This is a genomic window from Actinomycetota bacterium, assembly GCA_040757835.1.
Classification (GTDB): Bacteria; Actinomycetota; Geothermincolia; order Geothermincolales; family RBG-13-55-18; genus SURF-21.
This window is the reverse complement of sequence record JBFLWJ010000019.1, coordinates 1-57,671: the sequence shown is the minus strand read 5'-3', so window position 1 is coordinate 57,671 and position 57,671 is coordinate 1. Positions and strand designations below refer to the sequence as shown.

The following is a 57,671-nucleotide window of genomic DNA, read 5'->3' as shown; positions in this document are numbered from 1 at the left end:
ATGGACGGGGGAACGGTGCACCGCGTGAGCGGCGCTCACGGGGAGCAGCAGGCGGTGCTGGTGGCTTCCCGGGGCTGGGGTGGCATGCCGGAGATAGTAGAGCACCTCTTCGAGAACGACCTGATCAAGCTGCTGCAGGCCATGCGGCGCTCGCAGGAAGGGGAGTTCAGCCTCGACGCCGGGCGCATCGCCGAGTATTTTCCCGGGGTGAAGCCGTTCTTCCACGCCAACCAGGTCAAGTCCTTTCTCCTCACCCCAATCTTCCAGGACGAAAGACTGGTGGGCCTGCTTGCGCTCTTCGGCAAGGCGTACACGGCGATGGAGACCAGGGACATGGACCTGCTGGTGCAGCTCTCCTACCGCCTGGGCGTGCTCTTCTCCGGAGAGCAGACGGAGCAGGGGATGCGCGGGGCGGGGGCGGGATGGGACTTTCCCGCCCTGGTGGACGACATGGCGCATATCTCCGACGGAGCGCTCGGCATGGAGGACTTCCTCTCCACGGCGCTGCGCACCCTCGCGGTGGAGGTGGGGGCGACCATGGCATTCGCCTACGCCGGATACGACCTGGCCACCGACAGGAGCTTCCAATGGTACGCGGACTCCATCTACGGCGGTGAGAGCGTGTTCAGGAGCACGCCGGGCCTCGAGCGTATGGCCCGCAACCTGGAGCGTATGGCCGTGGTCAAGCCCAACACCCCGGCCATGCGGGAACTGCCCGCGGCCGAGCAGGCCGCCGCCCAGGACCTGGTGCTCCTGCTCATCCCAGCCCGGGAAAGGGGGATGTCCCTCCTTACCGGTTTCTACCTGCCCGTGGAGAGGAAGCTGACCAAGGCAGAGATAGACTCCCTGCAGCCGGTAACGTCCATATTGCTCAGCCTGGCGAGGGGTTTGAGGGAGAGGTCGCAGGCGGAAGGCTACCGCCGTTCTCTGGAAATCCTTACCGAGATCGAGGGAGACCTGACGGCATGCGACGACCCGGCGCGCGCCCTGCGCATCCTGGCGCGGGGAGGCAGGGACCTGCTGGACTGCGACCGCGCGGCCATCGTCGTTGTGGACGAGAGGGCGGGAAGCTTCGAGGGCGCGGTAGAGACCGCCGAGGGGTCCGAGGCGTGTGGGCTCAACTTGCTCACGAGCGGGGAGATAGCAGCGGTCCTGGAGAAAGGACACGCGCTCTACAGCTCCAACGCCGGGGATACGGGCGAGGCGCGGGAAGGCGCGGAGAGGCCCCGCAAGTCCTTTATCGCCGTTCCCCTCACCGGGAGGAAGGGATGGTTTGGGGCGCTTACCTTCGAGAAGATGGGAAGTGATGACCAGTTCGGCGAGTTTCACCGCCGCCTCTCCCACTTCCTAGCCGGACAGGCGGTCTCCGTGCTCGAGTCCTACAAGGAAGGTAGCCGGCTGGAGAGCGTTGCGGACGAGAACCGGATCCTGCTGCGTATATCCCGCCGCCTGGCCTCCGCACTGACCCTGGATGAGATGAGCGGGGGACTCTACCGCGAACTGGACGGCACCATCGGGGCCGACCTGCTGCTCGTCTCCATTTTCGGCAAGTCCGGGATCAGGAGACTGGCGTGGCTGAAGGGGGAGAGGGACGAGGCCGGCGCTTACGACGAACTTCTCGAGGCTCAGGGCCCGCTGATGGTGGCGCTCTCCCACGCGGGCAAGCTGGTCCGCAACAACCTAAACACCTTCCTGCGCGGTCCCGGTGAGGACGAGCTGGCGCTCAAGGGCATCCGATCCTACATGGCGGTGGCGCTGCAGGGAGAGGAGATGAAGGGCGTACTGCTGGTGGGAAATTCCCGCGGCGGCGCTTTCAGCGAGCGCGAGGTCAACCTCATCGAGAGGACGGCCGGGCTCGTCAACTCGTCCATCGCGGCCCCTCTGCGCCACGATGCCCTGCAGGGGCGCGTCCGCCTCCTGGAAGAGATGTGTCGGGCCGAGGAGGAGAAGGTCCAGAGCAAGACCGACCTCATCAACATGGCCTCGCACGAGATCCGGCACCCCCTCACCCTGATCATGGGCTTCTCGGAGGTGCTCAGGGATTATGGCGACACCCTAGATGCCTCCGAGAGCCGCGACGTCGTGGAGAAGCTGAGCAAGGCGGCGGACAGGCTGCGCCGCAGCGTGGTGAACATGATGGAGGTGTCGCGGCTGGAGTCCGGCAAGCTAGCCCTGGAGACGGAGGAGATCGACCTCGACGACCTCCTCGGCGGACTGGTGGAGGAACTCAAGGCGAGGTCGGTGGACCATACCTTCGCCATGGAGATAGAGGAAGGTGCGGAGACGGTCATCGCCGACCGCGACAAGCTGGAGATCATCCTCTTCAACCTCATGGACAACGCGGCGAAGTACTCCCCGCCCGGGGGCAGGATCGAGATCTTCGCCAGGCGCATCAGCCGGGAGGTGCTGCTCGGGGTGAGGGATTACGGACAGGGGATAAGCGAGGAGAACATCAACTTCATCTTCCAGCCCTTCCGCCAGGGAGAGGGCAAGGAGTTCAGCTCCATCAAGGGCATGGGCCTGGGCCTCTACATCGTCAACCGCCTGGTGGAGGCCCATGGAGGCCGCATCGAGGTGCGCAGCGAGCACGGCCGGGGATCGACCTTCATCGCGCATATTCCACAGCCCGGGGAGGGAGACGAAAGGATCTACTTTCCCATAGACGCCATGCAGGCTTGAGTCGGTTTGCATTAGAATATACCTATTGGCCGTCCGAGCCTGGGGGGCACGGATTTGAGAATCGCCTACACCAGCGATCTGCATGTAGACATATCGCAGCGTAACTGGGAACTGGTCCCTTATCTCGGCGAGGTCCTCAAGATAATCGATCCCGACGTATTCGTCATAGCTGGGGACGTGAGCCCGGAACTGGGGGACCTGGAATACACGCTGGAGTGCTTCTCGGGGCTGAAGTGCCCCAAGCTGTTCGTCCCGGGAAACCAGGACATCTGGGTGCTCTCCGAGGAGATGCAGGAACTGGGCCACGACTCCTACGAGAAGTACTACTTCTACCTGCCCGACGCATGCCGGCGCAACCAGTTCATCCCCCTGTGGATGGAACCCGTTGCCTTCGCTGGAGTGGGGTTTGTGGGCAGCATCGGATGGTACGATCACGCCGGCCCCAGCGAGGATCCATCCACCACCTCGAGCACGTACCACTACCTGCTGGACAGTGTCTGGAACGATATGCGCTGGGCCTGCTGGAGCGACATATCCATGATGATGGAGGGCTCTCTCTGGCCAGCCCGGAGGCCGGACGCGGAAGTGGCACGCGAGTTCAACCTCCGCCTCGACCAGGACATCGAGGGTTTCGAGCGCGATTCCCTGGTGAGCGAGATCGTCGTGGTCACCCATTACCCCCCTTTCAGCGAGCTGTCCGTGGAGGGGGTTCCCTTCCCGGGTTCGCGGGACACGGGGGGGATACTGTCATCACACGGCAAGGTGACCATCTCCATCTCCGGCCATATCCACAACAAGCGGGACCTCCTGGTAAAGGACATCAGGGCAGTGCGAAGCCCCGTGGGGTACCTGGGCGGAGACCAGCGTAAATACCAGGACATGGTAAAGGACTGCCTGGAGGTGATCCACCTCATCGACCATGAGGACTTCCTGCCCGAGCAGGCCTAGGCCTTATGGCGGCGCAGTTTGCGCGCCCCCGTCTTAACCGCTCTCCTGGCGGCATGGTCCCGCACGGGATGGGAACTGATGTCGAAGACGATGGAGAGTATGCGCACCGCGAAGCCCACCCCGATGGATATGAGCGCCGCCAGCTGGGCGTTGATCTTGAAGCCCACCCCCAAGGCCAGGAACGTGCCTACGCTCACCAGGGCCGCCATGGCGTAGAGCTGCCCGGGCTGGAAGATGATCGGCTCGGACCTCGAGAGCACGTCGCGCAACAGCCCGCCCCCCACCGCGTTGATGAGGCCGATGAGACCCGCCGCCAGCACGCTCAGGCCTATATTGATGCTCTTCTGGGCTCCGACGACGGCGTAGAGGCCCAGCCCGAGGCCGTCGGCCAGCAGTATCACCAGGTTGATGCGCTTGATGCGTTCGCCGGCGAGGATGACCAGGAACCCCGCCGCGAGGACCACCGCCAGGTATCTCCAGTCGCTGACGAAGGCGGGGGGGCCTTGTTGCAGGAAGATGCCGTCGCGGATGAGGCCGCCGCCCGCGCCGGCGGCCAGGGCAAGGGCGAAGAGGCCGAGGTAATCGTATCCCTTACGGTAGGCCACCAGGGCGCCGGTGACGGCGAAGAGAAAGGTGGCGAGGAGGTCATAAGTGATGGGTAGATAGAACTGTCCCTCGAGCAATATCCCTGCCTCCTGACTGGCGGCCGCGGCATGGCGCCACGGGAGCCGAACGCCGCCTAACGTGAACCGTCCCGTTCTCTCGAAGCTACGTGTCCATGAACGACCTACCTATACTATTCAGGTGTCCGCGAAGTTATTCCTTCTCGCAAGGTCGGAGAGCGGTCGTGGCGGCCAGTGCGGGAGGTTTAATACGGCAGAGGTAGAAGAATGAGAGTAAGTGATAGCGCTAGGGATGCACGAGGAAGAAAAAGGAGGGCTGGTTCGGTGCATCCATGTTTGTCGGAGGTGGTAAGCTAGACTCTGGATGGAATCGTGGGACTCAGGTGTTGAACGTATAACAACGAAAGGAGATATTATGGAGATCGACGTCATTGTCAGGAGCTGGTGGTCGTACGTGTTGAGAGGGGTCCTGGCGCTCATTTTCGGTATCCTCTTCATCGCCTATCCGGGATCTACCCTCAAGACCTTCGTGATCCTCGTGGGTATATTCCTCATCATCGACGGGGTCGTAAACCTCATACGCTCGCTGGTCTTCATCTTCCGCAAGGAGCCTTGGGGGTGGACGCTCTCCTGGGGCATCGTCGGCCTGCTGCTCGGTCTGATCCTCGTTAACCATACCGAGTTCACCCTGGGCTTCGTGGCCATCCTCATCGGTATCTGGGTGGTCATCATGGGCGTGGCGGAGCTGGCCATGGCATTTGATATGCCCGCGGAGTCCGGGAGGGGCTTCATCGCCGTCATGGGCGTGATCTCGCTCGGTTTCGGTATCGCTATCCTCGCCTGGACGGCCGAAACCGTGTACGCCCTCATGGTCCTCTTCGGTATCTACCTGCTGGTAGTGGCGTTGCTGGACGTCGTCATCGGAATCTATGTCGGGCGCATGCAGCACAAAGAGAAGAAGGAGATGAAAGAGGCGGCATAGGCGGGAGAAGGGCCCGGAGGGGCGGCCGCCGGGAAGAAAGCAAACCGGGCAGGGTAGGGCGCGTTCCGCGCAGGTATTTCCTGTCCGGTTCGCATTGCCGGGGAAGCCCGCCCCGGTGCGAGCCGTGGGCTGATGATAACGCCCATGTTCCGGGTCATAGCTTAGGAGAGGACGAGCGGGTAAAAATGGGAATACTTAAGAGCAGGCCTGGAAGGAGCCTTCTCCGGGGATGGCGAGTAGATGGAATGAAAGGAGAGAGCAATGAGCGGAGAGAAAAATTTCAGCCGGGAAGAGGCCGCGAAGATACTCGACGACCTGGGGCTGGCAGATAAGTACGACGCCAACGAGTTCTACATGGGCATAAACGTCGAGCTGGAGCACGGCACCGTGGACCCCGCTACCAACGTCAGCGACGACGACCCGGTGATGACCGCGAAGATCGCCTTGGCCCACCTTAACGAGCTGCCCAACTACTATACTCTCCTCGAGGAGATGGAGGAAAAGGGCGAGGCGATGTTGAAGTAGCCCGGTACTCACAGCGTTCGGGCAAATCCCATTGGTTCTCTATCGGGCCCGGCGACAAGGCTGGTCGTCGTCGCAAGACTCCTCCGAGCACCTTGCTCGCCGGGCCAGGGGCAGCACAGATGAGGATTCGTCCGAACACCGAGTCGTCCCGGGCAGTGGGTTTGTATAGGCTACACGCGGACATGATCTTCCCTTTAACCACTGCTATGCCCGGTCGCATTTGATGCGACCGAAATTATGGTTCTCGGGCAAGTGGTAGAGCAGACGAGGGTGCGAGACCGGCCCAGGCGAGCCCGGGCAGTGGGTTTGTATAGGCTACACGCGGACATGATCTTGCCCTTAACCACTTCTATGCCCGGTCGCATTGATGCGCCCGACCTGGTAGTTCTCGGGCAAGTGGTAGAGCAGACCAGGGTGCGAGACCGACCCAGGCGAGCCCGGGCAGGCCCTCAGGCGGAAAGGCATAAGCCCGGACTTCGGGCTAGGTGCCGGAGGAGGGAATGGTGCAGATAAAACGGAGCAGCTGCCCGCCGGGGTTCCTGATCTGATGCAGTTCCTCGCCTGGGATGAAGATGGCGGTTCCCGGCCCCACGGCGGTGGCACCTTCCTCGGCCACCATCTCGCCCTCCCCCGAGAGTATGTATATCTCGTGCTCCCAAGGGTGGCGGTGCAGCGGGGAGTGGCCGCCGGGGGCGATCTCGAAGACGCGCATGTAGTAGTTGGGGGCCCCGTCCTCTTCGGATATGACCCAGCGGATGGTCACGCCCCGGGTGTCACCGCCCGGGTCCTTTGCGGCCACGTCTTCATAATGGACTATCTTCATGGCATCATTATACATGAACGCGCCCGCAGCCGGCCCTCATACCCCCATCGGAATACCGAGTAGGTACCAGATGACGAAGAAGACGATCCACACTACCGTGGTGATGAGGAAATACGGCAACATGAGGGCGACCACGGTACCGATTCCCGAGTCCTTGTCGTATCGCCTGGCGAACACCACGATGAGCGGAAAGTACGCCATGATGGGCGTCACGATGTTAATTGGCGAGTCGGCGACCCGGTATGCGGCCAGCACGTACTGCGGTTCGATGCCCAGGGTGAAGAAGATCGGGATGAAGATGGGGGCTAGGAGCGCCCACTTGGCGATTGCTTGCGGCATGATGATGCCCACCACCAGGGTTATCAGCATGGCCAGGACGAGCAGCCATATGTCGGCGATATTCAGCCCCTGCAGCGTGTCTCCCAGTTTGACGGCTGCCACCTGGGGGATGTTGGAATAGTTGAAATAGGCGATGAACTGGGCGATGAGCAGGAACAGGAAGAGCAACCCGGCCATTCCAGCCCAGCCCTTGGTGATCATGTTGATGCCCTCGGTGGCGTTCTTGATGGTCCCCGTGGCCTTCCCGTAGACGGCGCCGGCGACCAGGAACACTATGGCGATGATTACGATCAGGCTGTCCATGAAGGGAGATGTGCCGATGATGCTGCCCGTCTCCGGATCGCGCAGCGGCGCCCCCGGGATGAAGGTGAGCAGCGCGATCACCACGATCACGCCCAGGATACCCAGGGCCGACCAGCGCAGGCCCTTCGCCTCGACGGCCGGGGAGAGCGTCTCGGCGGCGTCGGCGGCGGCCTCGGCCGTACCGTTGGCGGGAGCCAGAGAGCGGTTGTAACCGCCCAGGCGGGGTTCGATGATGCGCGTGCAGATCAGCCCCATGACGATGGTGAGCATGATCGTCGAACCGATCCCGAACCACAGGTTGGCCGTGATGCCGATGGAACTGCCCGGGTTGACGAGGGCGATGGACTCGTTGGTGATCTCGGTGAGGACGGCGTCCGTCGGTGTGATGAGGAGGTTCACGCCGAAACCCGCGGCCACGCCGGCGAAGGCCGCCGCCATGCCGGCCAGCGGGTGGCGCCCTACGCTCATGAACGCCGCCGCCCCCAGCGGGATGAGTACCAGGTAGCCCGCGTCGGAGGCGATGCTGCTGATGATGCCCAAGAACACGATGATGTAGGTGAGCCAGAAGGGCGACGATATGTCCACCAGTTTGCGGATGAGCGCGCCGATGAGTCCCGAGGACTCCGCCAGCCCCACTCCGATCATCACGATTAGGATGATGCCCATGGCCGTGAAGCTCATGAAGTTGCTGACGAACGAGGTGAACAGGAAGCGGATGCCGTCGCCGTTCAGGAGACTCTTTATCTCCGCCGTCCTCGTCTCCACCTCGTAATCCTCGGCGTCCACGTGTCCGGGCGGCAGCAGATCGTACACCCCGGTCGACCCGCCCAGGTCGGACTCCTCGACCTCGATCGGGGGAGGAGCCACCACTTCGTAGGTGGCGCTGACACCGATCCAGGCGAGGATCTGGGAGAGGACGATCAAGCCGAAGATGAGGGCGAGGAACAGGATGGCCGGATGGGGCACCTTGTTGCCCGCCCGCTCGATGAAGTCCAGGATGCGCTGCACCGGGCCCGGGCTTTTGGCCTTTTTCCTGGAACGGCCGGGCTTCCCTGGCGCCTTGCTTTCGCCGGGGCCTATTTCGTCAAGCGAAGACCCGGCTGCCTCCGTCTCGGCCGCATCGGTTACGGCTTCCCTGTGCTCGTCGCTCACGGCTCTACCCCCGATCCGGAGAGGGAGGCCAAACGCCCGAGCAGGTCGGCCTCGGCCAGTACGGTCTTCTCGAACTCGTCCAGCAGCACTCTCTCGTTGGGCCCATGGATGTTGGCATAGCCGTCCGTGGTGCCCACCAGCAGCACGTCCGCTCGGGGCGCGGCGTGGCTGAGCGCGTTCACCAGGGGGATAGATCCCCCACTGCCCGCTTGCACCGTCTCCGTACCCCATGCCGCCGACCACGCCTCCATGGCGGCCTGATAGGCCGGACTGTCCGTGCGGGCGGCAAAGCCGTTGCCGGTCGCACCGGCGTGCACCCGCAGGCTTATGCCGAACGGCATGGCCTCCTCCAGATGGCGGACAAGGGCCGCCTGGGCTTCCGCGGCGTCCTGCTGGGGGTGAACGCGCAGGTTCAGCGATGCCCGCGCGTATGGCGAGACGGCGTTGACCGCCTCGTCCACCGAGGGGACGTCGATGCCGGTGACGGTGATGGCCGGTCCTGACCAGATCCGGGATCCCAACGTCCCGGTGCCGATGAGGGGCAGGCCGTCCAGGACCTCGGCCAGGGCCCGGAACTCCTCTTCGGTGTTGCCGCCGCCCTTCCACTCCTCGCGCCGCAGGCCCCCTACAGCGACATCACCGTGGTCGTCGTGCATGGAGGCCAGCGCACGGAGCAGCGCCAGCAGCGCGTCAGGCGCGGCCCCGCCGTATTGCCCGCTGTGCTTGGCGGATGCAAGGGTCCGTGCTTCGACCGTGACCATGGCCATACCGCGCAGGGCTACGGTGAGGGTGGGGACGCCCGGCCGCACGCTTCCCATGTCGCCGATGAGCATGACATCGCAGGCGAAGAGATCGGGGTGTTCGGCCACGAAGGGAATGAGAGACCCGCCTCCGACCTCCTCCATACCCTCGATCACGGCCCTGATGCCCACGGGAGGCTGCCCGTCCCAGGCCCGCAAGGCCCCGGCGAGGGCGACGATGTTCGATTTGGTATCGGCCGCTCCCCGACCATAGATGGCCCCGTCGCGCTCGCTCGCCTCGAAAGGGGGAGAGTGCCATTCCGACTCGTCGCCGGCGGGGACCACGTCGTAGTGGCTGTAGAGGAGCACGGTAGGAGCTCCTGGTGGCGCGGGGACTTCCGCTATGATGAGGGGCGCGGTGTCGGTCAGGTCGACGGAACGCGCCTGCTCGCAGCCGGCCTCCCGAAACAGTCTCACGACGAAGTCGCGGGCCTGGAGGAGCGCCGGCCTTGTCTTCTCCGGGTAGCCAGCCTCGGAGACGGAGGGTATGGCGATCAGCTCCGCAAGCTCTCTCTTGAGATAAGGCATCAGATCGCCGACGCGTGCCTCGAGGCGCGGGAACGCACCCGGGGGCGGCGGTTCTTGTACGTCACCCATTCTTCCTCCTTCATCACCAGAAGACATCCCCGAAAAGCCGCGGACGTTATCCGCAGAAGTATTTTACCCATGCGATAGCTACACAAACAACACTGTTCATGATGGCGCCACGACCCTGGCCTGGCGAACACGGGAATAGGCCGGCCGCGGTGAAACCCGCTCCGTTACTGGGTCATGCCCCGGGCAGGGGCGCGCGCGCGTCGCTTGATGAGGATGCCCCCGGTCAGGATGAGCAGGGTGGCCGCGATGAAGGCGTAGACCCCGGCGTGGGGAACGGCCGAGATGAAAAGCCTCTCGCGGATGACGGACTCGACAAGGGGACCGATCATGGGAAGGCTCCGGACCAGCTCCAGCAGTTGCTTATAGATGCCTAACCAGTCGAAAGCGTCCTCGATGAGGCTTATGATGTAGACCACTGAGCCCCCGAGGAGCAGCAGGGAAGCAGCGATGGCGATGTTCCCCGCCTGCCGCCTCCACAGCATCCCCAAGAGGCAGAGGGCCGCGAGACCGATGAGCACTCCGGCCAGCCAGGGGTTGTCGGTAAGCCTGAAGGTGAATACCCCAAGGTCGATGTCGTTGCCCAAGAAGACGCTCTTCCAGGTGACCGAGGCCCGGGCCCACGGCAGGGCGGCAGCGGCGACCATGCACATCACGCACCCGGCGATAGCCAGCGCCTCCCCCCACCCCCATGATGAAGGGGGCGGGGCCGCGGTTACGGTCCCACCGCCTTCCGGATCAGTGATGACGTCCATGGCCCTCCAGTCTCGCGTCAAAATAGTGCTTGAGCTAATTATATCCGCGGACGAATAGGATAGTGAAAGGCAGTGTAAGCAGAACGCAGCTTTGACGTTACTGGAAGAGTAAGGCCGAAGCGGCCGGGGGTAACGGTATGAAGCAAGGATTCGAGGGTTATCTCTTCGCCGAGGGAGGCATCCACTGCCCCCTCTGTGGCGGCCGTATGGCAAGGGGCGCCATCCTGTGCGGGCATTGCGGCCGCGGCGGCCGTTTCCACATCGACGCCGACAAGGTCAAGATGGTCAGCAAGGGCGTACATCTGCCGCGCGCCATTGCCCGCCACCACCTCCGTCACAGCGCCTGAGGCACCCTGCCTCCCTTCGGGAGAATAACTTGCCGCCTTTCCCGCCATATCGGGTCGTTGTTGGCCTGTCCTGCTCAATGATCTATCCTTATTGGTGTCCGTGTCCGTGTCCGTGTCTGCGGACCGGCAAGCCCCCGGGGACGGGGAGTGGCGCGACGAGGAGAGGATTAGGGGCGGGATCATGAACTTGCTCGACCGAGTGATGAGCAGCAGCAGCCGCATAGTGGCTCCACTTGCGGGTTACCCCGGGATCAAGCTCATCGGACGCTCCGTGCGGGAGGCCCTGCACGATGCGAAGATACAGCTGGAAGCCCTGCGGGCACTGGAGGAGAGGTTGTGGCCCGACATAGTCTTCACCCTCCTCGACCTTACGGTCGAGGCCGAGTCCATGGGACTCAGCGTGGACTTCTACGAGAGGATGCCGCCCAGCCTGGCCCAGCAGAGATTGCCCAAGCTGGAGAGGTTCTACGAGCTCGGACTGCCCGACCCCGAGAGGGCCACGCGCATGCCCGTCTTCCTGGAGGTGGCGGAAGGCCTGGCCGCCGGCGGTGACCGCATGAGCGCCGCCTATGCCACCGGGCCCTTCACGCTACTGGCGCAGCTCCTGGGGATGGAGGAACTGCTCGGCCGCGTAAGGCAGGGAGAGAGCCTTACCGAGCCCCTCGCGTTCGCCACCTCCGTGGTGGGGGAATACGCCGCCGCCCTGGCCGCGCGCGTGGACCTCATCGCGCTGGTGGATCCCGCGGCGGAAGCCCTCAGGGCAGAGGAGTATGGCTCGCTCTGCCGGCCCTATGTAAGCGGTCTGGCCGGGATCATCAGGTCGTCCGGGGCCCTGTGCCTGCTGCACGTGTGCGGCGACGTGACCCACTTGCTGGAGGAGCTGGCCCTGACCGGCGCCGAGGGTATCTGCCTGGACTCCGGGGTGAACCTGCAGCGGGAGATCGTGAGGATACCCGCGAACATAGTGGTCCTGGGCAATATCGATCCCAGGCGGGTGATGCAGCGCGGCACGGCCGAGGACGTGCGCTGGGAGGTACGCCGTCTGCTGCGCAACATGAAAAACGTGCGCAATTTCGCCCTCTCCACCGGATGCGACGTTCCCGTCGATACCCCTATGCGCAACCTGGAGGCGATGATGGAGGAGGCGCGGGCCTGGAAGCCCCATGGCAGCCTGTCATAGGGGAGATCCGCCCTGCGTAGGAGGATACATCGTTGGACCGCATACGCCATATGCCACCGGTACCGCGATGGCGCCGGACTCCCGCCCTTATGACCGTCACGCTGCTGGCCATGGCGGTGCTGGCGGCGCCGCCGGCGCTGGGCCAGCCTGAAGCCCCCGCTCCCCAGCTGCCGGTGTTGCTGCTCAACGGCGCCATCTATACCCAGGAATACGATGCGGGCGGACTCCCGCCCGCGTTTACCGTTGACGCATACCCGGCTCAGATGGCCGCCCTGCACATGGTGCAGTGCGAGGGGCCAGTCAAGGAGGTATGGGTGGAAGACCTGCGCAGCATCGGGGGAGAACCCCGGGGCTACCTGCCCTACAACACGTTGCTGGTGGTCATGGACGGCGATGCGCGTTCCCGCCTCAGCGAGCTGGAGTTCGTGACCTGGGACGGGATTTATCAGCCCTACTTCAAGATATCCCCGGCGTTGCAGCTCCGCCTTGCCCAGGGGGGCGATGTGATGGTGCTGGCCGAGCTCTTCTCGCCACGCCTGCTCGCGGCGACCGTGGAGGCCCTGCAGGGCCTTGATGTCGAGGTCATCGCGGCGCAGGGCGACGCCTGGGGCGCGGTGGCCGCTCTGCGTATGCCGGTGGATAAGGTAAGCGGGGTGGCCGCCTTGCCGGCGGTGGAGTGGATGGAGTTGTGCACGGTGGGGGAACTCCCCGCCGCGCGCACCGGCGCCCTGGATACGGGCCTTTCCGGCGCCGCTCTCTTCCAGACGGCGGGAAGCGGTGGCGAGACGGTCGCGGTCATGGATACCGGCATCGGCAGCGGTGGTCTGCAGGGTCTGCCGGAGCCCCTGGCGGGGAAGGTGACGGCCCTGGAGTCCCTGCGGGGGGACGACGGCGGAGATGTCAACGGCCACGGCACGGCGGTGGCGGGACGCCTGCTCGGGTTTCCTTCGGCACAGGCAGCGGCCGCGGCGCCGCCGGGTTTCACCGTCCTGGCTTACGCCACGGCATACGGCCTCGACTGCCCGCCGCAGCCGCTCTCGCTCTACTCCCTCCTGGACGACGCCTACGGGCGGGGCGCGCGGGTCTTTCTCAGCGGCAGCGTCCCCGAAGGCAAGGAATCACTGGGCGCCTACGGCATCTTCACCATGCAGCGGGACGCCTTTATCTGGGAAAATCCGTCCATGCTGGTGGTGGAGGCGGCGGGCAATGAGGGCACGGACGCCGACGGCAATGGCAGCGTCGACCAGGGCAGCCTGCTCGGGGGGGCGGCCGCGAAGAACGCGTTGAGCGTGGGGGGCTGCGAGAGCGCCACCGCCGCCATGGAGGGTGAGCCCGCCCTGCGCAATTACGAGCTGGAGCCGTTTTTTCAGGGCAAGTTCCCCGCCGCCCCGCTGCGGGACGACGAGAGCGTGGGTGCGCCCACCGGCATCGCCGCCTTCAGTTCCCGGGGGCCCACCCGTGACGGCAGGATCAAGCCGGACCTTGTCGCGGCGTGCACCGATGTCGCGGCCCTCTCACCGGGAACGGCGGTGGCGGTGCCGGGCATCCTGCCCTCGAGCACGCCGGGCGGCGTGCGCGCGTACGGCACCAGCATGGCCGCCGCCCTGGCGACCGCCGCCGCGGCTTCCATGCGGGCCCCCCTGGCCGGCGTGCAGGAGGCCGAGCCCTCGGCCGCCCTGCTCAAGGCCTTCCTGGTGAACGGGGCTGAGGAGCTGTCCCCGGGGCAGTACGGCAAGGAGGCGGAGGAGATACCCCAGGCACCCAATGTGGTCGAGGGATGGGGGAGGCTCGACCGGGAGGGCTTCAACCGGACGAGTTCGTGGGCGAAGGTCCTGGACGACAAGGAGGGCATGCGGCTGGGGGAATCGCGGGTCTTCCGCCTCGAGGTGGCGTCGGGCACCCAGCTGCGGGTGACCCTGGCCTGGTCGGACTACCCGTCCATGCCCCAGGCACGCCTCCACCTGGTCAACGACCTCGACCTGCGGGTGCTGGATCCGGACGGCAACACCTATTATCCCAACGCCAGAAATTCGCGCGACCCCCTGAACAACGCCGAGAGGGTGAGCATAGAGGTAGCGGGAAAACCGGGCACCTATACCATAGAGCTCAACGCCTGGAACGTTCCCTTTTCGCCCCAGCCCTTCGCCCTGGTCGCCCAGGTCATGTGAGGCGCACCCCTGCGTCCTCGGGGCGCGGCGCGCTTGGCGGGCGCGCGGTCGGTACCGGTGCTCGAGATGGAGAGGGGAGGAGCATGGCCGGAGAAGACGGACGCGATAGCGCCCCCGATGCCGCCTATCACCTGCTGCGGGGATTTCTCGACCGTTACCCGCTGGGATTCCCGGCCACCGCTACGGGCGTGGAGATCGCCATTCTGAAGAAGCTCTTCACGCCCGAGGAGGCGGAGATAGCGGTGCTGCTCTCGCCAATGCCGGAGGAAGTGGAGCGCATCGCCGAGCGCTCGGAGCGCAAGATCGAAAGCCTGGCAGAGAAGCTGGACGCCATGTCCCACAAGGGGCTGGTCTTTCGCAGCCGCAGGGAGGGCAAGGTGCTCTACAACACCGCCCCCTTCATGATCGGTCTCTACGAGTACTCCGTGGGCGCCATGGACGAGGAGCTGGCCACCCTCTACCGCGAGTATTACGAGACCGCCTATATGGAGGAGATGGCCGCGAGCGGCGTCCCCGGCTTCAGGGTCTTCCCCATCGGCGAGAGCGTGGAAGCCGACCTGGTGCTCTATCCCTTCCTCGACCTCGTAGAGGAGGTCAAGGCGGCGCGCAGGATCTCCGTGGCCGAGTGCATCTGCCGCAAAGAGGCGCGCCTCACCGGCGGGGGGTGCGATCATCCCATGGAGACCTGCCTCAGCTTCGGTGTCGCCGCGGAGTACTACATCGAGAACGGTATCGGCCGCGAGATCTCGGCGGAGGAGGCCATCGCCATCCTGGAGGAGGCGGACAGGTCGGGGCTGGTCCATGCCGGGGTGAACACCAGGCACCTCTCCAACATCTGTAACTGCTGCCCTTGCTGCTGCGCCTCCATGAAGGGGATGGTGCAGCGGGGGATGGAAAGGCGCTGTTTCATGAACGCCCTCTTCGAGGCGGTTGTGGACTGGGATTCCTGCACGGGCTGCGGGGACTGCACGGAGCGCTGCCCCGTCGGCGCCGTCGTGGTGGAGGAGAGGGCCTCGGTCGACCGGGACAGATGCCTGGGATGCGGACTGTGTGCGGGAAGCTGTCCCACCATGGCCATAAGCATGTCGCTGCGCGAGGACCGCGAGGAACCTTACGGCCGCGTGCTCGACATGGGGATAGCCATCATTGAGGGCAAGAGCCGGCGCAAGAAACCATGACCGCCATGAGGTAGAGGGATCAAGCCTTGCCCGTGCGCTGCTTGAGCCTCTCGAGGGCGCGGTATGCTTCCTGCCTGACGTCGGCATCCCCCTTGTCTATCAAGGCCTGCAGTACCTCGGCTGCCCCGGAGTCGCCCACCTTCCCCAGGGCTTCCACGGCATTGATGCGCACCGAGCTGCTCCCGTCTCTCACCAGCTCGATGAGGTGGATGGAAGCGCGCGGCTCTCCGATCTTGCCCAGTGCTCTGGCAGCGGCCGCCCGTATCTCGGCCGAGGGGTCCTGGAGGGCGGAGATGAGGGGTGAGCACGCCACCGGATCGGCTATCTCGCCCAGCGCGACAACCGCTCCCAGGCGCACATCCACGCTCTCGTCCCTGAGGGCTTTGAGGAGGGGGCCGGTGTTGTCTCCCCGCTTCAAGGCGCTTGCCGCTTCCCTGCGCACCAGTTCCTCCTCGTCACGCAGGGCCCGCAGCAACGGTTCCACGACCTCAGGGCCGCCGATCTTTCCCAGCGCCTTCACGGCTGAAGACCTCACGGCCATCCAGCCGTCCCCCAGGAGTCCCACCAGCGGAGCTATAGCCGCCGGGTCACCGAGCTCGCCCAGGGCCTGGGCTACGTCCCGGCGAACGTATTCATCGCTGTCCGCGAGGGCGCCGATAAGGGGCTGGACGGCGCGCACATCTCCAAGTTTGCCCAGGGCTTCCGCTGATGCGGCCCTGACCACCAGCCATTCGTCCGAGAGCGCCACCAGGAGGGGTTCCACCGCCTTGGCGTCGCCTATCTCGCCCAGGGCTTCCGCCGCCGATACGCGCCGCTCCGCATCGGTATCGCCGAGGGACTTGATGTAATGGTCGACGGCACCCTTCTTCTTCGATTTCCTGGGGTTCAACTTGAAAAGCGCCATGCTCACCGACCGCCTTTCTGGACGTGCATACCCCATACGTGTGGTTCTAACAAGAATATACCACTTTGCCGCGGGGTCGGTCCCGGGCCGTCCCGGGAAGGTAGCCGGGGAAGCATTTTTGGAAGACAATCGTTGGTAGCAAGAAGCGGGCAGCCGCGCAGGTTAAAGGAAAGGGTTAAACGTATGATTGCCGGTGGGGATGAGCGGGCATTGAGGTTGAGGCCGCACCATATCTTCTGCAGCGGGTTCCTGCCCCTGGCCCTGCTTGACCGCGGCGAGGAGTTCTCCCGTGCCATGCACGCCATCGTGGAGCTCGTGCGAAGGGAGAGCGGGACCGTCGTTATCGTTACGGAAGGACCGGACCAGCTGTGCGAGTACTGCCCCGACTTGAAGAACGGCCGCTGCGAGAACCCCAACGGCGACGAGGAGAAAGTCAGGAGATGGGACGCGAGGATACGGGAAGGGCTCGGCCTCTCCTACGGAGAGGGGGTGCCAGTAAAGGTATTACGGGCGCTCATCGAGGACAGGTCGCCGCTGGACTTCTGCCTGTCCCGCTGCCCCTGGAGGGATTTCTGCGGAGTGCGCGGTCCCATGCGGTCAATTCAAGCATGAGCTTCTCTTCCTGCCTGCTGCCACTCCCCGAGATCCAGGCGGTTCCCTCAATATTCTATCATTTCTGAAAAAGCGGCCTCTTACCCCGTCATAATAGCACGGGGGGCTGCTTTTTCATGAAGTCATCAAGCACTCTGTTCCATGAGAAACGAAGGGCCCGGGGTTGATGGGTATTAGTATAGAGTAAGGATGAACCCGCGAAGGCGTTGTTGTAGCGCTATTGTGCGATTCTTCCACGTAACCTGCCGGTGTCATCTTGGAGGATACGATTGTCCGACCGCGCAGATAGTGGTGCGCCCGGAAGGACTCGAACCTTCAACCTTGGGATTAAGAGTCCCCTGCTCTGCCAAATTGAGCTACGGGCGCACGCGAATATATATTATGTTATCAGGGGTGTAAAAAGGCAAGGGCACAGGTATAAGCCGCTCCCGTGGGGGAGCGGCTTACGGTAATAACGAATAAGCTATGTCTCAAAGAGCGAGCGGTGCATCACTTCTTGCCGGCCACGGCCTGCTTTAGCGCCGCCCCGGCCTTGAAGGACACGACCTTGGTCGCCTTGATCGTGATGGCCTTCCCGGTCTGGGGGTTCACGCCCTTGCGGGCCGCCCTCTTCCTGACCTCCCAGGTGCCGAAGCCGACCAGCGTGACCTTGTCACCCTTCTTCAGCGCAGCGGTAACGGTGTTGACCATGGCATCAACGGCTGCGGCGGCATCCTTCTTGCTAATCTTGCCGTCCTTGGCGACGGCGTCGATCAGTTCCGCCTTGTTCATGTGTCACCTCCTTCGCATGATCCGATTTCCTCTGGGATAATTCGCTGTGATAGAGATTTTCCCTTTATGTAAGGAAAGTAAACGGGATTTCCTCAAAACAGCCGCCATTTCCGGTTGCGTGGTCTTGATAGGGGGGAACGAGACGCCTCATGCGCCTTCGCCCGGGTCCTCTATGGCCCGCAGCGCCGCCGCGATGGCCTCGAGGACCTTGTCGCGCCCCTCGCGCTCGCGCGCGGCGAGCAGCGGCTCGACGGCCCGGTCGCTGCCGAGCCTTCCCAGCGCCCTGGCGGCCTCGAGGATATCGCTCTCGATGTCGCTCTCCAGGAGCGGCAGCAGGCAGTCGATGGCGTGCAGGTTGTGCATCTCCCCCAGGGCACGGGCGGCCACCGCCCTCACGCCAGCGGAGGACTCGGTGAGCATCTCGGAGATGGGGGCCCACAGGCTGGGTTCGTCCATGTGCGAGAGCGATTCCACCGCCCGCAGGCGCACGATGCTGGCCGCATCGCTCAGGGCTTCCACCAGGAAGGGGATGGCCCTACGGTCGCTCATCTTTCCCAGTGCCCTGACCGCGCTGTAACGCAGGGAGAGGCTGTGGCTGCGCGTCGCCTTGCACAGTGCGTCCACGGCCTGCACGTCGCCGATGTCCGCCAGTGCGTCGATTACGAACTGGCTCACCCCGGGCTCGTCCTTTTCCAGGACGCCGAGGAGAGGCCGCACCGCCCTTCTGTCCCCGATGATACCCAACGCCCTTGCCGCCCCTTTCCTTACGTCCGGGTTTTTATGGGAGAGCGCCTCGATGAGGTAAGGGAAGGCCGGCTTGCCCTGGGCGGCCAGGAGGTCGGAAGCGGCGAAGCGCATGAAAGGCTGGTTATGTCCCATGGCCTCCACGAGCCCGTGGTAGTCGCCATCGTTTGCCATATTCTGTAAATCATCGCGGTCTTTCATGACAAGATTATAATCCATCCACGCCCTACTGTCCCATGCTCAGCCTCTGGGCCAGGGGGGCGGGGAGACCGGCGGCGAGTATCTTGGACTGGGTTGCGGCGACGTCGTAGCGCAGGAAGCGGAACTCCGCCTTCATAGCCTCGCTGTCCAGCAGGATCAGGGTGGCGATGGGCAGGCCACCGCGGTACTGCCCGCAGCTGCCGGCGTTGAACATGTAGTGGGCACCGGGCTTGATCAGAAAGCGGTCTCCGTTGCCGGTGGCCCTTTCCCCCACGCGGTGGTTATCGGCGTCGAAGATGTAGGCGGCGCAGATGTGGGTATGGCCGATGAAACACATGAGATTGGCCGGGGGAGGATACTCTAAGGCCAGGGACTTGAAGGCATAGGCCGCCTCGAAGGCGTCGAAGATATAGTCGTCGGGGTCCGCGGGAGAGCCATGAAAGAGATAGAAAGAATCCTCCACGGCCATTTCCTCGGGAAGGGAGAGGAGCCAGTCGCGGTTCTCCCGGCTCAGGGCCTCGCTGGTGTAGAGGAGGGCCTCCATGGCGATGGGGTTCATGTTGGGCTCGAGGCCCTCGTCGAGTTCCCGCAGACCGCGCTCGTGGTTGCCCTGGATGCATCGTACCCCCTTCCCGCGCACCAGCTCCACGCAGGCGTTGGGGTCGGCGTTATATCCGATGATGTCTCCGCAGCAGAGAAGGGAGTCCGCTCCCAGGCGCTCCGCCTCCTCCAGCACCACCTGCAGCCCCTCGAGGTTTGAGTGAATGTCCGAGAATATGGCGAACCTCAACATGCCCCCCTTCGTCTTACTAGATTATATACGACGGTGACCGGGGACATGGCCAGGGGGCCAGCAGGCGGCCGCGAAACGGCACGATAATGGTGGTAGGGACAGGGTCTATGTCATATGATAGTGGCAGCGAAAGGAGGAGACAGATGAAGCAAATCGCTGCGATGTTGGCGGGGGTCCTGCTGCTGTTCGCCGTCGTGGGGTGCGGGGGGGGAGAAGCGGGCGATGCCACGGCCAATCTCTCCATCATCATGGATTCGACAAAGGCCATGACCGAGGTCAGCGGTTATCGCATGAACGGCACCATCACCATGGACTCCGGGAGCGGCCAGCCGGGCTCGCAGGCATTGAGCATGGACCTCAGGGCCGAGGTGCAGAACACAGAGGGCGGGATGCGCCAGCGCATGTTCGTGACCATCGGCGGTTACGAGGTCGAGGCCTATATCGTCGATGGCGTCTACTATCAGAACCAGCCGGGCCAGGGGTGGGTCAAGATGAGCTCCGCCGCCTACATGAGCCAGAACATGAGCCTGGGGCTGGTTGACGCGGCGCAGATGGAGATGATGGCGCAGATGGCCAGGGAAGCCCAGGTAGTGGAGGAGGACGACGAGGCCCTGACCATCGTCTTCCAGCTGGACAGGGAGTATATGCAGGCCTCCCTGGACCTGTACCGCAAGTACATCGAGGAGGAAGAGCAGCAGGTCTCCGAGGACTGGATGGAGATGGTGGATTCCATCTCGGATTTCTCGGCCACTATCCGCATCAGCATCAACAAGGCGGACAACCTCATCAAGCGCATGGAGATGACCTATACCATGGCGGGGCTTGCCGGGATCGGGGACGTGAGCAGCTCCATGGTGACGGACTTCTACGACTACGGTGCGGATATCCAGATTGAACTGCCGCCGGAAGCGGCGCAAGCGACGGAGGTCAGCCTCGGACAGTAGGGCGCGCCGACCGGGCGAGTATGGCCCGTGATGCGGGAGGTCGAGGAGATGTCCGATTACGTCGAGGGCAAGAGCCGCTGGTGGGGATGGGGTGACCTGGACCAGGGGTTCGACGTCGAGAACCGCGCCAACATCGTCCCCTTCTTGCGGGAGAACCTGGGGATGGAACTGGACCGGGACCGTTTCACCGACCCCAGCCTTGACGAGATCGACCTGCCGGCACCCCGCACGGGAGAGGTCGTCCTGGAGGAGTTGCGCCGCCTGTGCGGACCGGAGAACGTCTCCACCGACAAGTTCCAGCGTGTGAGCCACTGCATGGGCAAGAGCTATCGCGATACCGTGCGCCTGCGCCTGCGGCGCGTGGACAGGCCTGTCGATGCCGTGGTGTGGCCGCGTGAGGAGAAAGAGATCGTCGCCATCCTCCGTATGGCCGAGGAGAGGGGACTGGAGGTAATCCCCTTCGGAGGGGGCTCCAGCGTCACTGGCGGAGTGGAGCCCATGGCGGCGGGCACGAGTGGCGCCATCAGCCTGGACCTGGCGCGTCTAGACCGTGTGCTGCGCGTGGACGCCACCTCCCAGACCGCGGTGATCCAAGCCGGGGCCCTGGGCCCGGAGATAGAGGAGCAGCTGAACGAGCAGGGCTTCACCATGGGGCACTTTCCGGAGAGCTTTGACCATTCCACCCTGGGAGGATGGCTCGCCACCCGCGCTTCTGGCCGTCAGTCCACGGGTTATGGCGACATCGAGGACATGGTTCTGGCGCTGCGTATGGTGACGCCACGGGGGATCGTGGATACCCGCAAAGCCCCCTCCACCGCGACCGGCCCCTCCATACTGCAGCTCTGCGTGGGTTCCGAGGGGGTCCTGGGCATCATCACCGAGGCCACCATGAGGATCCGCCCCTACCCCGATGTCTTCGACTACCGCGGTCTCATCTTCCGCAACTTCGCGGCCGGCGCCTCCGCCATCCGCGAGATGATGCAGCAGGGCATGGTGCCCACCTGCGTGCGCCTCTCCGACCGCACCGAGACCGCCCTGGCCCGGGACTTCCGCATCACCACCGGCAACAAGTGGATGCGCAAAGGGGAGGACGCGGCCTTAAAGCTCCTGGCCCGCAGGGGGTACTCCTTCGATGACGGGGCCTTCATGGTCCTGGGGCTGGAGGGGGAGAGGGAGGAGACGGAGTACATGCGGGCCGGTATCCTGCGGCTCTGCCGCAAGCTGGGGGGGTTTCACCTGGGCACGGGACCTGGCCGGCAGTGGTACAACAGCCGTCACGACACCGCGTACTTCCGCGAGCAGCTGATCAACTGGGGCGTCCTGGTGGACACCCTGGAGACCGCCACCACTTGGGACAACCTCCTCCACCTCTATGGCGAGGTGCGCAGTGCCTTGCGCGCCGCCCTGGAGGAGGACGGCGGCAAGAGCCTGGTTGCCTGCCACGTCTCCCACTGCTACCGCGAGGGCGCATCGCTCTACTACACCTTCTTCGCCCCCATGGCCGCGGAGGGCGGGGAGGAGGAGCAGTGGGAACGTGTCAAACGCGCAGCCTCCGAGGCTATCATGGAGCATGGGGGGACCATCAGCCACCACCACGGCGTGGGTTATGAGCACGCCCCCTGGATGCGCCGGGAGGTCGGAGATATCAGCCTGGAGGCGCTGAGGGCCGTGAAAGAGGTCATGGACCCCGCGGATATCCTGAACCCGGGCAAGCTTATACCTCCGCGCTGACGCCTGGGGGCGGGCGGGGACGTATGCGGGAGCCATCCCGGACTCCGCGTGATCAGGCCATGAACGAACGGGGCTTATGACGTGAGGGGATCCAGGAGCAGCGTGATGGAGGGGGCGGCGGCACGCATCGGGGTGGGCCTGATCGCGCTCGGCGCCCCGGCTGCGGCGCTCGTGGACTCGTGCCGCGACCGGCTCGAGACCTACTTTTCCTCCACCTTCGCCGCCTTTGAGTGGAGGGTGGACAGGGAGGACTGGGACCTGCAGTGGGCAGACCCGGTGTGGCTTCTGGACCGGGCACAGGCGCGCATGGAGGAGGCCGGCTGGCAGTTCTCTTTCCTCGTCGCCGACCCGGGAGTCCACGGCGCGAAGATGGAACCGGCCACCCTTTCCTTCAGCCATTCGGCGGCGATCGTCTATCCCGCCGGGGGCGTGGAGGAGGCGAATGCGACCACCGGCGTCGAGACGGTTGAACGGTGCTGCCGGGTGATCATCACCAGTTTCGCGCGCTTAAACGGTCTCCCGCACCTGGAGGAGAGGTCGCCGAAGGGGCGTGGTCCCGAGGGAGGAGACCCCCTCAGCCCGAAGGAGACGGAGGAGCTGGAGAGTGCGCTGCGTAGCCTGACCGACGGCATCCTGAAACGCGGCGTCAAGGAGATAAAAGGGCTGGCCCTCTACGCCAGGATCATCTTCTCCCACCCCATGCGCGTGCTGCGCACGGTGTTGAGCCACCGCCCGTTGCGCATGGTGTTCAGCCTCGGGAAGCTGGTCTTCGCTTCCATGGCGGCCCTGGTGCTGGCGTTGCTCTCCACGGAACTGTGGTACCTGGGGGTCGGCATAAACATCTGGAGGCTGGTGCTCATCGCCATCGCAGTACTGCTGGCTTCGACGCTGTACGTGGTGTTCCGCCAGCAGCTCTACGTGCGCCGGGTATCGCGTTCCCTGTCCGAGCAGGCGGCTTTCTTCAACCTCACCAGTTTCCTCACCATCTTCGGTGTTCTGCTGGCCCTCTTCATTATCATCTTCGTTATAACTATACTGGTCACAGTCGGTGCCTATCCGCGCTACATAATCGAGGACTGGGTGATGCGGAGCGAGGTGGACTTCTTCGACTACATGAGGGTGTCCCTGCTCATCAGCTCCATGGCCATGGTGGTGGGGGCCCTCGGAGCGGGGCTTGAGGAGAACCAGTATTTCCGGCAGGTCATGTATGCCGAGAGGAACCGTTGAGGTGCCCGGGATGGAGCCAGTACCTGTATTCGTATACGGGACCTTGAAGCCGGGCGAGAAGATGTTCCGGCACATCAGCCACACCGTGCGCGATGCCGTGCCCGCCACCATCAGCGGATCCCTCTACGACACCCCCTTCGGGTACCCGTTGCTGGTGGGGCCCGGCCCCGAAGATGCCTCCGCGATAAACGGCGTGGTGCTCATCCCCCTGGAGGAACAGTACGAGGAGATGATCCGCATCATCGATGTCATCGAGGGCGAGGCCGGTTTCGAGAAGGGCGAGATGGAGGTGACCCTGGAGAGCGGGAGCAAGCTCACCGCCATCGTCTATTTCTACCGCGAGGCGCCCCCCTACGCCCGCCCCTTCTACGGCAACGATTGGCCCTGATCTAAGGCTCTTACGGTGAAGACGATGCTCGAGGGATCGGGTGAGTGCCACTCCACCTCCGCCTCCTTGCCCTCGGCTACCTCGAAGAGGGCCGCCATCTGACCGGCAAGGAGGTGTTCGTTGTAGGGGTTCTCGACGGTGACGCTGAGGCCGTCGTAGCCGTAGTTGTAATCCACGGGGTTGCCCTGTCCGTGCGGCGGCAGGGTCGCCAGGGCGTTCTCGTAGATGCTCTCACGCTCGCGGCGGGGGAGTACCACGCTGCCACTGCCGGCGATGCCCAGTTCGAACATGCGCCGCCGGGTGTAGTCCTTCTCGGCCTGGATGATGAGGGGATATATCTCATCGCCCAGCTCTCTTGCGAGTTCGCGGAAGACAATGGTGGGGACGTAGCCGTCGAGGAAGACGAGGCGCGCGTTACGGCGGTTGTCCACGATGGTGCCTTGCCCCTCGTTCCAGCGCAGGTAGGCCAGTTCGCGCGGGGTCCCGCAGGAACGGCAGCGGGGCATATGGAAGTGGCCGGGTCTGAGGTCCGGATACGCCAGCTCGAGGCGTTCCGATATCTCAGGTCTCGCCTCCATTGCCCGTACCGAGATCACGTCCTCTCCGTCCTCCCTCCTCCAGGAATGCTCGAACGGCCGCCGCTCCAGGGCCTCGAAGGCCCCCAGGATAATAGCGGCCATGAGCTCGCGGTCATAGGGGTTGCGCACTACGGCATCCCTGTCCTTACCGGGCCTGTACCTGATCGTCCTCACGTATGCCTGTCCCAGCCAGCCCGAGAGGCTGCAGAAGAGCTTGACCACCACGCGACGGTTAGGGCCCCAGCGGCCCGCCTTATAAGGGAAACGGTCCAGTTGCGAGGTGATGGTATGTACGGATGCGTTGCGCTGGGCCTCGAAGACGAGATGGGCGATGGACAGCCCCAGGCCTTCCTCGATACGGGTGAAGAGGTTGGAGAGGAAATCCGATTCGATGATCACGACGCGGTAGTCCGGGTTTACCGCCATGGTGATGGTCCCGTTCTCGTTCCAGTGGATGAGCTTGCTCAGCCAGTATGGGAACCCGCATTCCCGGCAGCGCTTCATGGTCATGGCCTGTCCTCTCCCCGCTGTTCTTGCCTGCCTCGTATTTTCATATATTAGACGATTTCGGGCGGTTCAGGGCACACTCAGCTCTGGCGGGCTGACCTTGGTGTCCACCCCGATGAGCTTGCCGTCGCGGTAAAGGAGGATCGCCCGGTCGTAGACGATGATGGTGTTCTCCGGCATCAGGCTGTCCTCGATCTCCTGGATGTACAGGGGTTCACCCAGCATGCGGGAGGCCTCTTCCGGTGTGAGCAGGGCATCGAAGTCCTGGGGGCGCAGCTGTGTCGGCGGGTATTCCTCCGATTCGTCCTCGCACTCCTCCTCACCGAAGAAGCGCCCGTTGTCGAAGTCCACGACCTTGCCCCGTGAGAAATAGGTCCACCTCTCAACTCGGTCGGTGCCGTCCGGGTCAATGGATATGAAGAAGTGATCGGGATAACCCAGGTCGCCCACCATGCGGCTCTGGTCGGCGGAGAGCCCCTCGATCAGCTCGACCGCCTCTTCCCCCTCCAAGCCGGAGGAGGGTGGCAGGTCCTGCTCGCCACAGCCCGCGAAAGCCGTCCCCGTGAGGACGGCCGCGATGAGCGCTGCTCTCAGGGCGATCCCGGACACCGGCCCCTTGCCGTACCGCATCGGCTGCACCCCTTCCCGCCGCCGTGCCTGCTATCCTAATAGTGCTGCCGTTATGATAACCGAGTAAAGGGGTTTATGCGCAGGAAGGGAACCGCGGCCATGCGGCGTAAATCATAATAACCGGCCGGGGGGTCAGGCCCGGCTTTAGGCCCGAGAAAGCGATGAAGTAAGACGGACAGGGGAATACGATGATCGTCACGAAGCCGGTGCGTAGTTGCGGACCATTCGGCTCGGGCCGAAAGCCGGGCCTGACCCCCCGGCCTGTCGCTGCCACCGTATGCGCGGTCTTGGTTTCACTGCTGGTCCTGGCGACGGGATGCGGAGGCGGAGGGGAGAAGATCACGGAGATAGAGCTGCGCGGCATGGCCATGCAGGACTCCTTCGCCCTCTATTTTCCGGCGGCATCGTCAACCACTCCGCGCGTACCCGCCTATACCGTCAGCCTGACCCTCTCGGGCGTGGGCGGGGCGAGCGCGGCCGCGCTGCCCCCCGGGGCGGTGCGCGCGCTGGGGACACAGGGGTTCGTCGCCATCGCCGGCGGTGGCGGCAACATCTACGACATCTACGAAAGCGCGCAGTGGCCGAAGTTCGTAACCATCGACGCGGTGATGAGCGCCTTCGACGGGCTGTGCACGAACGCTCTCGCCACCATCGAGAACGCATACCTGGCCGGGGACCTGGAGGAGCTTGTCCTCGCGCTCTATGCCACCGTGCATGGAATGTACGAGGGGAGCGAGGGTACGGTCAGGCAGGCCTCCCTCGCCGACCTCGCCTACCTTGGCGTGGCGGCGAGGCTCATGGGGCTGGAGGTCGACGTGCCGCCGGAGGCCGAGGGTATGGTCGGTGAGGAGCTCGCCCTCATCGCGGGCCGGGCCGGGCCGTCCCCATCCCCCATATTCGGGTACGCGCATGACTATAGCCGCCACACCCCGCGGGGACACTACCGGACGGACAGTGGCCTGGAGGAATATTACCAGGCCATGACCTGGCTGAGCGGCATGGGTTTCTATCCCAGCCCGAGCTCGTCCCCCGGGGGCATCACGGCCGGGCGCGACATGACCCGCCAGGCCCTGCTGCTGGTGGGAGCCCTCCACATGGCCGAGGCAGGCGGGGAAACAGCGCTCACGGCATGGGACCGCATCTTCCAGTCCACCTCTTTCCTGGATGCCCGCGCCGCGGAGCTGGACGCCTACACCTATTCCTCCCTGGCGCGCGAGCTTTATGGGGAGAGCTTCCCCCTCAGCCGCCTCGCGGACGACGCCCTCATCGACGCGTTCATAGCGCGTGCCCTGGAGGAGCGGTCCCCACGCATATCGTCGCTTTCCGGTGACGAGGTGGAGGTGGCGGCGTCACAGGCCGCCTTCCGCCTCTTCGGCCTGCCGCATTATCCCGAGGACGTCATCTTCGAGCGGACGCTGGCGCCCGAGGTGGAGGACAGGTACATGCCGCGGGGGCTCGACGTGCCCACGGCCATGGGCTCGTACCGCGGGCTCGAGATCCTGGACCAGTTCTACGGGGAGAAAAGCTTCGAGGGGTACGCGGAGAGCATGGACGGGCTGCGCAAGCTGTTCAAGAGCGTGGACCCCACCCAGAAACACTCCGACCTCTACTGGATCCGCCTGGACGTCCTCGGCCGGCAGCTGGTGTCCTACGGCGAAGGATACCCGACCTTCATGCGCATGCCCGCCTGGCAGGACCGCGGGCTCTACTCGTTCCTCGGCGCGTGGACCGATGCGCGCCACGAGGCGCCTGCCGTTCCCGCGCCGGTGGATACGGGCCAGCCGCAGCCTCAGGCCACGGAGGAAGCCGGCTACGTAGAGCCATGCCCGGAGGCCTTCGCGAGCCTTGCCGCCGGGGTGGACATGCTCCGTCGAGGGCTGCAGGAGCGCGGGCTCTCTACGGCGCCGCTGCGGGAGCGCCTGGACGCCATGTACGGGCTGGCTACGGGCCTCAAGACCATGGCCGAAAAGGAGCTGCGCGCCGAGGCCCTCAGCGCCGGGGAGAACGCGGTCATCGCGGGCATCGGCGCTACCCTGCGCTACCTGGCCACGATGCCGGGTGGCGGGGAAGGGGAGGCTGCTTCCGGGACGGCCGCCTCGCTGCCGCAGGTGGAGACGGTGCACGTGGACGCGAACTACGGCGAGGCGCTTCAGGTGGCGGTGGCGGGGCCGGTGGCCTATTACGTCGTGGCTCCCGTGGGGGGCGTCCCGACCCTTACCGTGGGCGCCGGGTACTCCTACTACGAATTCGTGAAACCGGCGGACGGCACCCTCTCGGACGAGGCCTGGCGGGCCGCGGTGGAGGCGGGACAGCTGCCGGAGAGGCCGGCGTGGTCGGCCTCGTTCCTGCAGTAGAGGATATTTTCGCAAAGGAAAGGGCCCCGGTTGTCCGGGGCCCTTTCACTCACCCCCGAGTACGCTGCGTGTTTGTTCCTACTTGAATTGATACTGCAGCAGCCCTATATACCAGAGAGCGTAGTAGAGCGGTGCCCAAACGGAATCCCTCATATCGAGCATGCCGAAGTTGTTCAGACGGTAGCGGTTTGCACCAACCACGTTGATGGTGTAGTGGCCCTTGTTGTAGCCCCACGGGGGCCAGGTGCAGAATTTGTAGTACGGCGCCGTCTGGTTGAAATAGCGCTTGTCCAGCACCCAGACCTTGTAGGTGCCCGGTTTGAGCCCACGGAAGTAGTAGTAGCCGTTGACGTCCGTCGTGGTGGTGGCGATCTTGGAGCCGTACTTGTTGGTGAGCATGACCGTCCACCCCTGCTGCGGGAAGTACGAGAACTCGGACCACTCTATGATCTGGTTGGCGTTGGCGTCGGCCCATACGTAACCGGAGATGGTCGCGGTGGTCTCGTTGATCTGGGGGGAGTCCCAAGGGTCGAAATGCCATGCCAGAGGCAGGAAATACTGCATGTAGTTGCTCCAGGGGGTAAGGGTAGCGATCCTCGTTCCCCCGTTCAGAGCCACGAAGGTGCCGTTGATGACCAGGTCCAGCTTGTAGTTCGTCAGCGACCCTAACATGCCGGGCGGGTTGAGGGGAAGGTCCTCCCAGACCACGCAGCCATGCTTGTAATCGACGGCGGGGTTGTTGAGGAGACTGCCAGGGCCCGTCTTCTTCTTGTCCACGAATTCATACTTATAGACGCCGGCCTCGGCATCCCACACCTCTCTCGAAAGCACTACCTCGATGCCATCGATCCCCTCGTCTTCCTCCTCGCCGAACATGTCCTGCGGGATGTCGAACTCGCTGTTGCCGTTGAGATCGCTCCAGACCACCATCTCGATACGGCCGGTGGTGGCGGGTGCCGCCGTTGTGTCCCCGCTGGTCTCCTGCGCCAGGGCGCCTGCCGGCAAGGCTAGCAGGGCCGCGGCCAACATGGCCATGATCACCGTGAAAGCCAGCCATTTTGTAGCCCTCTTCATCACATCTACCTCCTCATCTCCTTGTCCTTCGGTCCGCGGAAGCGCCTTATGGTCCGCTTCCCCTGGTCCCCTTACGGGTGACCGCACTTGTCGCCGGGTACAACGGTTGAGGGTGGCGTCGTGAGAATATCTAGATAAAAGGAGGCTGAAATATCTACGCCGCTTGAGTCCCAGCCTTAGATGCCCACTTCGTTCGGGACCCCTTGCTCCCCTCGCAGCCCTGTCCCTCTCGCGCCCGGTTTGGTCTCCCTTCTTTGCCTGTTGTCTGCCCTATATGAAAACCCGGCCACCCTGGGCGACCGGGTCCGTCCCCGCTTTTTTCTCTCCACTGTGGACCGTCATCTTCGCCGTCATCTTTATGTCCCCTTGCCGGTCCCCGCATCCGTTCCTTCGTACGTCCCTTGCTCGGCTCGAGCTATCCTTAAGTAAACTCAATGCTACCATTTAGTAACCACTTAGTCAAACATATTCCGGTGGCTTTGTTCGTGTTCATGCGGCTATCAAAATTGGTCATAAACAAAGGTTGCAGAAAGAAACTAATATCCCTGGACGAGCCGGCGCCCAGTGGTTTCTTCCGTACCGCCCGAGGGGGACGATACGGTTTCCGAATCGCGTTCCGCTTACCGTTTTCTCCAGGCCATCGCGGATGAGAACGCATATATCATCGGGTTATGCATATAGTCGCGGTGGAAAACGGTCAGGCGCAAGACGTTTGCTTGCCGTTCCTCGGGAAGGTGTTACGGTTCCTCCTGACAGGGGCCGGAGATATTTGTTATCATCAAGTGCCGGTTCATTCTCTCATCGTTCGCACCCGCCAGCTTCCACTGGCCGGCGGCGCTGGGGGCGATCCTGTGCGGCCGGCGCGGATAGGGGGGAGGCTGTCAGAGAGCAAGGAGGTGCGAGGTGCTTGTCTTCGAGTATCTGGAGAAATGGGCGAGGGAGCGCCCCGAACGGGAGGCCATAGTCTACGGTGACCGCCGCATCACCTATGCGGATTACGACCGCGAGGTGAACCGGGTGGCGCGGGGGCTGCTCAAGCTCGGCGTGCGGCGTGGCGACAAGGTAGGTCTCTACATCCCCAACCACCCGGAGTTCGTCTTCGGCTATCTCGCCTGCGCCAAGCTGGGCGCCGCCGTGGTCCCCGTCACCTGGCGCTTCGCGGCGTCCGAGGTCAAGTACATCCTGGGCCACTCCGACTCCTCGGTGGTGATCATGGAGACCGCGTTCATGGACTCCGACTTCATAGAGAAGATAAACGCCGTGCGCGACGAGCTGCCGGAGCTGCGGGACATCGTGGTCATCGGGTCGCCCGAGGAAGTGGCCAGGGTGCCCGGGGCTATCTCCATGGGCGACTTCCTCTCCGACGACCCCGCGCTGGACCAGGAGCTGGAGGCGCGCAAGGGGGAGGTGGACGAGGAGGACATGGTCCTCATGCTCTTCACCTCGGGGACCACCGGGCTGCCGAAGGCGCCCATGCTCACCCACCGCAACCTGGTGTCGTACGTCGCGGGGCAGATAGAGTCCTCGGGAATCGGCGACGACGAGCGGCTGCTCATGGACATCCCCAACAACCACGTGGGCGGCGCGGTGATGGCCATCTTCAGCGTGCTCTACAGCGGTAACACCCTGGTGATGCTGGACACCTTCATCCCCCAACAGGTGCTGCAGACGGTACAGGACGAGCGCATCTCGGTCATGGGCCAGGTACCCGCCCAGTACATCCTGCTCTTCATGCAGCCGGACTTCGACAGCTATGACCTCTCCAGCGTGAAGTTCGCCGTGACCTCCGGCGCCCCGGTACCCCCCGAACTGGTCCTCCAGATCGAGGAGAAGATGGGCATCGTCCCCTTCGTAGGTTATGGCCTCACCGAGACCAGCGGCGCCATCACCTTCACCCGCCAGGAGCACCCGAAGGAGAAGATCACCGGCACCATCGGCGTCCCCAACGAGGGCATAGAGGTGCGTATCATGAGCCCCGAGCGCGAGGAAGTGCCCCGGGGGGAGGCCGGTGAGATCACCGTACGCGGCGGAGCGGTCATGAAGGGCTACTACAAGCGGCCCGACGCCAACGCCGAGGCCTTCGATGCCGACGGTTTTTTCTACACCGGTGATATGGGCTTCATCGACGAGGACGGGTTCGTGCACATCCTGGGTCGCAAGAAGGAGATGTACATAAGGGGCGGGGAGAACGTCTATCCCCCCGAGGTCGAGGAAGTGCTCATGCAGCACCCCAAGGTGCTCTTCGCCGCCGTGCTCGGCTACCCGGACCCGGTCATGGGCGAGAAAGGGAGGGCGTACATCGTCCCGCAGCCTGGGGCCGAGGTCACGGAGGATGAGATCAAGGCACACTGCCGCGAGCACCTCGCCAAGTACAAGGTGCCAGACCAGGTGGTCTTCAGGGACATGCTGCCCCTCACCCCCCTGGGGAAGGTGCACAAGTTCGCCCTCTACGAGGAGATGTCGCAGGAGAGCTGAACCAGCGGCGCACCCGGGCACATTTCACCACACTCAAGGCCAACCCCGGCCCACGCCATAAACAGCATGGGAAGGCGCGGACTCCGCCCGCGATGACGATGATCGAAGGAATGCCCGCGGCCTCCCCTGGCCCATGCCCGTCAAGGCACCGCCCCGCATGACCGAATAGACCAGTATAGCCGCCCGCAACCAGCCGCTCTCGACAGAGGCGCTGCTGTGCTCCGGACGGCTACACGGCAGTAGGGCCGACGATGTAAGAATGCAGGCCGGAGGGCGTTCTAAGGGATAGGAGACCGAAATGCCCCTGGTGCCCATGGACCAGGAAAAAGAAAAGGAGCTTGTGCTCAAGGCAGGGACCAGCATGGATGCCTTCGCCGAGCTGTACGAGCATTATGTCGACGGCATCTATGGATACGTCCTCAGGCGCGTAGGGAACGTCAGCGATGCGGAGGACATCACCGCGCGCACCTTTGAGAAGGCCCTGGGGGGTATCGGGGATTTCAAGTGGAAGGGAGCCTCCTTCTGCTCCTGGCTGGTGCGCATCGCGGCCAATAACGTCATCGACCACTACCGGCGGGAGGGAAAGGCGAAGATGGTCGACCTTGAAGAGGTGTTGCCCCAACTGGAGGCGAGCGACAATCCCACCAGGGGCATTGAGCGCCAGGAAGAGAACCGCCTGCTGCTGCGGGCGATGCTCTCCCTGCCGGAGAAGCATCGAGTGGTGATAGAGCTGAAGTTCATCGACGAGATGGATAACCAGGTGATCGCGGAGACCATCGGCTGCAGCAAGGGCAACCTGGCGGTGCGGTTGCACCGGGCATTGAAAGCCCTGCGGCGCGAGGTGGAGGCGCTGGAGACGGGAGAGTTGCGATGAGAGAGAAACTGTACTCGCAGTATCTCCTTCGCGCCCTCGACGGCGAGGACCTGCGGCTGGACGTGGAGCTCGGTGGACTGGTCGTGCTGGGGAACAGAGTGCGCGGCACGGCGCCAGAGATATCCGGCTTGAGCGAAGACGCCCGTCGCAGGATCTGGAACGGGGCCGTCTCACAGGGTCGCGAACTCACGCGCGAGGCTACCCGTGGCCGTCTGGTGCCCCGCCTGGCCTGGGCGGCCGCGGCGTTGGCGGCGGCGGCCCTCATCACCATCCTGGCCATCGTCCTCGTCGGCGGGGGCGGGCCGGTGCCGTGGGAGCCGGGCAACATGTCCATGCTCTTCGTAGAACGCGGCGAGGTCACCATACGCGATGTCCAGGGAGAGGAGCGTAAAGCCGGAGACGATGAGGTCATCGAGGCGGGCGATACCATCCTGGCGTCCGCAGATGCCCAGTGCATCGTCGAGTTCGAGTCGGGCTGCATCATGCGCCTGTACGGCGAGGGGGAGGTGGGATTCGCCGCCGGCGAGGAAGGCCTGGTCGCGGAGGTCGCGAGGGGCCAGACCTACCACCGCGTCGTGGAGGGCGCCAGGTACACCGCCCGTGCCACGGGTGTTTCCGTCGCCGCCCGGGGTACGGCCTTCACTTTCGACGTGCGCGGTGAAGCGGGTAAGATCATCTCGGTGCAATCGGCAGTGGAGGTGACCCTGGACGCCGCGGAGATAGAGGGACTCGCCTCCCAGCTCGAACAGGGCGACGTTCTCATCTACGGGGGGCCGGAGGGGCCGCGGGTACAGGAGGTCACGCTCGAGGACCTGGACAGCGAGTGGTTGAGGTGGAACAAGTCCCTCGACGAGGCGCTGGGCCTTCCCGTCGGGGAGCTCTCCAGGCTGGACGAGGCGGTGGCGGACGGAGAACCCCCGGAGCCGCAGGCCCCCACCGGGGAAGAGGGCGAGCAGCCGGCCCCGCAACCGCAGCCGTCCCCGGCGCCCGCACCCACTCCCACCCCGACGCCCCCCGTGGAGAAGAGCGTCTCGCTCACGGGGTCGGCGCGAGCGGGAGCGGTGGACTTCTCCTGGACCGTCACCGGCTACAGCGGTTACCAGGGCTTCAAGCTCTGCCGCTCCGAGACCAACCCCTCGCCCTCATATCCCGGTGACTGGTGGATGTATGTCGACGGGGCCGCTTCACGTTCCGCCACGGATACCAGCGTGCAGGCGGGGCATACCTATTACTACCGGCTTGCCGTGTACAATGCGGGAGATGTCCTGGGTTACAGCAACGCCGTCCAGGTGACCGTTCCCGGTGCGCCCGCGGAGCTCTCCATCACCCTCAGCGCGACGGCGGCCAGCGGCAAGATCTCGCTCAGTTGGGACGTGAGCGGGGGAGGCACCTATTCCGGCTTCAAGGTCTGCCGCTCCGAGACCAACCCCTCGCCCGCTTATCCCGGCGACACCTGCACCTACGTGGACGCCAGCGCGAGGTCCTTTACCGACACCGGGGTAACCTCGGGGCACACGTACTATTACCGCGTGGGCATCTACAAGGACGGCACCATCATCAAGTACAGCAACGCCGTCAAGGTCACCGTCCCCTAGCGGGTCAGGTCTTGTTTCTTGCATTCGTGCGGCCAAGGTTAAAGTAGCCGTCTCAGGTGGAATGCAACAAACAAGAAGCCTGGTCCGGCTCCTCGGGCCAGCGCCGGATCATGGATAACCGGGCCTTCCGTTTGGGGGTCAGTTCTTGGCTTTTGGATCCATGCGGCCCGGGTCGAGGTAGATTCTCCTGATTGAATCCAATATCCAAGACCTGACCCTAGTCGTCGTCTTTGGAGAGTTGCCGTTCGAGGAAGCCGGGCTTGCGCGGGCGCATGGTATAGGGCTCAAGGACGAAGGGGATGATCAGGACCACCAGCACGGCGATGGCGAGGATGATCCAGTCCGAGGAGGAGGCCTCCACGTCGGGGGGCTCTGGGGCTACGCTGGAGCCGCCCGGCTCCACGACGTTGAGGGAAGAGAAGGCGGAGGCCGGGATCTCCAGGCTGCCCTCTATGTAGTCGCGGAAGAAGGCGGTCCAGTCGCGGCCGGTAAGCTCGGTGAGCGCGGCGAGTATGCCCGCGTTGTCCAGGGGGCCTTCGGCATCCGCGATCCCGGCCAGGTTGCCCAGGAAGGTCGTGAGGTCCAGGGCGTAGGGCTGCTGGGAGCGCAGGTCGGAGTCGATGGACGCACTGGCGGCGGCGCCCCCGCAGTTGAGTATAATGGCCGCCTCCCGGGACTCGTAGCCCAGGGTGCCCGCCTCGGCCAGGCTGGCGGTCGACGCCGCCCGGGCATTGCGGTAGGTGTCGTAGCTGAGGTTGAAACGGTCCCAGAAGAGGTTCGCCCCCCACAACCCAGTTTCGTAAGGGAGCAGGTCCTGCAGGTACCACGAGGAGCCCTGGAGCAGCCACTGTGCTTCGCTCTCGACCTCGAGTTCCCCCGAGATGAGCAGGGATGAGATGCCGCGCGCCGCCGCCTCGATGATGGCGTCGGAGAGGGGGTCGTTGCCCGCCGCGGCGGGGATGGCGATGCTGCCGGAGAAAGGGGACGATGGGTAATGGCGTTCGCCCACGGCCACACCGTCGCCGCGGAAGAGGAGGGTGAGGACCAGGCGGTGGCCATCCGCCAGGTCCAGCCCGCCGAGAAGGCCCTCGGCCTCCTCCAGGAGCGCCCTGGCCTTGGCGCCGAACTCAGCCAGGCTCCCCTCCGCGGCCGCCGCCGTCCCCGCGGGGGCGGCGACCAGGAGCGGACCCTGCTCGCTAAGGATGAGGTCTCCGGCACAGATGGCGTTGTTCAGCAGCTCGTCCATGTCCGCCGGCTGTTCCGGCCAGGGCAGGGCCTGCTGCCACCCTGCCGGCAACTTCAGCTGCAGTGAGGGCGCGTAGGCCTGCCCGGTGGGGCGCACGAAAACGGCGTATCCCGGCAGGTACGCGAGGTCCGCATCGAGCAAGGGGAAATACGGCCAGGGGACTCCCGATGCCGCTAGGGAATCGAGGTAGGCGGTCCCCGTCGAGTAATCACGCATGCGGAGGGAGTAGCTGAAAGTCACGCTCCCCGAGTGCTCGATTGACCAGGAGTTGCCGTCCCTGCTCACCGGCAGCGGACCGCCGGAGGGGTCTTCCGCCCGCTCTTCCTCGACGTGGGACGACAGCTCGGCCGCGAGGCCGCCTCCATAGGTGTCCGGCATCTCCAGCACCAGGGGCTGGGGCCCGGCATCCACCCGCACGGTCACCGTCAGCTCGCCCGCACCGGCACGCGTGAGGTCCAACTCGTAGCTCACCCGCGGAGGCTCAGCAGCCAGCGCTCCCGTGCCCGGAGAGAGGATGGAGACGAGCAGGAGAACGAGGGGCAGCGATAGGAATATCTTCTTCATCGATAACACCAGGCATCATTATCCCAGAAAGGCGCCTTGATATGAAGCGGCTCCGCGGCCGGCACGACTCGACCCCCACGTGCGGGGATGTCCGTGGCCGTATGGGCTTCCATCCCCGCCTGGGGGCCGGTGTTCGTGCCGGCGCCAGGCCGGATGACTACTTGTTCCTTCTCTGCCAGCGCGTGCGCTTGAGGAGCTTCTTGTGCTTCTTCTTGCGCATCTTCTTGCGGCGTTTCTTGACTACCGAACTCAATTATCACCACCTCTTGGCTCGCTTTGCTGTTGCGAATCCCATTTATTATACATTATCGGGCACCGGTAACCAAAAGAGGCTGTCAGCGCACGACCGTGCTCATGGCAGCCGCCCCCGATGCTCAGGCGGACGCAGTTCTTGCGGCCCACGCGGCCCGGCACGCATGAGCCGTCCCGGGCGGAGCAAAAAGGTTTACAATGGCGGTAAAGGCGGCGCGCGGGCGGGAGGCGGCCATGAGGGACTTCGTGAGCGGGAAGCTGGTGAGCGGTGGCGGCATCTGCGAGGGATGCGGCAAACGGCTGCAGGGCGGCGAGAAGGTCTTCGCCCTGGCCATAGAGGTGGAGGACATCAAGGAGTATCTCTACTGTCAGCAGTGCCGTCCCGGTGAGAACGAGATGCCCCGGGGGGTCCTGAGCCTCGAGCCGGCCCAGGCCGTGGAAGAGGTCGGGCTGGACGAACGCCGCATGGGTTTCGAGGTGCTGGCAGGTTCCCTGTGCACGCGCTGCGGCCACTACTTCGATGCCGATGAATGGCTCTTCGTGGGGGTGGTCGAGGGGCTATCCAGCGGCGTTGTCTATTGCGACGAATGCTACCGCTCCGAGACCGAGGGAGAGGAATAACCCGCTTGACCCGGAACGCGCCGTCCTGTCCCGACCCCCGCTCCAGTCTTCCCGCCACCGATCCTTTCCGCTTGTTGTATAATCCCGGAAACGGTGGGCCGATATCCCCGGTGGTCTCCTGAGAACAGAAAGGATCGTTTGGGCAGATGAAAGAGAAGTACGTCCTCGCCTTTAATTCCAGCCCGCGCAAGGAGAAGGGGTTTACGGCCATGGTGCTCGAGCGCTTCATGGCCGGCGCGGCCAGCGAAGGGGCCGTGACGGAGACCGTCTATCTCGCGGGCAAGAAGATCGCCGACTGCCTGGGGTGCACGTGGTGCTGGTTCAAGACCCCCGGGGTCTGCCGCCACAAGGACGACGTACCTGCCCTGCACACAAAGATGCTGCGGGCGGACGTGGTGGTCCACGCCACGCCGCTCTATATCTGCAACATGAACGCCATCATGAAGCGTTTCCTGGACCGCATCATGCCCCTGGCCGAACCCTACCAGGAATACCATGACGGCGTCTGCTCCCACCCGCACGATATCAACCGCGAGATCCGTAACGTGCTCGTCTCGACCTGCGGTTTCCCCGGCCTGCGCAACTTCGACCCCCTGGTGCTGGCCGAGGAACGCATGGCTGAGGTGGGGGGCGGCAAGCTGCACGCGGCCATCCTCTTCCCGTCCTCCGTTCTCCTGGCCCGCGATCCCTGCCCCGCGGAAGAGCAGCTCGAGTTCGTCTTCAAGGCCGGACAGGAGGTGGTGGGGGAGGGGATCAGAGAGGAAACGGTACGTGGCTACAGCCGCCCCTTCGTGGAGCCGCAGGCCTACATCGACGAGCTCAACGCCGTCTTCCGGTCGTTGCGGGAGAGGACCTCCTAAAGCGAGCGCCGCTTGGTGGACTGGGCCAGGTCCAGGCGGTGGATGTGCCTTAGCGACGGGAACTCCGAGAGCACCATGAGCACGATGACCATGACCCCGGTGATCACGAAGGTCCACACGGAGATTGCGGGGGTGAAGGCGAAGAGATCGGTCTCGTACAGCTTCATGGCCTGGACCATGACGAAACGCGCGGCGATATAGCCGGGGATGAGCCCCAGCAGCCCCATCATCACGTTCTCCAGGGTCAGGGAGAGCGAGGCCTTCCACTGCGGCACCCCCAGGGTGAGCATGGTGGCCACCTCCTGCTCCCTCTCCATGATGTTGATGGTCGAGGTGTTGAAGACGAGGGAGAAGGCCATGATGATCCCGAAGACAAGCATCACCGCGATTACGATGTACAGCAACGCCATATAGGAGTTGATCTCCGCCTTGATCTGGCTCAGGTCGACCAGGGTGAGCACCTCGGGCATCTCGTAGAGGGAGTCCCTGACCTGCTGGTAGTAGCCCTCGTCCACCTGGATGTAGAAGGCCGAGGACTTCGTCCCGTAACCCAGCAGCTGCCTGGCCTCCTCCACCGGCACATAGACGAAGGACCCCATGGGCTCCATGATGAAATCAGAGACCATGAAGGAACGGGAACGGTTCTGGGAGGTGACCTCGACCATGTCCCCGACGTCCACTCCCAACTGGTCGCGGTAGTTCCGGCTCATAAGGCAGTGGTTGGGAGAGATCTGCACCTCGTTGTTCTTCTCGTCCAGGAACCCCCGCATCACCGTGTCCACCAGGGCGCCCATGAGGATGCTGTCCACGTCCTCGTCGCCGTTGCTGATGGTGCACGGAGCGCCCACCGTGGGCTCCACCAGGGTCACTCCCGGTATCTTCTCGATCTTGCTCTGGGTCACGCGCGTCTGCGGGTCGAGGAAGAGCACCGCGATATCGAAGGTGAAGAGGTGGTTGAAGGCCTGGTCCATGTTGGCGTTGACGGTATCGTTGATGCCCAGGTTGAGCATGATGAGGATGATGGCGAACATGATCCCGATGACTGTGAAGGCGGTGCGCCGCCGGTTGCGGAAGATGTTGCGCAGGGGCAGCCGCCAGAAGACGCGCAGCCTGCCGATGCGCGGCAGCAGCCTCTCCACCCACGAGACCTTGCCGTATTTCATGGGGTCGACCACGCCGCGAAGGGCCTCGGTGGGCTGGACCTTCGCCGACCTGCGCGCCGGCACGATGCCCGAGATGGCGCAGAAGGCCATGGCCATGAGGAACCCGAACAGGAAGACCTGGGGGTAGACGCCGTACTTCACGAAGGGGATCTTCATCTGGATGGAATATAGCTTCGAGACGAGGCCGGTCGCCGCCAGCCCCAACAGGCTGCCGAACACCACCCCCACCAGCCCCACCACCAGCGCGAAGGACATGTAGTGGAAGAGCACCCGGCGGGAGGAATACCCCACGGCGCGCATGAGGCCGATGATGGGCCTCTGGGTGCGCACCAGCCGGGAGAGGATCATGTAGATGCTGAAGGCGGCGATGGAAAAGAAGAGGATGGGGAAGAAGAGGGCGAAGTCGTGGAACGAGCGCAGGTCCATCTCCAGCAGGGTGTTGGAGATCTGGTTGTCCCTGTTGGTGACCTCCTCGATGCCGTATGGTTTGAGGACCTCCCGCACCTGGTTCTCGGTGGTCTCCAGCAGCGCGTAGTCCTTCAAGGTGAAGGCGAACTCGTTAAAGGAGTTGGAGGCGAAGCCTGTGAGCGCGCGGGCCTGGTCCATGTTGAAGTAGAAGACGCCGTACACCGTGGCCGAGGTCATGGGGAACTGGCGGTTGCGGAAGACCACCATGTACTCGGGGCTGCTGACCACGCCGGCGATGCGCACCGGCACCCGCTCGCCGTTCTTGACAGCGTAGATGGTGTCCCCTTCGTGCAGGTCGTTGAAGGTGGCGAAGTGGTATTCGACCAGGGTCGTGAGTTCCTGTTCCTGCCCGGTGAGCGCCTCGCCCTCTCTCAGGTAGAGCATGTTCACGTAGGGCTCCTCGTCGGGCACCCCGATGATCTGGCCGGTGATGCGCGTGCCGTCCTCCAGCTCCATGCCCAGGGGATCGTTCACCCTGGGGGTGAGGAGTTCGATGTTGGGGAGTTCGGACAGGCGTTCAACCACGCGTTCCGGGGCGTGGTCCAGGCGCACCAGCAGGTCCGCGAAGTTGAGCCGCTCGTAGGTGTACTGGTAGGACTTGGAGAGGTTGAGGAAGGACATGTAGGAGGCGGTGAAGAGCAGGATCCCGATGGCCACCACCGAGGCTATGGCGAAGAAGCGGAACTTCGACTCCAGTATCTCCCGCCGCAGTTTCTTACGCAGTAATCTCAATCTCTGTCATGCCTCCACCATAAAGATGTCCTGCCGGTAGTATCGGTTCCTCATGGCCGGCCGGTTTAACCGCCTCCCGCCATTATGTATCAAGTCGCGCTCCGTTCAAAGGGGAGGCGTTAAATCCAACGGGGAACTCTGAGGTGGGACGTGCCGTCCCAGGTGTACTTGCCGCCGGGGGGAGATATAATCTACGCATAAGAGAGCTGTGGCCGGACCCCATCCGGCATGACGGAAAGGAGCGCCCGCGTTGATACCGTACGACAGTTTCCTCATCGACCCGCCATGGCTGGTCTCCCTGGGCTTCCTGTACGCCAAGGTGACCGACAAGCTCATCGCGGAAGAGGAGAAGAAAGCCCGGGTGAGGAAGTTCCTGGACGTCTCCACCATAGCCGCCTTCTACGTCACCAGCATCAGCCTCTACTTCAACAAGGAGTGGACGCGGTGGATATGGGAGATGTGCAAGGCGGAGTCGGGGCGCGACTGGATGATCAACTCCGGGGTATTCCATTTCGACCACGAGAACGTCACCCCCCTGGGCCACGCCGTCTGCGCCTCCCTCTTCGCAACCTACCCCCTGGCGCTCAAGCTCGGCTACAGGCTCGCCGCGCCCAACGGCTGCCGGTGCGGGTGCGGGTGCGGCCAGGACGGCGGGCAGGCCTGACCACGTTCCGACCCTGCCTGGCGCGCGGACCGCGGCAGCGGAGTGGAGTCGCGCATGCGTGAGAAGTGGAGATACCACCTCTTCCTCTTCGCCGTGTGCTGGATATGGGGGCTGGCCTTTATCGCCATGAAGGTGCTCCTGGACGAGGTCTCCTTCATTACCCTGAACCTGGTCCGCTTCCTGCTCTCCTCGCTCTTCCTGCTGCCCCTCGTGGCCGCGGGCTGGCGGCGGCGGCCGCGACTCAGCGTGGGGGAGTGGACGCTGGTCTTTCTGGCCGGTATTGCCGCCGCCTACGGTTACCACCTGGCCATAACCTACGGTGAGACCATGGTGCCCGCGGGGACGGCCGGGCTGGTGGCAAACATCACCCCCGTCTTCGCGGCGGTGCTCTCCCGCCTCATCCTCTACGAGAGCCTGGGGGCCTGGAAGGCGGCCGGAATCGCCATGGCCCTGGGCGGGGTGGCGGTGATAGCGGTGTTCGGAGGCGAGGAACTGGGCGCGGGGCGGGTGCGGGGCGTGCTCTTCATCCTGCTGGCCGCCTTCTCCTGGGCCCTGTACACGGTGATCCTCAAGCCCCTGGCCCAGGAGCGCGGCGCCTTCTTCATCAGCGCCTACGCCATCTTCCTGGGCACCGCGGCTCTGCTACCGTTGGGGCTCACCGGTGGCGGCTTCGTGGCGGAGGTCAAGGTGCTCTCCGCCGCGGGCTGGGCGTGGATGCTCTTCCTCAGCCTGGGCTGCACGGTGCTGGGGTACTTCCTCTACGCCAAGGGGTTGGAGGGCCTCGGGGCTTCCCTTTCCGCCTTCTACATCTATCTCATCGCGCCCATCGCCCTCTTCTGGGGGTGGCTCATCCTCGGCGAGGCCCTGAACGCGGCGGTCCTGGCGGGGACGGCCATGATCCTGGCCGGCCTGGTCTCGGTGGGGTGGGAGGAGAGGAAGGCCTATTCCGGTCCGGGCTCCTCGCCGTAGAAGCCCTCCGCCTCCTTTATGGATATCTCTTGCGAGCTCTCGCGGTAGCGCGGGGGGAGGGACTGGTAGAAGCGGTGGCCTATCCAGAGCATGGCGTCCCTCGCGTCGTCGATCTCGCCCTTGATCACCGCCGGGACCCCGGCCACCATGCTGCGCGCCGGGACCCGCATGCCGCCCATGACCACGGCCCCCGAGGCCACGATGGAGCCCTCCTCGAGCACGGCGCCGTCGTTTATCACCGCGTTCATGCCCACCAGCACGTGGCCTTCGATGCGGCAACCGTGCAGCACCGCCCCGTGCCCCACGTGCGAGGAGGGGCCCAGGTAGGTGGTCTCCTCGGGGCGGGCGTGGATGACCGCGTTGTCCTGCAGGTTCGACCCCTCCATCATGATCACCTCGCCCCAGTCGCCGCGCATCACCGCGCCGGGACCCACGTAACAGCCGTCCCCGATATAGACCTTGCCGATGATCACCGCCGAGGGGTCCACGTAGGCGGTGGGGGAGATGCGGGGCCTGCGGCCCTCGAAGACGTATATGGGCATGGGTACCTCCTTATCCACTTCCCTGCAGGAGATTCTACACGATATGGAGAATGGACGCGCCTGATGGGAAATATAACTTTGGGCCGGAAACGGCATGATGCCTGCGGCCCTCGGGTGAGAAGATGACGGGAGATCGGCAAGGAGGTTGTTATGAGCGCAGGAAGGATAGTGCTGCTGGTATTCGGGGTCCTCTTCATCCTGGTGGCTCTTTCGGGTTTAGCGGCCGGAGGAGGCGTCATCTGGGCCAGCCAGTACCATAAGGACAGCGATGGTTTCCATACCACTGGCGCCATGGAGATCGAGAGCGTGACATATGCAGTGGTCTCCGACACCATCGAGATCGACAGGGGCGCCTCGGAGGCGTTGGACTGGCTGGGCATGGACAGGATAAAGGTGGAGGCGGAGAGCAACGAACCGGGCCAGCCCATCTTCGTCGGCGTCGCGGATGCGCGGGACGCGGACGTATATCTCTCCGGCGTGAAGCACGATGAGATCACGAGCCTCGAGGTCTTCAACTCCCGCTTCGACCTGGAGAGACAGCCGGGAAGCACCCAGCCGGAGGCCCCCGGCTCGCAGGGTTTCTGGCTGGAGTACTCCGAAGGCACCGGAGCCCAGGAGGTCGTGTTCGATCTCGAAGAGGGGGACTACACCATCGTGGCCATGAACCCCGATGCCTCGCAGGGCATAGACATGGAGGCGGTCTTCGGCATCAAGTCCTCGGGCATCATCGTCCTCGTCGGCGTGGTGTTTCTCGTCATCGCCCTGGTCTTTCTGGCCGGCGGCATTGTCATGGTGGTGTTCGGCGCCAGGAGCCCCCGCCCCAAGGCGCCCCCAGCCGTCCCGCAGCAGCGGCCCTGACGCCGAGGCGGTCCCCACATCTCCAGGAAGGGATATGGCCCCCGATGGGTCGTGGGGGAAGCTTTGGGCGGGGTAGTGCTAGAATAAACGGGTACCTGGGAGGGGCCCAGACGGCAAAGGAGGAACATCGTGCGAGCGCTGGTCATGGGAGGAGGTCTGGCGGGGCTTTCCGCGGCGGTCCACCTGGCGGACGAGGGCTTCGAGGTCACGCTCCTGGAGGTGGAGAAGGAGCTGGGGGGACGGGCAATGTCCTGGGTGGACGAGGACGGCGACACCGTGGACAATGCCCTGCACGTCTTCTTTCCCCATTACGTGAACATCCTGGGGTTTTTCGAGAAGGTGGGAGGCCCGGACGTCATCCGCTGGACGAACACCCTCACCTATATCGCGGAGGGCGGGGACGCGGCCCATTTCACCCCCTTCAACTTGCCCGCCCCCCTGCACGGCATGTCCATGGCCAGGTTCCAGCACATCACCCCCATGGACCTGCTGCGCTTCGGCCCCGCGGCCATGCGCGCCCTCTCCATGGGCGAGGCGGCCGTGGCCGCCTACGACCGCATGACCGTTGAGGACTTCCTGCACGGTTACGGCGTCTCCCAGCACCTCATCGACAACCTGCTGCGGGCCATGGTCAACGGGCTCACCTTCCTCGAGCCCTTCGAGGTGTCGGCGAAGGCGGCAGCCTACTGGATACGCAACATCACCACCGCCAAGGAGGCGGTGAAGGTGGGGTTCGCCCGCGGCGGGCTGGGCGAGATCTACGTGCGCAAGGCCGTCGACTACATAAAGGAGCGAGGCGGCAAGGTCATGAGCGGGGTCGGGGTGAAGTCCATCGGCATCAAGGACAAGGCGGTGCTCAATGTCACCCCCACCAGGGGGCGTAACATGCGCGCCGACGTCTACGTGTCCGCGCTCCCCTACGAGGTGCTGCGGCGCGTGCTGCCGGAGGAGCTCTTCCGCTACCAGTATTTCCGCAACCTGTGGCGTTTCGAGGAGGCGCCTTCCCTCTCGGCCATGGTCTGGTTCGACCGCAGGGTGCTGGAGCTCGCCAACATCGCCACGGGGATCGGCACAGTCTTCAACTGGTTCGCCGACCTCACCCAGGTGGTCCCCGAAGCCTACCCGCGGGAGGGATCGGTGCTGGAGCTGGTCATCACGCCGTGTGGTCACCTCAGGCCCCTGAGCGACGAGCGCGTCCTGGATATGGTGGTGGCGGACATCCGCAAGATCCTCCCCGGGGCGCGCGACGCGGAGGTGGTGAAGTCGCGCCTGGTGCGGGAGAGGCAGGGCATCTTCGCCCAACGCCCGCACATGGACCGCTACCGCCCCACCCAGAGGACCCCACTGGACAACCTCTACCTCTGCGGCGATTTCACCATGGCCGGCCACTCGGCGGGCATGGAGGGGGCGGTGGTCTCGGGCAAGATGGCGACCTCGGCCATCCTGCTGGACAAGATGGGGGTGGTGAAGGACTTCGTGGAGCACCCCCATTTCTCCAGCGGCCTCATCCCCTTCATCAAGTACGGCCAGCCGGCCCTGCTGGCTCTCCTGGGCGTGGGCCTCCTTAGAAAACGCCTCTCCAGGTAGTCTATGGGGTCAGGTCTTGGATTTTGGATAACCTGGTATCTATACGTTTTCTTGCGATATTTACAGTCGCTGAGATGCACGTTTGCGAGCAATACCATTTATTGGTATCTAAAATCAAAGACCTGACCCCAGGACGGCGCGGACGAGGCCCATGGGACCGGTCATCATCATGTCGCCCCCGGGCGAGGGGTAGTGGGTGTCCAGCCCCGTGCCCTCCAGCAGCTCGCGGTTTGGTCCGGTGACGGCGATGAGGTCGAGTTCCTCTATCTCCCGCGGCTCCGCGACGTAGAAGAGGCCGTGCCCCGACGCCATGTACTCGTCTGAGTCCCTGGCCTCGCCGCGGCAGAATGACGCCAGGTAGGATGCGAAGGCGGAGGGCTGCAGGCGCTTGGTGTGATGCTCTAAGACGGCGGCCACCTTGCCGCCGCGCATGAGGCAGGCCAGGGTGTGGCCGTTTCCGGCGTTGATGAGGAGCAGGTCGCCGCCCTCCTTCTTGGCGACCGTGGGGTCGGACAGGCAACCAGCCACCGCGGCGGGAGCGGTGTCCATGACCAGGATGGTAGAGCAGGAGAGCTGCTCGCGCAGGCGCGCCGCGGCGGAAGCCATGCGCGGAAAAGCGGCAGGCACCTCCCCGGCCAGGTAGGAGAGGGTGCGGGGATCGGGGTCTTCCTCCAGGCGGCGGCGCATATGGGCCAGGCGGGTTTTGCGGTTGCTCTCTCCCGTCGTGTATGCGCCGTGGTCCTGCACCGCCACCGCCACCGCGTCCAGGTGGTCCAGGTCTTCCCCTACCGCCTGCAGCAGCGAGCGCAGGGGCGCTAGGTCGAGCTCGTCGGCGGTGATGGCGGTGCCGCTGAACCCCGCGGGAGGTCCATCGACTACCTGCACCCCCATCGCTTCGACGTCGTCCAGGTTGTTGCGGAGCGAGTAGGCGGCGGCGGCGGTCATGAAGACGCGGTTCCCCGCCGCGAGGTGCGCTTTCACCGCTCGGGAGAACGACCCCCCGCCGACGGTGTGCCCGCCCACGAAGAGGTCCCCGACACCGAGCGCCTTCACCCGCGCCGCGAGCAGGGGGCTGGGGCTGGGAAGGACCATCTTCACGCAGTTCTCCAGCTGTTTTTCTGAGTCGTAGAGGAGGATGTCCTGGGTCCCCGCCCCGATATCTATAGCCAGTATCTTCAATTCTCCCGCCTTTGAGTCAAAGCCCCGGGTTAACGCCGCATCACGCTGCAATTATATGTGCAGCGCATCCGATAATGCCAGCTCAGTCCCCCGTGCTCCGTTCACCGCCGCTTTGCTACCGTTCACCCCCAGAAAGGCGCCGTTCACCCGGAAAAACCGATAAGCGGGACGAAAAAGACCGTTAATAGATTAGAGAGAATATGCCGTGAAGGCCGGTTAAGCATCCAGGAGATTGTGCCGAGAAAATAGCGAACAAAGGTTTTAGCAAGGCTGCAAGGAAGGGAGGTGGGAGCGAGGACTAGGTGTGATATTGAGGATTTGAGGATTGATGATCTTTACACGGGGAGGAGGTGAAAGAATTGGCTAAGAGAATACACAGGGAGGAAGGCTTCACCCTCATCGAGTTGATGATCGTTATTCTTATCATCGGTATCCTTGTTGGTATCGCGGTGCCAGTCTTCCTGGCCGCACGCGGAAGCGCCGACGAGAAGACCTGCATGGCCAACCGCAGGACGGTCGTATCCGCGTCGAACGTCTATTGCTCCGATGAGGACGGCGGAGATGGTTCTTACCCAACGGCACTCGCCGATCTGGCTGGTTACATCGACGAGGACACGGCCGACGACAGCTGGGTGTGCCCCGGTGGCGGGACCATCACCTGGAACTGGGCAGCCGCGACGCCGCCCGCTCCGACGTGTGACTACCCGCATCCCGATATTTAATAAGCGGGGCTGATGCATCGAAGCGAGCATCGAAGTGAAGTCTAAGAGCAAGGGAGAATCCTCTCCCTTGCTCTCTTTATGGTGTCAGTCACCCATGTCGCGCGGCCGCGACACCATCGAGGACGAAAATGCTGGTCGCTATTTTCAGGGCAGGCCCCCGTTGACTCATTCAAAACGTACTCGAAATGATTGTCCTTTTGGGTTCCACAAAAGACAGCTACCTCGACCAGGGGTTCGACGAATGCAAAATCCAATACCCCTGGACGTCTCCCCTTAGACAGCTACCTCGACCAGGGGTTCGACGGATGCAATGGGTACCTGACCCTTCATAAGAGGCCGGTGTAGGCGTCCCAGATAGCCTGGCCCCAGAAGATCGCGGCGATCGCTCCGGCCGCCAGGAACGGCCCGAAGGGGATGCGGGACTTGCGGCCCCGCTTGCCAGAGGCCATGAGCACAACGCCCACGATGGCCCCCAGGGCGATGCCGAGGAAGAAGCCCACCAGCTCCGCTCTCCAGCCCAGGATAGCGCCGGTGAAGGCGGCCAGCTTGGCATCGCCCATGCCGAAACCCTTCGGAAAGACCAGGGCGAAGAGGGCCCATGGGATGGAGACGACGGCGGCGCCGATGAGGCTGTCGGTGAAGATGTGATAGTCCCCCCGCACCAGGGCTACGGCACCCATGGCGGCCAGAGCGATGGGTATGGCGGGGTACATGACCTTGTTGGGGATGGTCTGGGTCTGGAGGTCGATGGCGGCCACGATGATGAGCACAGTCACCATGAATAGGTAGGGGAGCAGCTCCGCCGTCCACTGGTAGCCCACCTTGGCGAAGACGGCGAGGAAGAGCAGGCCGCTCAGGAGCTCCACCAGGGGATAGCGCCACGAGATGCGCTCGGAGCAGTGGCGGCAGCGGCCGCGCAGGATGACAAAGCCGAGCAGCGGGATGTTGTCGTACCAGGCGATGGTGTTGCCGCAGGTGGGGCAGAAGGAGCGCGGCGCCCACAGGGATTTGCCTTCCGGTATGCGGTAGATGGCAACGTTATCGAAGCTCCCCACCGCCAGCCCGAAGAGGAAGACCACCACGGAGTAATACACCTTGCCCAGCACCATGCCTCCGTTCCTACCCGTCCGCCTGCCGCGAGCGTTCCATCTCCGCGCGCAGTCCTTTCATCAGCGGCCCGTCCTCGCGCCAGGCGTAACAGCTGCCCATGATGCCCAGCTCTACCGCCTGCCGGCGCACCAGGCGGAGGGCTTCCTCGTCCCCTCCCATCCTGGACATGAGCACCGCCCCGCGCCCCTGCACGCTGGCGTGCCCCAGGTTGGTCACCAGCACCGCCAGGTGTGAGCAGCCCTCGGGCGAGCCGACGACGTCGCGCACCAGCTGGGTAAAGCCGGGGACGATCCTCTCTCCCACCAGGCGCTCCAAGGTGAGCAGACCGTGATGGCAGTCATCGCGCGGTATGTGCACCATCTCTCCCTGCAGGGAGTGGATGCGCGCGTCGGCCAGGCTCACCTCCGCCCTGACCACGATGACGTGCAGGGGCTCACCGAGGCGCGTATCCCGCAGGGTGCCGGTCATGGCCAGCATGCCCTCCGCACCCTCGTCGATATCGAAGCTTATCTCCCGCCTGAAGACTCCCAACTGCTCGCCCTCCCTTCCCGAGGCACAGCGGCCGGTTCATAAAATTCTATACGGCCTCACGCAGGCGATACTTGAGCGGCGGCCGCCACGGATGCGGGCCGGCCTGTCATCACTATATGAGATGATCGTATTGCGAGTTTGCTTGTTGACTACGTTAATAAGATTATAGTATTGAGAAGAAAAGTAAAAGATAATATAATATTGTTAGATTTCGGGACGACCGGGAGGAGAAGGACATGCAGATGCTGGAGCCGGACTTCTGGAAAGGTAGGGGAAGATACTCCAAGCAGGCCCTTTCCCGCAGGATAGTGGACGAGAAACCCATCCACCTGCCCGATATCCGCCCGGAGAAAGCAGCGGACGGGTCCTAGCGTAGAAGCGGCACCCATCGGGGCCGCGATCCTGGAGTGGGGATCCTGATATCCGCCGCTCCGCTGCCGTTCGCACCTTAGATCGACCCCTCCTCTATCCACCAAGCAGACCACAGCAGCACCATCCTCTGTGGCCAATACAGCCATCGCGTGCGGGCCGCTTTTGCCTACCGGGAGTCGATACCGCTAATATCGTAAGCGGGATGGAGCGCGGCACGAATTGGAATCAAGTGGAGTCCGCCTCGCGCAGAGGCGGGCAGCCGACGCGTGATCGAGGCCAACCCCTTCTTGCGGGGGACCCCGGGAGGATCATGGACAGAGGGGGCATGGACGAGCGCCGCAGGCAGACCCTGGAGCGGGCCTGGGACGAGATCTCGGGTTTGGACCTGGTGCGCCAGGCGGAACTGGGAGGATTTACCTGCCATGTGCGCGCGAACGGCGGGTGCCTGCTGAGGCTGCCCTCATTCGGTGGCCGGATAGATATCCGCATGCCGGAGGGTGAGATGGAGGTGCCGCCGCATACGGATAGCCTCTCCCTGCGTGTGCTTGCCCTGCGTTACGTCAAGCTCTCGTGCGGCGTCCCCACGAGCGGGGAATGGATCGCCTACCGCGACCTTCCCGGGGGACGCTTCTACGCCGCAACCCTGGTCCCCACGGTTGAGCAGCCCCTGGCCCGAATCTTCGGCAGCCGCCGGGAATCCCTGGAAAAGGCTGCCAGCTCGCTGGGGGGGACCTGTGCGGACTACGGCGACGAGGCCTTCGTCTTCCATGCCTTTCCCCGCGTGCCCCTCCTGCTGGTCCTGCACTGGGGCGATGAGGAGTTCCCGCCCGACTGCAGGGTGCTCTTCGACCGCTGCTGTTCCAGCTACCTCAACACCGACGACCTCAAGGTGCTCGCCACCCAGCTCGCCGCCTGTCTCATGAAGGCCGCGGGGGAGGAGGCTGACACCGAAAATCTCCTCTGGATGGTGGAGTGAGAAAAGGGTAGAATGATAGAGGATTAGGTTAATAGATATTAACCAGTACCAATAAGTCAATAAAGCTTGCATATTATAAGGCGACCTGAGGCCAGAGGAGGGAGAAAGACCCGGGGCCGGCTGGTGGCGCCGATGGCCGAGGGTGAGGGAGGAGCGGATCCGGCGGGTATGAGCGCTGCCTCGGAGAGCAGGCCTGCGTTTTCCTCTGTTGTGCCGCGGCTGCGCGACACGAGGGACTGATCTAGAACAGTGCCATATACCCCCGGGGGTTTATAAGATAGGACGAGTTATCGCGCCTCGTTTACGTGGGAGGGAATGAGATGATCAACGCCTTGAGCCCGACCCTGGAGAGGGAGGTCGAGGAGCGCAGCGGAGAGAAACCACGCCTCTGCTACCAGTGCGGGAAATGCAGCACCGGGTGCCTCTTCAACTTCGCCATGGACATCCTGCCCCACCAGGTGATGAAGCTGGTGCAGTACGGCCAGAAGGAACGCCTGCTCTCCAGCCACACCATCTGGGTCTGCGCCGCCTGCGAGACCTGCACCGCGCGCTGCCCCAACGACATCGATGTGGCCGGGGTAATGGACACCCTGCGCGCCATGGCCCTGGACGAGGGCGTAAAGCCGGCCGAGCGCAACATCCCCCTCTTCCACCAGTGCTTCCTGGGAAATATCCAGGCCACCGGCCGCATCAGCGAGCCCATCCTCATGGGCGCTTACAAGACCTTCTCCGGCGACCTGGTGAGCGATATCGGGCTTGCGGTGAAGATGCTCGCCAAGGGGAAGATCAAGCTCATCCCCAGCCTGGTGAAGGACCGCAGAGAGATAAGGCGCATCTTCAGGGAGTCGCGATCATGAAGACCTACAGCTATTACCCCGGATGCTCGCAACTCTCCTCGGCTGAGGAGTACGGCGTGTCGGCCTACGAGGTCTCCGAGGCCCTGGGCTTCCGCCTGGAGACCCTGGAGGACTGGAACTGCTGCGGGGCCTCGTCAGCCCACATGACCAACCACCTGCTCGCGGTCTCCCTGCCCGGGCGCGACCTGGCCAAGGCCAGGGAGAAGGGGGGCGACCTGGTGGTGGTCTGCGCCGCCTGTTACCACAACCTGAAGAAGGCGCAGGACGACATATTGAACGACGAGAAGCTGGCCCGCCGTGTGGAGGGCATCGTGGGGGCGGACCCCCGCTTCCGCGGGCGCATCGTCCACCTCCTGGACGTCATCGCCGAGGAGGTGGGAATGGAGGACCTCAAGGAGAGGGTGCGCCGCCCCCTGGAGGGCCTCAGGCCGGTATCCTACTACGGCTGCCTCATGGTGCGCCCCCGCGGCATGATAGCCAATGACGACCCCGACAACCCCCGCCTCATGGACGGACTCATGACATCCCTGGGCGCGGAGGTGAAGAACTGGTCCTACAAGACCGACTGCTGCGGCGGCAGCCTCTCCCTCACCCGCACCGACATCGTGGTGACCCTGGTCAACCGCCTCTTCGAGGCGGCGGAGGAGGCCGGCGCCAACTGCATCGTGGTAGCCTGTCCCATGTGCCTGGCCAACCTGGAGATGCGCCAGAGAGAGGGCAGGCTCGCCTTTAAGTTGGAGCACGACCTGCCGGTGTTCTTCTTCACCGAGATGCTGGGTCTGGCCCTGGGGGTCCCCGGCGCGGAGGAGTGGTTTGACCGGCACCTCATCGATCCCCACCCGCTCCTCTACGGCGCGGGCCTGGCCTAGGAGGTCGCGCATGGCTGAGAGGAAGAGCAACCCCAACCAGGACGGCGTAGAGGGGAAGGCAGCGAAGAAAAAGGCGGCCCCGGCCAAGGATGCGTCCCTACCGGAGAAGGAGATCCCTCCGAAGAAAGCTCCGCGGGCGAAGAAGACCGCGGCTGGCGGGGGGACCAGAAAGAAAGATACGGCCATCACAAAGACGGGTGCCGACAAAGATAAGAGAGATACCGCCGTCAAGAAAAAGGATGGCCGGCCGGTCGGGGCGGTCATGGTCGTGGGCGGCGGCGTGGGCGGCATCCAGGCCTCCCTGGAGCTGGCCAACCTGGGCTACAAGGTCTACCTCACCGACTCCAGCCCCTCGGTGGGCGGGGTCATGGGCATGCTGGACAAGACCTTTCCCACCAACGAGTGCTCCATGTGCATCCTCTCGCCCAAGATGGTGGAGGTGGCCTCCAACCAGAACATCGAGGTCATCACCCTGGCCGACGTGCTCTCCGTGGAGGGGGAGCCGGGCGACCTGCGGGTGCGGCTGCGCATCCGTCCGCGCTACGTGGACACGGACAAGTGCACCGGCTGCGGCGACTGCACCGCCAAGTGCCCGGTGAAGATACCCGACCCCTACAACGCCGGCCTTTCCACCACGCGCTGCATCCGCGTGCCCTTTCCCCAGGCGGTGCCGGGGGCGGCGGTCATCGACCCCGAGGTGTGCCGCTGGCTCACCCGGGAGAAGTGCGGCAACTGCGTCAAGGTGTGCCAGGCGGGCGCCATCGACTTCGAGCAGGTGGAGAGGGAAGAGGTCATCGCGGTGGGCATGGTCATCGCCGCCCCCGGCTACAAGCCCTTCGACGCCGCGCTCAAGACCGAGTACGGCTACGGCGTGCACTCCAACGTGGTGACCTCCCTGGAGTTCGAGCGCATCCTGGGCGCCAACGGACCCACCCAGGGCCACGTGGTACGCCCCTCCGACGGCGAGGAGGTGAAGAAACTCGCCTTCGTGCAGTGCGTGGGCTCGCGCGACACCACCGTGAAGAGCGGCTACTGCTCCAGCGTATGCTGTATGTACGCCACCAAGCAGGCCCTCATCGCCAAGGAGCACCTGCGCTCCATCGAGCCCACCATCTTCTTCATCGACATGCGCGCCTACGGCAAGGACTTCGAGAAATATTACACCGCGGCGGAATCGCGCCACGGCGTGCGCTACGTGCGCGGACTCATCTCCGGCATCCGCGAGAAGCAGCGAACTAAGAACCTGCTTCTGCGCTACGCGGACGAGAAGGGCTGCACCCAGGAGGAGGAGTTCGACCTGGTGGTGCTGTCCATCGGGCTGCAGGCCCCCTGCGGACTCAAGGAAGGGCTGGGGCTGGACGTGAACGGCTACGGTTTCGCGACTGCCGACCCATTCCTGCCCGTGCTGTCGTCGCGGCCGGGGATCCTGGTCTGCGGCGCGGCCCAGGAGCCCAAGGACATACCGGACACGGTGGTGCAGGCCACGGCGGCCGCGGGCATCGCCTCGCAGGCGCTGCATGGGGGCCGCAACACCCTGCTCACCTCGAGTGAGCACCCGACCGAGAAAGACGTGGCCGGCGAGGAGCCCCGCGTGGGCGCCATCATCTGCCGCTGCGGCTCGAACATCGGCGGCTTCCTGGACGTGCCCGAGGTGGTTGAATACGCAAAACAGCTCCCCGGGGTGGTCTTCGCGGAGGAGCGCCTCTACGCCTGCTCCCAGGACGCCCAGGAGTGGATACGCCAGGTGGTGGAGGAGAACGGCCTCAACCGCCTGGTGGTGGCGTCCTGCACCCCCCGCACTCACCAGCCGCTCTTCCGCGAGACCCTTCAGTCGGCGGGGGTGAACAAGTACCTCTTCGAGATGGCCAACATCCGCGAGCACTGCTCCTGGGTGCACATGCAGGAGCCCGAGAACGCCACGCGCAAGGCGCAGTACCTGGTGAAGATGGCGGTGGAGAAGGCGCGGCGCCTGGAGCCCCTGGCCGAGGGCGAGAGCCCGGTAATCCCGCGTGGCCTGGTCATCGGGGGTGGCGTGGCGGGCATGAACGCGGCGCTCAACCTGGCCCGCTCCGGCTTCCCGGTGTGGCTGGTTGAGAAGGAGGGCGAGCTGGGGGGCCTGGCGCGCAACATCCACTTCGACTACAAGGGCGGGGACGTGCGGGCTTACCTGGAGCAGCTGATAAGAGACGTTGAGGCCGAGGAGCTGATCACCGTGCTAACCGGCCACGAGGTCGTGGACGTGGGCGGTTTCGTGGGGCAGTTCAAGACCCTGGTGCGAGACGGCGAAGGACGGGAGGCCCTGCTGGAGCACGGCACGGTCATCCTGGCCACCGGCGGCGGGCAGTACCAGCCCACCGAATACATCTACGGTGAAGACGCACGCGTGCTCACCCAGTGGGAACTGGAGCGCCGCATCGCCGAGAAGGACCCCACCCTGGCTGAGCTGAAGCGCGTGGTCATGGTCCAGTGCGTGGGCTCCCGCGAGGAGGAGCGGCCGTACTGCTCCAAGGTCTGCTGCACCGAGGCGGTGAAAAACGCCCTGGCCTTGAAGGAGCTTAACCCGCGGGCGGAGATCTTCGTGCTCTACCGCGATATCCGCACCTACGGTTTCCGCGAGGACGTCTACCGCGAGGCGCGCGAGGCGGGCGTCACCTTCCTGCGCTTCGACGACGATGTGCGCCCCGACGTGCGCGACGTCTCCGGCACCCTGCAGGTGAGGGTGGCCGACGCTAACCTGGGCGGGGAGACGGTGGTGCTCAACACCGACCTGGTGGCGCTCTCCGTGGGCGTCACCGCCAACCCGGACAACGCGGTGCTGGCCCCCATGCTCAAGGTGCCGCGCAACGCCGAGGGCTTCTTCCTGGAAGCGCACATGAAGCTGCGTCCCGTGGACTTCGCCACCGACGGCGTGTTCGTGTGCGGCCTGGCCCACGCCCCCAAGTCCATCGAGGAGTCGGTCTCCCAGGCGGCGGCCGCGGCGGCGCGCGCCGAGTCCATCCTGTGCAAGGACAGGATCGTAACCGAGGGCGTGGTGGCGGTGGTGGACGCGGACAGGTGCTCGGGGTGCGGGATCTGCGTGCAGCTCTGCCCCTTCGAAGCGGTCACATACGACGAGGAGAGGAAGGTGGCGGCGGTGAATTCCTCCCTTTGCAAGGGCTGCGGCACCTGCACCGCCGCATGCACGGCGGGGGCCAGCCGACTGCAGGGTTTCCGTTCCGACCAGATACTCGAGCAGATCGAGGCGGCGGCGTCCGCCTGGCGGGACTGAGGCGGGGAGGTGTGAAGCATGGCTGAAGACGTGAAGAAAAGCGGCGATGAGGAAGTGCGAATCCTGGCCTTCCTCTGCAACTGGTGCTCCTACGCCGGGGCGGACCTGGCGGGGGTGTCGCGCTTCCAGTACCCGGCCAACGTCCTGGACGTTAGGGTGATGTGCACCGGCACCATCTCGCCCTATTTCGTCATCAAGGCCTTTCAGGAGGGCATGGACGGCGTGCTCATCGCCGGGTGCCACATCGGCGACTGCCACTACCTCAAGGGCAACTACATGACCGCCAAGCGCTTCGGGGTTCTGCGCGACGCCCTCAAGTTCCTGGGCCTGGAGGAGGGGCGGCTGCGCCTGGAGTGGGTGTCGGCGGCGGAGGGCGAGAAGTACGCAGGCGTCATCCGCTCATTCACCGAGGAGGTCAAGGCCCTGGGGCCCTCGCCCCTGCGCAAGGCCAAGGCGGGGGTGGGAGCATGAGCGACCTCAAGGCCATCGTCAAAGAGAAGGTGGGAAAGGACGCGGACGCCTTTCTCTGCCTGAAGAACGAGGAGGGGACGGTGCTGCCGGTGCTCATCACCGACACCGACTCACCCGACCTGGAGCTGGTGGAGGTGGGGGACTCACGTTACCCCCTGGGAAAGATCCTCATCGACCTGCAGCGGGAGTACCCGGACAGGAGGTTCGCGGTGCTGGTGCGGGGCTGCGACGAGCGGGCCCTCATCGAGCTGTCCAAGCTGGAGCAGGTGGACCTGGAGCGCCTGGTCATGGTCGGGGTGGCCTGCAGCGCCGAGGAGGCCGAGAGGTGCGGTTGCCCGCGCCCCTATCCCGGGGAGATAGCCCTGGGGGACAAGGTGGAGGCGGCGCCGGGGCGCAAGGTCATCGACGAGGTGGAGTCCCTGGCGGACGCGGAGAGGATGCGGTGGTGGAGAGAGCAGTTCTCGCGCTGTATCAAGTGCTACGGCTGCCGCAATATCTGCCCCATGTGCTTCTGCAAGGACTGCGCCCTGGAGGACCCCCACCTGGTGGAGCCGGGGGTCATCCCGCCGGAGTTCCCGTCTTTCCATATCATACGGGCGCTGGACATGACCGGCAGGTGCATCGACTGCGGCCTGTGCGAGGAGGCCTGCCCCGCGGACATCCCCCTGCGCAGCCTCTATCGCAAGATGCAGGACATCATGGAGGACAAGCTGGAATACCGGGCCGGGGAGAGCGCCGGCGACAGGAACCCCCTGAGTTTTCTGGGCACGGAACAAGATATCGAGAAGCTGGAGGAGTAGCGGCATGGGCGATAACGATAAGCGACTTGACTGGCGGCTCGTCCCCTCGACCTGCGTGTATTGCGGCACGGGCTGTGGCGTGCTGCTCGAGGTCACTGGGGACCGCCTAACCGGCACCCTGCCCCAGAAGGACCACCCCGTCTCCCGGGGCGCCCTGTGCATCAAGGGCTGGTCGGTGCACGAGTTCGTGCACTCGGAGCGGCGCCTCACCGTGCCCATGGTGCGCAACCAGGACGGCGTGCTGGTGGAAACGGACTGGGACACCGCCCTGGCGGCGGTGGCGGACGGCCTGAAGGCGGCGAAGGACAAGGGAGGTCCCGACGCCGTGGGCTTCTTCGCCTCGGCCCGCTGCACCAACGAGGAGAACTACCTGCTGCAGAAACTGGCCCGCGCGGTGGTCGGCACCAACAACGTAGACCACTGCGCCCGGTTATGACACAGCCCCACCGTCGCCGGTCTGGCGACAGCTTTCGGGAGCGGGGCCATGACCAACTCCATCGCCGAGCTGGAGGACGCGGAGGTGATCCTCATCGTCGGCTCCAACACCACCGAGCAGCACCCCATCATCGGCGAAAGGATCCTGGCGGCGGCGCGCAAGGGCGCCAAGCTCATCGTCATCGACCCGCGCGCCATCCACCTCTCGGGCTTCGCCGAGGTCTTCCTGCGGCCGCGCCCGGGCAGCGAGGCGGCCTACCTCAACGGCCTGGCCAACGTGATCATCTCCGAGGGCCTGGAGGACAGGGATTTCATCGCTGCGCGCACCGAGGGATTCGAGGAGATGAAGAAGGCGGTGGCGGAGTTCACCCCCCAGAAAGTGGAGGAGATAAGCGGCATACCGGCGGAGGACCTGGTGGCGGCGGCGCGCATCTATGCCGGGGCGGAACGAGCCTCCATCGTCTACTGCATGGGCATCACCCAGCACTCCACCGGCACCGACAACGTGCTCACCCTGGCCAACCTGGCCCTGCTCACCGGGAACATCGGCAAGCCCGGGACGGGGGTCAACCCCCTGCGCGGGCAGAACAACGTGCAGGGCGCCTGCGACATGGGAGGCCTGCCCAACGTCTACACCGGCTACCAGCGGGTGGACTCGGAGGACGCCGCGAGTAAGTTCGAGGCGGCCTGGGGGGTGGAGGGGCTGTCACGTCAGCCCGGTCTCACCATCACCGAGATGACGGGCAAGGCGGCCCATGGCGAGCTGCACGCCCTCTTCATCATGGGGGAGAACCCCATGGTCTCGGACCCGGATATTAACCACGTGCGCGAGGCCCTGGGCAAGCTGGACTTCCTGGTGCTGGCGGACATCATGGAGAACGAAACCATGGAGTTCGCCCACGTGGTGCTGCCCGCTGCCTCCTTCGCCGAGAAGGACGGTACCATCTCCAACACCGAGCGAAGGGTGCAGAGGATACGCAAGGCCGTGGAGCCGGTGGGGGACTCCCGGGCGGACTGGGAGATAGTGTGCGGGATAGCGCGGGCCATGGGAGCTTCGGGTTTCGATTTCGCTTCTCCCGAAGAGGTCTTCGAGGAGATCAGGAAGGTCACCCCCCCTTACGCCGGCATCACCTACCAGCGCCTGGGCACGCACGGGTTGCAGTGGCCGGTGCCGTCTGAGGACCATCCCGGCACGCCCATACTGCATACCGAGAGCTTCCCCATCGGTAAAGGCAGGCTTAGCGCGGTGCAGTTCCGCGAGCCGGCCGAGATGCCGGACGCGGACTACCCGATGGTGCTCACCACCGGGAGGCTGCTCTTCCATTATCATACCGGGACCATGACCCGGCGCTCGCCTTCCCTGGTGCAGGAGATCGACCGCGCTTTTGTGGAGGTCAACCCGGTGGATGCGTCTGAGCTGGGGATAAGGGAGGGCGACCGCGTGAAGGTGTCCTCGCGCCGCGGCAGCGTGGAAGTGGACGCGAAGGTGACCGACAAGGTGGGCAAGGGCGTCATCTTCATGCCCTTCCACTTCGCCGAAGCGGCGGCCAACCTGCTTACCAACAGTGCCCTCGACCCCGTCTCCAAGATCCCGGAGCTCAAGGTCTGCGCCGCCCGCCTGGAGAAATAAAAGGGGTCACCTTTAAAGACCCAAGTCAAGGGTAAGCCTCTCCATGCCCCTTTCGGAAGGGGTTGCTGAAAACTATTAGCTTGGGAGGACGCCTCCGAACGGGCACCTTGCCCCTTTCGCCTTAGCG

Annotated in this window: 51 protein-coding genes and 1 tRNA gene (1 of these 52 running past the window's edge); 32 read left to right on the top strand and 20 right to left on the bottom strand. The window is 64.4% G+C overall.

What is annotated here, in order from left to right; genetic code table 11:
- A protein-coding gene (locus AB1384_13260) for an ATP-binding protein (GenBank protein MEW6555240.1) crosses the window boundary here: on the top strand, nt 1–2,679 show its 3' portion. The gene continues 615 nt to the left of window position 1, outside the view; only the last 2,679 of its 3,294 coding nucleotides appear in the window; the start codon falls outside the window, past its left edge; the stop codon is at nt 2,677–2,679.
- A 54-nt stretch (nt 2,680–2,733) separates the two neighbouring features.
- A complete protein-coding gene (locus AB1384_13255; GenBank protein ID MEW6555239.1) occupies nt 2,734–3,627 on the top strand; it encodes a metallophosphoesterase in 894 nt (297 codons plus the stop codon).
- Here AB1384_13255 and AB1384_13250 read toward each other — a convergent pair.
- Nucleotides 3,624–4,310, bottom strand: a complete 687-nt coding sequence (locus tag AB1384_13250) for a TRIC cation channel family protein (GenBank protein ID MEW6555238.1) — start codon at nt 4,308–4,310, stop codon at nt 3,624–3,626. The two genes, AB1384_13255 and AB1384_13250, sit on opposite strands and share 4 nt — an antisense overlap.
- Nucleotides 4,311–4,665: 355 nt before the next feature.
- On the opposite strand from AB1384_13250, the gene AB1384_13245 reads away from it, so the two are divergent.
- Together AB1384_13245 and AB1384_13240 are read left to right on the top strand one after the other, a co-directional pair.
- A complete protein-coding gene (locus tag AB1384_13245) occupies nt 4,666–5,232 on the top strand; it encodes a DUF308 domain-containing protein (GenBank protein ID MEW6555237.1) in 567 nt (188 codons plus the stop codon).
- A gap of 261 nt (nt 5,233–5,493) precedes the next feature.
- Nucleotides 5,494–5,757: a DUF5661 family protein gene (locus tag AB1384_13240; GenBank protein ID MEW6555236.1), complete on the top strand. Its 264-nt coding sequence runs from the start codon at nt 5,494–5,496 to the stop codon at nt 5,755–5,757.
- Nucleotides 5,758–6,238: 481 nt separating this feature from the next.
- On the opposite strand, the gene AB1384_13235 is transcribed toward AB1384_13240, so the two are convergent.
- The 4 genes from AB1384_13235 to AB1384_13220 form a co-directional block, all read right to left on the bottom strand.
- Complete coding sequence (locus AB1384_13235) at nt 6,239–6,595, bottom strand: cupin domain-containing protein (GenBank protein MEW6555235.1); 357 nt, start codon at nt 6,593–6,595, stop codon at nt 6,239–6,241.
- Nucleotides 6,596–6,616: 21 nt separating this feature from the next.
- Entirely contained in the window at nt 6,617–8,374 is a 1,758-nt protein-coding gene (locus tag AB1384_13230) for an AbgT family transporter (protein ID MEW6555234.1), read from the bottom strand.
- Complete coding sequence (locus AB1384_13225; GenBank protein ID MEW6555233.1) at nt 8,371–9,771, bottom strand: M20/M25/M40 family metallo-hydrolase; 1,401 nt, start codon at nt 9,769–9,771, stop codon at nt 8,371–8,373. Before AB1384_13225 ends, AB1384_13230 begins: the two co-directional genes overlap by 4 nt.
- A 164-nt stretch (nt 9,772–9,935) precedes the next feature.
- Nucleotides 9,936–10,523, bottom strand: coding sequence for a hypothetical protein (locus AB1384_13220; protein MEW6555232.1), 588 nt, complete (start codon nt 10,521–10,523; stop codon nt 9,936–9,938).
- A 137-nt stretch (nt 10,524–10,660) separates the two neighbouring features.
- On the opposite strand from AB1384_13220, the gene AB1384_13215 reads away from it, so the two are divergent.
- The 4 genes from AB1384_13215 (at nt 10,661) to AB1384_13200 (ending at nt 15,396) form a co-directional block, all read left to right on the top strand.
- On the top strand, nt 10,661–10,870 hold the full coding sequence (locus tag AB1384_13215) for a hypothetical protein (protein MEW6555231.1): 210 nt from the start codon (nt 10,661–10,663) through the stop codon (nt 10,868–10,870).
- A 181-nt stretch (nt 10,871–11,051) separates the two neighbouring features.
- The gene (locus AB1384_13210) at nt 11,052–12,050 is read left to right on the top strand and encodes a uroporphyrinogen decarboxylase family protein (GenBank protein ID MEW6555230.1); all 999 of its coding nucleotides are present in this window, start codon (nt 11,052–11,054) and stop codon (nt 12,048–12,050) included.
- 89 nt (nt 12,051–12,139) lie between these two features.
- Complete coding sequence (locus tag AB1384_13205) at nt 12,140–14,218, top strand: S8 family serine peptidase (GenBank protein ID MEW6555229.1); 2,079 nt, start codon at nt 12,140–12,142, stop codon at nt 14,216–14,218.
- An 83-nt stretch (nt 14,219–14,301) separates the two neighbouring features.
- Nucleotides 14,302–15,396 (top strand): 4Fe-4S binding protein, encoded by a 1,095-nt coding sequence (locus tag AB1384_13200; GenBank protein ID MEW6555228.1) that lies wholly within the window; start codon nt 14,302–14,304, stop codon nt 15,394–15,396.
- 19 nt (nt 15,397–15,415) lie between these two features.
- Here AB1384_13200 and AB1384_13195 read toward each other — a convergent pair whose 3' ends face one another.
- Nucleotides 15,416–16,300, bottom strand: a complete 885-nt coding sequence (locus AB1384_13195) for a HEAT repeat domain-containing protein (GenBank protein ID MEW6555227.1) — start codon at nt 16,298–16,300, stop codon at nt 15,416–15,418.
- 210 nt (nt 16,301–16,510) lie between these two features.
- On the opposite strand from AB1384_13195, the gene AB1384_13190 reads away from it, so the two are divergent.
- Nucleotides 16,511–16,912 (top strand): DUF1284 domain-containing protein, encoded by a 402-nt coding sequence (locus AB1384_13190; protein ID MEW6555226.1) that lies wholly within the window; start codon nt 16,511–16,513, stop codon nt 16,910–16,912.
- Between the two features lie 289 nt (nt 16,913–17,201).
- On the opposite strand, the gene AB1384_13185 is transcribed toward AB1384_13190, so the two are convergent.
- From AB1384_13185 to AB1384_13170, 4 genes are all read right to left on the bottom strand, one after another.
- Nucleotides 17,202–17,278 (bottom strand) — tRNA-Lys (locus AB1384_13185).
- Between the two features lie 123 nt (nt 17,279–17,401).
- The gene (locus AB1384_13180; GenBank protein MEW6555225.1) at nt 17,402–17,683 is read right to left on the bottom strand and encodes an HU family DNA-binding protein; all 282 of its coding nucleotides are present in this window, start codon (nt 17,681–17,683) and stop codon (nt 17,402–17,404) included.
- Between the two features lie 147 nt (nt 17,684–17,830).
- Nucleotides 17,831–18,601 (bottom strand): HEAT repeat domain-containing protein, encoded by a 771-nt coding sequence (locus AB1384_13175; protein ID MEW6555224.1) that lies wholly within the window; start codon nt 18,599–18,601, stop codon nt 17,831–17,833.
- A 52-nt stretch (nt 18,602–18,653) separates the two neighbouring features.
- A complete protein-coding gene (locus AB1384_13170; GenBank protein MEW6555223.1) occupies nt 18,654–19,418 on the bottom strand; it encodes a metallophosphoesterase family protein in 765 nt (254 codons plus the stop codon).
- Nucleotides 19,419–19,564: 146 nt separating this feature from the next.
- On the opposite strand from AB1384_13170, the gene AB1384_13165 reads away from it, so the two are divergent.
- From AB1384_13165 to AB1384_13150, 4 genes are all read left to right on the top strand, one after another.
- The gene (locus tag AB1384_13165) at nt 19,565–20,365 is read left to right on the top strand and encodes a DUF6612 family protein (protein ID MEW6555222.1); all 801 of its coding nucleotides are present in this window, start codon (nt 19,565–19,567) and stop codon (nt 20,363–20,365) included.
- A 48-nt stretch (nt 20,366–20,413) separates the two neighbouring features.
- A complete protein-coding gene (locus AB1384_13160; GenBank protein ID MEW6555221.1) occupies nt 20,414–22,096 on the top strand; it encodes an FAD-binding oxidoreductase in 1,683 nt (560 codons plus the stop codon).
- Between the two features lie 105 nt (nt 22,097–22,201).
- Nucleotides 22,202–23,323: a hypothetical protein gene (locus AB1384_13155; GenBank protein MEW6555220.1), complete on the top strand. Its 1,122-nt coding sequence runs from the start codon at nt 22,202–22,204 to the stop codon at nt 23,321–23,323.
- A gap of 10 nt (nt 23,324–23,333) precedes the next feature.
- Nucleotides 23,334–23,711 carry a gamma-glutamylcyclotransferase family protein gene (locus AB1384_13150; protein ID MEW6555219.1) on the top strand — a complete coding sequence of 126 codons (378 nt, stop codon included), beginning with the start codon at nt 23,334–23,336 and terminating at the stop codon, nt 23,709–23,711.
- Here AB1384_13150 and AB1384_13145 read toward each other — a convergent pair.
- A complete protein-coding gene (locus AB1384_13145; protein ID MEW6555218.1) occupies nt 23,690–24,799 on the bottom strand; it encodes a hypothetical protein in 1,110 nt (369 codons plus the stop codon). The two genes, AB1384_13150 and AB1384_13145, sit on opposite strands and share 22 nt — an antisense overlap.
- Before the next feature lie 66 nt (nt 24,800–24,865).
- The gene (locus AB1384_13140) at nt 24,866–25,426 is read right to left on the bottom strand and encodes a hypothetical protein (protein ID MEW6555217.1); all 561 of its coding nucleotides are present in this window, start codon (nt 25,424–25,426) and stop codon (nt 24,866–24,868) included.
- A 188-nt stretch (nt 25,427–25,614) separates the two neighbouring features.
- On the opposite strand from AB1384_13140, the gene AB1384_13135 reads away from it, so the two are divergent.
- Complete coding sequence (locus AB1384_13135; GenBank protein MEW6555216.1) at nt 25,615–27,780, top strand: DUF3160 domain-containing protein; 2,166 nt, start codon at nt 25,615–25,617, stop codon at nt 27,778–27,780.
- A 78-nt stretch (nt 27,781–27,858) separates the two neighbouring features.
- Here the strand turns inward: AB1384_13135 and AB1384_13130 are convergent, their stop codons facing one another.
- Entirely contained in the window at nt 27,859–28,854 is a 996-nt protein-coding gene (locus AB1384_13130) for an SdrD B-like domain-containing protein (protein ID MEW6555215.1), read from the bottom strand.
- Nucleotides 28,855–29,757: 903 nt separating this feature from the next.
- On the opposite strand from AB1384_13130, the gene AB1384_13125 reads away from it, so the two are divergent.
- From AB1384_13125 to AB1384_13115, 3 genes are all read left to right on the top strand, one after another.
- A complete protein-coding gene (locus AB1384_13125; GenBank protein MEW6555214.1) occupies nt 29,758–31,329 on the top strand; it encodes an AMP-binding protein in 1,572 nt (523 codons plus the stop codon).
- Nucleotides 31,330–31,627: 298 nt separating this feature from the next.
- Entirely contained in the window at nt 31,628–32,203 is a 576-nt protein-coding gene (locus tag AB1384_13120) for a sigma-70 family RNA polymerase sigma factor (protein ID MEW6555213.1), read from the top strand.
- Nucleotides 32,200–33,798 (top strand): fibronectin type III domain-containing protein, encoded by a 1,599-nt coding sequence (locus tag AB1384_13115; GenBank protein MEW6555212.1) that lies wholly within the window; start codon nt 32,200–32,202, stop codon nt 33,796–33,798. Before AB1384_13120 ends, AB1384_13115 begins: the two co-directional genes overlap by 4 nt.
- A 217-nt stretch (nt 33,799–34,015) precedes the next feature.
- On the opposite strand, the gene AB1384_13110 is transcribed toward AB1384_13115, so the two are convergent.
- Entirely contained in the window at nt 34,016–35,608 is a 1,593-nt protein-coding gene (locus tag AB1384_13110) for a hypothetical protein (GenBank protein ID MEW6555211.1), read from the bottom strand.
- 157 nt (nt 35,609–35,765) lie between these two features.
- Nucleotides 35,766–35,861: an AURKAIP1/COX24 domain-containing protein gene (locus AB1384_13105; protein ID MEW6555210.1), complete on the bottom strand. Its 96-nt coding sequence runs from the start codon at nt 35,859–35,861 to the stop codon at nt 35,766–35,768.
- A 233-nt stretch (nt 35,862–36,094) separates the two neighbouring features.
- Here AB1384_13105 and AB1384_13100 point away from each other — a divergent pair, with 233 nt between their 5' ends.
- Nucleotides 36,095–36,481, top strand: coding sequence for a hypothetical protein (locus AB1384_13100; protein MEW6555209.1), 387 nt, complete (start codon nt 36,095–36,097; stop codon nt 36,479–36,481).
- Between the two features lie 146 nt (nt 36,482–36,627).
- A complete protein-coding gene (locus tag AB1384_13095) occupies nt 36,628–37,341 on the top strand; it encodes a flavodoxin family protein (protein MEW6555208.1) in 714 nt (237 codons plus the stop codon).
- Here AB1384_13095 and AB1384_13090 read toward each other — a convergent pair.
- A complete protein-coding gene (locus AB1384_13090) occupies nt 37,338–39,704 on the bottom strand; it encodes an FtsX-like permease family protein (protein MEW6555207.1) in 2,367 nt (788 codons plus the stop codon). The two genes, AB1384_13095 and AB1384_13090, sit on opposite strands and share 4 nt — an antisense overlap.
- Nucleotides 39,705–39,954: 250 nt before the next feature.
- Here AB1384_13090 and AB1384_13085 point away from each other — a divergent pair, with 250 nt between their 5' ends.
- Both AB1384_13085 and AB1384_13080 read left to right on the top strand, forming a co-directional pair.
- Nucleotides 39,955–40,368: a hypothetical protein gene (locus AB1384_13085; GenBank protein ID MEW6555206.1), complete on the top strand. Its 414-nt coding sequence runs from the start codon at nt 39,955–39,957 to the stop codon at nt 40,366–40,368.
- A gap of 54 nt (nt 40,369–40,422) precedes the next feature.
- Entirely contained in the window at nt 40,423–41,337 is a 915-nt protein-coding gene (locus AB1384_13080; GenBank protein MEW6555205.1) for a DMT family transporter, read from the top strand.
- Here the strand turns inward: AB1384_13080 and AB1384_13075 are convergent.
- A complete protein-coding gene (locus AB1384_13075; GenBank protein ID MEW6555204.1) occupies nt 41,310–41,879 on the bottom strand; it encodes a hypothetical protein in 570 nt (189 codons plus the stop codon). The genes AB1384_13080 and AB1384_13075 overlap by 28 nt on opposite strands.
- A 150-nt stretch (nt 41,880–42,029) precedes the next feature.
- Between AB1384_13075 and AB1384_13070 the strand changes: the two genes are divergently transcribed.
- Nucleotides 42,030–42,737: a hypothetical protein gene (locus AB1384_13070; protein ID MEW6555203.1), complete on the top strand. Its 708-nt coding sequence runs from the start codon at nt 42,030–42,032 to the stop codon at nt 42,735–42,737.
- A 129-nt stretch (nt 42,738–42,866) separates the two neighbouring features.
- On the top strand, nt 42,867–44,324 hold the full coding sequence (locus AB1384_13065) for an FAD-dependent oxidoreductase (protein MEW6555202.1): 1,458 nt from the start codon (nt 42,867–42,869) through the stop codon (nt 44,322–44,324).
- Nucleotides 44,325–44,438: 114 nt separating this feature from the next.
- On the opposite strand, the gene AB1384_13060 is transcribed toward AB1384_13065, so the two are convergent.
- Nucleotides 44,439–45,503: a DUF1786 family protein gene (locus AB1384_13060; protein MEW6555201.1), complete on the bottom strand. Its 1,065-nt coding sequence runs from the start codon at nt 45,501–45,503 to the stop codon at nt 44,439–44,441.
- A 359-nt stretch (nt 45,504–45,862) separates the two neighbouring features.
- Between AB1384_13060 and AB1384_13055 the strand changes: the two genes are divergently transcribed.
- Nucleotides 45,863–46,225 carry a prepilin-type N-terminal cleavage/methylation domain-containing protein gene (locus tag AB1384_13055; protein ID MEW6555200.1) on the top strand — a complete coding sequence of 121 codons (363 nt, stop codon included), beginning with the start codon at nt 45,863–45,865 and terminating at the stop codon, nt 46,223–46,225.
- Nucleotides 46,226–46,551: 326 nt separating this feature from the next.
- Here AB1384_13055 and AB1384_13050 read toward each other — a convergent pair whose 3' ends face one another.
- Both AB1384_13050 and AB1384_13045 read right to left on the bottom strand, forming a co-directional pair.
- Nucleotides 46,552–47,334 (bottom strand): prepilin peptidase, encoded by a 783-nt coding sequence (locus AB1384_13050; protein ID MEW6555199.1) that lies wholly within the window; start codon nt 47,332–47,334, stop codon nt 46,552–46,554.
- A 10-nt stretch (nt 47,335–47,344) separates the two neighbouring features.
- Nucleotides 47,345–47,866, bottom strand: a complete 522-nt coding sequence (locus AB1384_13045) for a DUF2889 domain-containing protein (protein ID MEW6555198.1) — start codon at nt 47,864–47,866, stop codon at nt 47,345–47,347.
- A gap of 236 nt (nt 47,867–48,102) precedes the next feature.
- Here AB1384_13045 and AB1384_13040 point away from each other — a divergent pair, with 236 nt between their 5' ends.
- From AB1384_13040 to fdhF, 8 genes are all read left to right on the top strand, one after another.
- Complete coding sequence (locus AB1384_13040) at nt 48,103–48,237, top strand: hypothetical protein (protein ID MEW6555197.1); 135 nt, start codon at nt 48,103–48,105, stop codon at nt 48,235–48,237.
- Nucleotides 48,238–48,548: 311 nt separating this feature from the next.
- On the top strand, nt 48,549–49,214 hold the full coding sequence (locus AB1384_13035) for a DUF3786 domain-containing protein (protein ID MEW6555196.1): 666 nt from the start codon (nt 48,549–48,551) through the stop codon (nt 49,212–49,214).
- 320 nt (nt 49,215–49,534) lie between these two features.
- Nucleotides 49,535–50,071, top strand: coding sequence for a 4Fe-4S dicluster domain-containing protein (locus AB1384_13030; GenBank protein MEW6555195.1), 537 nt, complete (start codon nt 49,535–49,537; stop codon nt 50,069–50,071).
- Nucleotides 50,068–50,940: a CoB--CoM heterodisulfide reductase iron-sulfur subunit B family protein gene (locus AB1384_13025; protein MEW6555194.1), complete on the top strand. Its 873-nt coding sequence runs from the start codon at nt 50,068–50,070 to the stop codon at nt 50,938–50,940. The genes AB1384_13030 and AB1384_13025 overlap by 4 nt, the downstream gene beginning before the upstream one ends.
- A 10-nt stretch (nt 50,941–50,950) precedes the next feature.
- Nucleotides 50,951–54,208: a CoB--CoM heterodisulfide reductase iron-sulfur subunit A family protein gene (locus AB1384_13020; protein ID MEW6555193.1), complete on the top strand. Its 3,258-nt coding sequence runs from the start codon at nt 50,951–50,953 to the stop codon at nt 54,206–54,208.
- A gap of 18 nt (nt 54,209–54,226) precedes the next feature.
- Nucleotides 54,227–54,679 carry a hydrogenase iron-sulfur subunit gene (locus AB1384_13015; GenBank protein ID MEW6555192.1) on the top strand — a complete coding sequence of 151 codons (453 nt, stop codon included), beginning with the start codon at nt 54,227–54,229 and terminating at the stop codon, nt 54,677–54,679.
- Nucleotides 54,676–55,479, top strand: coding sequence for a 4Fe-4S binding protein (locus tag AB1384_13010; GenBank protein MEW6555191.1), 804 nt, complete (start codon nt 54,676–54,678; stop codon nt 55,477–55,479). The genes AB1384_13015 and AB1384_13010 overlap by 4 nt, the downstream gene beginning before the upstream one ends.
- 4 nt (nt 55,480–55,483) lie before the next feature.
- A complete protein-coding gene (gene fdhF, locus AB1384_13005) occupies nt 55,484–57,544 on the top strand; it encodes a formate dehydrogenase subunit alpha (GenBank protein MEW6555190.1) in 2,061 nt (686 codons plus the stop codon).
- The last annotated feature ends 127 nt before the right edge of the window (nt 57,545–57,671 follow it).

What these genes read in the sequence shown, in the direction of transcription:
- AB1384_13145 (MEW6555218.1), bottom strand. Translation starts at nt 24,799, where the DNA reads ATGACCATGAAGCGCTGCCGGGAATGCGGGTTCCCATACTGGCTGAGC.
- AB1384_13010 (MEW6555191.1), top strand. Translation starts at nt 54,676, where the DNA reads ATGAGCGACCTCAAGGCCATCGTCAAAGAGAAGGTGGGAAAGGACGCG.
- AB1384_13215 (MEW6555231.1), top strand. Translation starts at nt 10,661, where the DNA reads ATGAAGCAAGGATTCGAGGGTTATCTCTTCGCCGAGGGAGGCATCCAC.
- AB1384_13025 (MEW6555194.1), top strand. Translation starts at nt 50,068, where the DNA reads ATGAAGACCTACAGCTATTACCCCGGATGCTCGCAACTCTCCTCGGCT.
- AB1384_13070 (MEW6555203.1), top strand. Translation starts at nt 42,030, where the DNA reads ATGAGCGCAGGAAGGATAGTGCTGCTGGTATTCGGGGTCCTCTTCATC.
- AB1384_13015 (MEW6555192.1), top strand. Translation starts at nt 54,227, where the DNA reads ATGGCTGAAGACGTGAAGAAAAGCGGCGATGAGGAAGTGCGAATCCTG.
- AB1384_13150 (MEW6555219.1), top strand. Translation starts at nt 23,334, where the DNA reads ATGGAGCCAGTACCTGTATTCGTATACGGGACCTTGAAGCCGGGCGAG.
- AB1384_13075 (MEW6555204.1), bottom strand. Translation starts at nt 41,879, where the DNA reads ATGCCCATATACGTCTTCGAGGGCCGCAGGCCCCGCATCTCCCCCACC.
- AB1384_13245 (MEW6555237.1), top strand. Translation starts at nt 4,666, where the DNA reads ATGGAGATCGACGTCATTGTCAGGAGCTGGTGGTCGTACGTGTTGAGA.
- AB1384_13050 (MEW6555199.1), bottom strand. Translation starts at nt 47,334, where the DNA reads ATGGTGCTGGGCAAGGTGTATTACTCCGTGGTGGTCTTCCTCTTCGGG.
- AB1384_13240 (MEW6555236.1), top strand. Translation starts at nt 5,494, where the DNA reads ATGAGCGGAGAGAAAAATTTCAGCCGGGAAGAGGCCGCGAAGATACTC.
- AB1384_13035 (MEW6555196.1), top strand. Translation starts at nt 48,549, where the DNA reads ATGGACAGAGGGGGCATGGACGAGCGCCGCAGGCAGACCCTGGAGCGG.
- AB1384_13200 (MEW6555228.1), top strand. Translation starts at nt 14,302, where the DNA reads ATGGCCGGAGAAGACGGACGCGATAGCGCCCCCGATGCCGCCTATCAC.
- AB1384_13100 (MEW6555209.1), top strand. Translation starts at nt 36,095, where the DNA reads ATGAGGGACTTCGTGAGCGGGAAGCTGGTGAGCGGTGGCGGCATCTGC.
- AB1384_13030 (MEW6555195.1), top strand. Translation starts at nt 49,535, where the DNA reads ATGATCAACGCCTTGAGCCCGACCCTGGAGAGGGAGGTCGAGGAGCGC.
- AB1384_13175 (MEW6555224.1), bottom strand. Translation starts at nt 18,601, where the DNA reads ATGGCAAACGATGGCGACTACCACGGGCTCGTGGAGGCCATGGGACAT.
- AB1384_13235 (MEW6555235.1), bottom strand. Translation starts at nt 6,595, where the DNA reads ATGTATAATGATGCCATGAAGATAGTCCATTATGAAGACGTGGCCGCA.
- AB1384_13210 (MEW6555230.1), top strand. Translation starts at nt 11,052, where the DNA reads ATGAACTTGCTCGACCGAGTGATGAGCAGCAGCAGCCGCATAGTGGCT.
- AB1384_13155 (MEW6555220.1), top strand. Translation starts at nt 22,202, where the DNA reads ATGGAGGGGGCGGCGGCACGCATCGGGGTGGGCCTGATCGCGCTCGGC.
- AB1384_13140 (MEW6555217.1), bottom strand. Translation starts at nt 25,426, where the DNA reads ATGCGGTACGGCAAGGGGCCGGTGTCCGGGATCGCCCTGAGAGCAGCG.
- AB1384_13120 (MEW6555213.1), top strand. Translation starts at nt 31,628, where the DNA reads ATGCCCCTGGTGCCCATGGACCAGGAAAAAGAAAAGGAGCTTGTGCTC.
- AB1384_13195 (MEW6555227.1), bottom strand. Translation starts at nt 16,300, where the DNA reads ATGGCGCTTTTCAAGTTGAACCCCAGGAAATCGAAGAAGAAGGGTGCC.
- AB1384_13080 (MEW6555205.1), top strand. Translation starts at nt 40,423, where the DNA reads ATGCGTGAGAAGTGGAGATACCACCTCTTCCTCTTCGCCGTGTGCTGG.
- AB1384_13180 (MEW6555225.1), bottom strand. Translation starts at nt 17,683, where the DNA reads ATGAACAAGGCGGAACTGATCGACGCCGTCGCCAAGGACGGCAAGATT.
- AB1384_13095 (MEW6555208.1), top strand. Translation starts at nt 36,628, where the DNA reads ATGAAAGAGAAGTACGTCCTCGCCTTTAATTCCAGCCCGCGCAAGGAG.
- AB1384_13225 (MEW6555233.1), bottom strand. Translation starts at nt 9,771, where the DNA reads ATGGGTGACGTACAAGAACCGCCGCCCCCGGGTGCGTTCCCGCGCCTC.
- AB1384_13220 (MEW6555232.1), bottom strand. Translation starts at nt 10,523, where the DNA reads ATGGACGTCATCACTGATCCGGAAGGCGGTGGGACCGTAACCGCGGCC.
- AB1384_13020 (MEW6555193.1), top strand. Translation starts at nt 50,951, where the DNA reads ATGGCTGAGAGGAAGAGCAACCCCAACCAGGACGGCGTAGAGGGGAAG.
- AB1384_13165 (MEW6555222.1), top strand. Translation starts at nt 19,565, where the DNA reads ATGAAGCAAATCGCTGCGATGTTGGCGGGGGTCCTGCTGCTGTTCGCC.
- AB1384_13130 (MEW6555215.1), bottom strand. Translation starts at nt 28,854, where the DNA reads ATGAAGAGGGCTACAAAATGGCTGGCTTTCACGGTGATCATGGCCATG.
- AB1384_13110 (MEW6555211.1), bottom strand. Translation starts at nt 35,608, where the DNA reads ATGAAGAAGATATTCCTATCGCTGCCCCTCGTTCTCCTGCTCGTCTCC.
- AB1384_13040 (MEW6555197.1), top strand. Translation starts at nt 48,103, where the DNA reads ATGCAGATGCTGGAGCCGGACTTCTGGAAAGGTAGGGGAAGATACTCC.
- AB1384_13115 (MEW6555212.1), top strand. Translation starts at nt 32,200, where the DNA reads ATGAGAGAGAAACTGTACTCGCAGTATCTCCTTCGCGCCCTCGACGGC.
- AB1384_13160 (MEW6555221.1), top strand. Translation starts at nt 20,414, where the DNA reads ATGTCCGATTACGTCGAGGGCAAGAGCCGCTGGTGGGGATGGGGTGAC.
- AB1384_13135 (MEW6555216.1), top strand. Translation starts at nt 25,615, where the DNA reads ATGATCGTCACGAAGCCGGTGCGTAGTTGCGGACCATTCGGCTCGGGC.
- AB1384_13205 (MEW6555229.1), top strand. Translation starts at nt 12,140, where the DNA reads ATGACCGTCACGCTGCTGGCCATGGCGGTGCTGGCGGCGCCGCCGGCG.